General features: G+C 33.6%; 52 protein-coding genes and 5 tRNA genes. 20 read left to right on the forward strand and 37 right to left on the reverse strand.

Going from position 1 to position 56,530, the window contains the following annotated elements:
• From IJI93_RS08655 to IJI93_RS08705, 11 genes are all read right to left on the reverse strand, one after another.
• Positions 1–141, reverse strand: a 141-nt coding sequence (locus tag IJI93_RS08655; RefSeq protein WP_292822251.1) for a ribosomal L7Ae/L30e/S12e/Gadd45 family protein, incomplete at its 3' end; no start/stop codon positions are given.
• A gap of 8 nt (positions 142–149) precedes the next feature.
• Positions 150–1,340: a DNA-directed RNA polymerase subunit A'' gene (rpoA2, locus tag IJI93_RS08660; protein WP_292822155.1), complete on the reverse strand. Its 1,191-nt coding sequence runs from the start codon at positions 1,338–1,340 to the stop codon at positions 150–152.
• Positions 1,341–1,348: 8 nt separating this feature from the next.
• A complete protein-coding gene (locus IJI93_RS08665) occupies positions 1,349–4,642 on the reverse strand; it encodes a DNA-directed RNA polymerase subunit A' (RefSeq protein WP_292822157.1) in 3,294 nt (1,097 codons plus the stop codon).
• Between the two features lie 25 nt (positions 4,643–4,667).
• Positions 4,668–6,482 carry a DNA-directed RNA polymerase subunit B gene (gene rpoB, locus IJI93_RS08670; protein ID WP_292822159.1) on the reverse strand — a complete coding sequence of 605 codons (1,815 nt, stop codon included), beginning with the start codon at positions 6,480–6,482 and terminating at the stop codon, positions 4,668–4,670.
• Positions 6,483–6,495: 13 nt separating this feature from the next.
• On the reverse strand, positions 6,496–8,040 hold the full coding sequence (locus IJI93_RS08675; protein WP_292822161.1) for a DNA-directed RNA polymerase subunit B'': 1,545 nt from the start codon (positions 8,038–8,040) through the stop codon (positions 6,496–6,498).
• Between the two features lie 240 nt (positions 8,041–8,280).
• Positions 8,281–8,514 (reverse strand): DNA-directed RNA polymerase subunit H, encoded by a 234-nt coding sequence (locus IJI93_RS08680; RefSeq protein WP_292822163.1) that lies wholly within the window; start codon positions 8,512–8,514, stop codon positions 8,281–8,283.
• Between the two features lie 43 nt (positions 8,515–8,557).
• A tRNA-Lys gene (locus IJI93_RS08685) sits at positions 8,558–8,631 on the reverse strand.
• 35 nt (positions 8,632–8,666) lie between these two features.
• Positions 8,667–8,738: transfer RNA gene (locus IJI93_RS08690), tRNA-Asp, on the reverse strand.
• A 128-nt stretch (positions 8,739–8,866) separates the two neighbouring features.
• A tRNA-Tyr gene (locus IJI93_RS08695) sits at positions 8,867–8,940 on the reverse strand.
• Positions 8,941–8,944: 4 nt separating this feature from the next.
• Positions 8,945–9,019, reverse strand: a tRNA-Pro gene (locus tag IJI93_RS08700).
• Positions 9,020–9,135: 116 nt separating this feature from the next.
• Positions 9,136–9,209 (reverse strand) — tRNA-Thr (locus tag IJI93_RS08705).
• 116 nt (positions 9,210–9,325) lie between these two features.
• Here IJI93_RS08705 and thiM point away from each other — a divergent pair.
• Positions 9,326–10,192 (forward strand): hydroxyethylthiazole kinase, encoded by an 867-nt coding sequence (thiM, locus tag IJI93_RS08710; protein ID WP_292822165.1) that lies wholly within the window; start codon positions 9,326–9,328, stop codon positions 10,190–10,192.
• Positions 10,189–10,809, forward strand: coding sequence for a thiamine phosphate synthase (gene thiE / locus IJI93_RS08715; RefSeq protein ID WP_292822167.1), 621 nt, complete (start codon positions 10,189–10,191; stop codon positions 10,807–10,809). Before thiM ends, thiE begins: the two co-directional genes overlap by 4 nt.
• A 247-nt stretch (positions 10,810–11,056) precedes the next feature.
• Here the strand turns inward: thiE and IJI93_RS08720 are convergent, their stop codons facing one another.
• The 3 genes from IJI93_RS08720 to tpiA form a co-directional block, all read right to left on the reverse strand.
• Positions 11,057–12,382 (reverse strand): DUF6270 domain-containing protein, encoded by a 1,326-nt coding sequence (locus IJI93_RS08720; RefSeq protein WP_292822169.1) that lies wholly within the window; start codon positions 12,380–12,382, stop codon positions 11,057–11,059.
• 229 nt (positions 12,383–12,611) lie between these two features.
• Positions 12,612–13,832, reverse strand: a complete 1,221-nt coding sequence (locus IJI93_RS08725; RefSeq protein ID WP_292822253.1) for a phosphoglycerate kinase — start codon at positions 13,830–13,832, stop codon at positions 12,612–12,614.
• A gap of 14 nt (positions 13,833–13,846) precedes the next feature.
• The gene (tpiA, locus tag IJI93_RS08730) at positions 13,847–14,515 is read right to left on the reverse strand and encodes a triose-phosphate isomerase (protein WP_292822171.1); all 669 of its coding nucleotides are present in this window, start codon (positions 14,513–14,515) and stop codon (positions 13,847–13,849) included.
• Positions 14,516–14,656: 141 nt separating this feature from the next.
• Between tpiA and twy1 the strand changes: the two genes are divergently transcribed.
• On the forward strand, positions 14,657–15,574 hold the full coding sequence (gene twy1 / locus IJI93_RS08735; protein WP_292822173.1) for a 4-demethylwyosine synthase TYW1: 918 nt from the start codon (positions 14,657–14,659) through the stop codon (positions 15,572–15,574).
• Here twy1 and IJI93_RS08740 read toward each other — a convergent pair.
• The 7 genes from IJI93_RS08740 to IJI93_RS08770 form a co-directional block, all read right to left on the reverse strand.
• Positions 15,549–16,211 (reverse strand): flavodoxin family protein, encoded by a 663-nt coding sequence (locus IJI93_RS08740; RefSeq protein ID WP_292822175.1) that lies wholly within the window; start codon positions 16,209–16,211, stop codon positions 15,549–15,551. The two genes, twy1 and IJI93_RS08740, sit on opposite strands and share 26 nt — an antisense overlap.
• On the reverse strand, positions 16,212–17,330 hold the full coding sequence (gene sucC / locus IJI93_RS08745) for an ADP-forming succinate--CoA ligase subunit beta (protein ID WP_292822177.1): 1,119 nt from the start codon (positions 17,328–17,330) through the stop codon (positions 16,212–16,214).
• Between the two features lie 8 nt (positions 17,331–17,338).
• Positions 17,339–17,887: a 2-oxoacid:ferredoxin oxidoreductase subunit gamma gene (locus tag IJI93_RS08750; protein ID WP_292822179.1), complete on the reverse strand. Its 549-nt coding sequence runs from the start codon at positions 17,885–17,887 to the stop codon at positions 17,339–17,341.
• Between the two features lie 9 nt (positions 17,888–17,896).
• Positions 17,897–18,760: a 2-oxoacid:ferredoxin oxidoreductase subunit beta gene (locus IJI93_RS08755; protein WP_292822181.1), complete on the reverse strand. Its 864-nt coding sequence runs from the start codon at positions 18,758–18,760 to the stop codon at positions 17,897–17,899.
• A gap of 1 nt (position 18,761) precedes the next feature.
• Positions 18,762–19,880: a 2-oxoacid:acceptor oxidoreductase subunit alpha gene (locus IJI93_RS08760; RefSeq protein WP_292822183.1), complete on the reverse strand. Its 1,119-nt coding sequence runs from the start codon at positions 19,878–19,880 to the stop codon at positions 18,762–18,764.
• 2 nt (positions 19,881–19,882) lie between these two features.
• Positions 19,883–20,146, reverse strand: a complete 264-nt coding sequence (locus tag IJI93_RS08765) for a ferredoxin family protein (RefSeq protein WP_292822185.1) — start codon at positions 20,144–20,146, stop codon at positions 19,883–19,885.
• Between the two features lie 159 nt (positions 20,147–20,305).
• A complete protein-coding gene (locus tag IJI93_RS08770; RefSeq protein ID WP_292822186.1) occupies positions 20,306–22,057 on the reverse strand; it encodes an MATE family efflux transporter in 1,752 nt (583 codons plus the stop codon).
• Positions 22,058–22,241: 184 nt separating this feature from the next.
• Here IJI93_RS08770 and IJI93_RS08775 point away from each other — a divergent pair, with 184 nt between their 5' ends.
• Positions 22,242–22,733 carry a fumarate hydratase C-terminal domain-containing protein gene (locus IJI93_RS08775; protein WP_292822188.1) on the forward strand — a complete coding sequence of 164 codons (492 nt, stop codon included), beginning with the start codon at positions 22,242–22,244 and terminating at the stop codon, positions 22,731–22,733.
• Positions 22,734–22,792: 59 nt separating this feature from the next.
• On the opposite strand, the gene IJI93_RS08780 is transcribed toward IJI93_RS08775, so the two are convergent.
• On the reverse strand, positions 22,793–23,527 hold the full coding sequence (locus tag IJI93_RS08780) for a peptidylprolyl isomerase (protein WP_292822190.1): 735 nt from the start codon (positions 23,525–23,527) through the stop codon (positions 22,793–22,795).
• 157 nt (positions 23,528–23,684) lie between these two features.
• Here IJI93_RS08780 and IJI93_RS08785 point away from each other — a divergent pair, with 157 nt between their 5' ends.
• The gene (locus IJI93_RS08785) at positions 23,685–24,779 is read left to right on the forward strand and encodes a DUF763 domain-containing protein (protein WP_292822192.1); all 1,095 of its coding nucleotides are present in this window, start codon (positions 23,685–23,687) and stop codon (positions 24,777–24,779) included.
• Here the strand turns inward: IJI93_RS08785 and IJI93_RS08790 are convergent.
• Both IJI93_RS08790 and cobS read right to left on the reverse strand, forming a co-directional pair.
• Positions 24,776–25,318, reverse strand: coding sequence for a tRNA (cytidine(56)-2'-O)-methyltransferase (locus IJI93_RS08790; RefSeq protein ID WP_292822255.1), 543 nt, complete (start codon positions 25,316–25,318; stop codon positions 24,776–24,778). The genes IJI93_RS08785 and IJI93_RS08790 overlap by 4 nt on opposite strands.
• A gap of 261 nt (positions 25,319–25,579) precedes the next feature.
• Positions 25,580–26,362, reverse strand: a complete 783-nt coding sequence (gene cobS / locus IJI93_RS08795) for an adenosylcobinamide-GDP ribazoletransferase (RefSeq protein WP_292822194.1) — start codon at positions 26,360–26,362, stop codon at positions 25,580–25,582.
• Between the two features lie 308 nt (positions 26,363–26,670).
• On the opposite strand from cobS, the gene IJI93_RS08800 reads away from it, so the two are divergent.
• Positions 26,671–27,312 carry a site-2 protease family protein gene (locus IJI93_RS08800; protein ID WP_292822196.1) on the forward strand — a complete coding sequence of 214 codons (642 nt, stop codon included), beginning with the start codon at positions 26,671–26,673 and terminating at the stop codon, positions 27,310–27,312.
• 144 nt (positions 27,313–27,456) lie between these two features.
• Here IJI93_RS08800 and IJI93_RS08805 read toward each other — a convergent pair whose 3' ends face one another.
• Positions 27,457–28,233: a DUF389 domain-containing protein gene (locus IJI93_RS08805; protein WP_292822198.1), complete on the reverse strand. Its 777-nt coding sequence runs from the start codon at positions 28,231–28,233 to the stop codon at positions 27,457–27,459.
• A gap of 161 nt (positions 28,234–28,394) precedes the next feature.
• A complete protein-coding gene (locus IJI93_RS08810; RefSeq protein WP_292822200.1) occupies positions 28,395–29,456 on the reverse strand; it encodes a phosphatidylglycerophosphatase A in 1,062 nt (353 codons plus the stop codon).
• A 90-nt stretch (positions 29,457–29,546) separates the two neighbouring features.
• Between IJI93_RS08810 and larC the strand changes: the two genes are divergently transcribed.
• On the forward strand, positions 29,547–30,716 hold the full coding sequence (gene larC / locus IJI93_RS08815) for a nickel pincer cofactor biosynthesis protein LarC (RefSeq protein WP_292822203.1): 1,170 nt from the start codon (positions 29,547–29,549) through the stop codon (positions 30,714–30,716).
• Complete coding sequence (gene queC, locus IJI93_RS08820; protein WP_292822205.1) at positions 30,713–31,390, forward strand: 7-cyano-7-deazaguanine synthase QueC; 678 nt, start codon at positions 30,713–30,715, stop codon at positions 31,388–31,390. The genes larC and queC overlap by 4 nt, the downstream gene beginning before the upstream one ends.
• On the opposite strand, the gene IJI93_RS08825 is transcribed toward queC, so the two are convergent.
• The 3 genes from IJI93_RS08825 to IJI93_RS08835 form a co-directional block, all read right to left on the reverse strand.
• Positions 31,391–32,002, reverse strand: a complete 612-nt coding sequence (locus tag IJI93_RS08825; protein WP_292822207.1) for a vWA domain-containing protein — start codon at positions 32,000–32,002, stop codon at positions 31,391–31,393.
• Between the two features lie 136 nt (positions 32,003–32,138).
• The gene (locus tag IJI93_RS08830) at positions 32,139–32,387 is read right to left on the reverse strand and encodes a transcriptional regulator (RefSeq protein ID WP_292822209.1); all 249 of its coding nucleotides are present in this window, start codon (positions 32,385–32,387) and stop codon (positions 32,139–32,141) included.
• 12 nt (positions 32,388–32,399) lie between these two features.
• Entirely contained in the window at positions 32,400–33,416 is a 1,017-nt protein-coding gene (locus IJI93_RS08835; RefSeq protein ID WP_292822211.1) for a M48 family metallopeptidase, read from the reverse strand.
• Between the two features lie 442 nt (positions 33,417–33,858).
• Between IJI93_RS08835 and IJI93_RS08840 the strand changes: the two genes are divergently transcribed.
• Entirely contained in the window at positions 33,859–34,122 is a 264-nt protein-coding gene (locus IJI93_RS08840) for a hypothetical protein (protein ID WP_292822213.1), read from the forward strand.
• On the forward strand, positions 34,123–34,500 hold the full coding sequence (locus IJI93_RS08845; RefSeq protein WP_292822215.1) for a GtrA family protein: 378 nt from the start codon (positions 34,123–34,125) through the stop codon (positions 34,498–34,500).
• Between the two features lie 65 nt (positions 34,501–34,565).
• Here IJI93_RS08845 and IJI93_RS08850 read toward each other — a convergent pair whose 3' ends face one another.
• The 3 genes from IJI93_RS08850 to IJI93_RS08860 form a co-directional block, all read right to left on the reverse strand.
• On the reverse strand, positions 34,566–35,564 hold the full coding sequence (locus IJI93_RS08850; RefSeq protein WP_292822217.1) for an NADH-dependent flavin oxidoreductase: 999 nt from the start codon (positions 35,562–35,564) through the stop codon (positions 34,566–34,568).
• 57 nt (positions 35,565–35,621) lie between these two features.
• Positions 35,622–37,334 (reverse strand): sodium-extruding oxaloacetate decarboxylase subunit alpha, encoded by a 1,713-nt coding sequence (gene oadA / locus IJI93_RS08855; RefSeq protein WP_292822219.1) that lies wholly within the window; start codon positions 37,332–37,334, stop codon positions 35,622–35,624.
• A 213-nt stretch (positions 37,335–37,547) separates the two neighbouring features.
• Positions 37,548–38,642 carry an inositol-3-phosphate synthase gene (locus tag IJI93_RS08860; protein WP_292822221.1) on the reverse strand — a complete coding sequence of 365 codons (1,095 nt, stop codon included), beginning with the start codon at positions 38,640–38,642 and terminating at the stop codon, positions 37,548–37,550.
• A 99-nt stretch (positions 38,643–38,741) separates the two neighbouring features.
• Here IJI93_RS08860 and IJI93_RS08865 point away from each other — a divergent pair, with 99 nt between their 5' ends.
• Both IJI93_RS08865 and IJI93_RS08870 read left to right on the forward strand, forming a co-directional pair.
• Complete coding sequence (locus IJI93_RS08865; protein ID WP_292822223.1) at positions 38,742–39,998, forward strand: glycosyltransferase; 1,257 nt, start codon at positions 38,742–38,744, stop codon at positions 39,996–39,998.
• A complete protein-coding gene (locus IJI93_RS08870) occupies positions 39,995–40,837 on the forward strand; it encodes a UbiA family prenyltransferase (RefSeq protein WP_292822225.1) in 843 nt (280 codons plus the stop codon). The genes IJI93_RS08865 and IJI93_RS08870 overlap by 4 nt, the downstream gene beginning before the upstream one ends.
• Here IJI93_RS08870 and IJI93_RS08875 read toward each other — a convergent pair.
• Entirely contained in the window at positions 40,834–42,534 is a 1,701-nt protein-coding gene (locus tag IJI93_RS08875) for a glycosyltransferase family 39 protein (protein ID WP_292822227.1), read from the reverse strand. The two genes, IJI93_RS08870 and IJI93_RS08875, sit on opposite strands and share 4 nt — an antisense overlap.
• A 93-nt stretch (positions 42,535–42,627) precedes the next feature.
• Here IJI93_RS08875 and IJI93_RS08880 point away from each other — a divergent pair, with 93 nt between their 5' ends.
• From IJI93_RS08880 to IJI93_RS08900, 5 genes are all read left to right on the forward strand, one after another.
• Positions 42,628–44,205: a glycosyltransferase family 39 protein gene (locus IJI93_RS08880; RefSeq protein ID WP_292822229.1), complete on the forward strand. Its 1,578-nt coding sequence runs from the start codon at positions 42,628–42,630 to the stop codon at positions 44,203–44,205.
• 1 nt (position 44,206) lies between these two features.
• A complete protein-coding gene (locus tag IJI93_RS08885) occupies positions 44,207–45,373 on the forward strand; it encodes a glycosyltransferase (RefSeq protein ID WP_292822231.1) in 1,167 nt (388 codons plus the stop codon).
• Positions 45,374–45,444: 71 nt separating this feature from the next.
• A complete protein-coding gene (locus tag IJI93_RS08890; RefSeq protein WP_292822233.1) occupies positions 45,445–46,971 on the forward strand; it encodes an NERD domain-containing protein in 1,527 nt (508 codons plus the stop codon).
• Positions 46,972–46,996: 25 nt separating this feature from the next.
• Complete coding sequence (locus tag IJI93_RS08895) at positions 46,997–47,494, forward strand: DapH/DapD/GlmU-related protein (protein ID WP_292822235.1); 498 nt, start codon at positions 46,997–46,999, stop codon at positions 47,492–47,494.
• A 54-nt stretch (positions 47,495–47,548) separates the two neighbouring features.
• Positions 47,549–47,728, forward strand: a complete 180-nt coding sequence (locus IJI93_RS08900; protein ID WP_292822237.1) for a 4Fe-4S binding protein — start codon at positions 47,549–47,551, stop codon at positions 47,726–47,728.
• A 3-nt stretch (positions 47,729–47,731) separates the two neighbouring features.
• On the opposite strand, the gene IJI93_RS08905 is transcribed toward IJI93_RS08900, so the two are convergent.
• The 4 genes from IJI93_RS08905 to IJI93_RS08920 are packed head-to-tail and all read right to left on the reverse strand — an operon-like array spanning position 47,732 to position 53,327.
• On the reverse strand, positions 47,732–49,168 hold the full coding sequence (locus tag IJI93_RS08905) for a polysaccharide biosynthesis C-terminal domain-containing protein (protein ID WP_292822240.1): 1,437 nt from the start codon (positions 49,166–49,168) through the stop codon (positions 47,732–47,734).
• On the reverse strand, positions 49,161–50,582 hold the full coding sequence (locus IJI93_RS08910; RefSeq protein ID WP_292822242.1) for a sialyltransferase: 1,422 nt from the start codon (positions 50,580–50,582) through the stop codon (positions 49,161–49,163). Before IJI93_RS08910 ends, IJI93_RS08905 begins: the two co-directional genes overlap by 8 nt.
• Positions 50,583–50,593: 11 nt before the next feature.
• Positions 50,594–51,646, reverse strand: a complete 1,053-nt coding sequence (locus IJI93_RS08915; RefSeq protein WP_292822243.1) for an N-acetylneuraminate synthase family protein — start codon at positions 51,644–51,646, stop codon at positions 50,594–50,596.
• 10 nt (positions 51,647–51,656) lie between these two features.
• The gene (locus IJI93_RS08920; protein WP_292822244.1) at positions 51,657–53,327 is read right to left on the reverse strand and encodes a cytidylyltransferase domain-containing protein; all 1,671 of its coding nucleotides are present in this window, start codon (positions 53,325–53,327) and stop codon (positions 51,657–51,659) included.
• A gap of 84 nt (positions 53,328–53,411) precedes the next feature.
• Here IJI93_RS08920 and hypD point away from each other — a divergent pair, with 84 nt between their 5' ends.
• Genes hypD through IJI93_RS08935 form a run of 3 tightly spaced genes read left to right on the forward strand, consistent with a single transcriptional unit; the run spans position 53,412 to position 56,488 of the window.
• Positions 53,412–54,461: a hydrogenase formation protein HypD gene (hypD, locus tag IJI93_RS08925; RefSeq protein ID WP_292822245.1), complete on the forward strand. Its 1,050-nt coding sequence runs from the start codon at positions 53,412–53,414 to the stop codon at positions 54,459–54,461.
• 4 nt (positions 54,462–54,465) lie between these two features.
• A complete protein-coding gene (locus IJI93_RS08930; protein ID WP_292822247.1) occupies positions 54,466–55,170 on the forward strand; it encodes a phosphoglycolate phosphatase in 705 nt (234 codons plus the stop codon).
• Between the two features lie 7 nt (positions 55,171–55,177).
• Positions 55,178–56,488 (forward strand): TldD/PmbA family protein, encoded by a 1,311-nt coding sequence (locus tag IJI93_RS08935; RefSeq protein ID WP_292822249.1) that lies wholly within the window; start codon positions 55,178–55,180, stop codon positions 56,486–56,488.
• Positions 56,489–56,530 lie beyond the last annotated feature (42 nt).

The following is a 56,530-nucleotide window of genomic DNA, read 5'->3' on the forward strand; positions in this document are numbered from 1 at the left end:
AAGAATTTCTTTAGGAGCGTTAGCAGCAACAACTACAAGTTGGCCTTTTCCTAATTTTAAAGATTGAATTGATTTTTCAGAGCCTAAAGTCACATCACCAGTGTCAACAGCTACCCTGATTCCTCTATCTACGTCCATCATCTAGCCTCCTATTCATTTTTATAATCCATTTTGACACCGACAGAACCGGTACCAAGAGGTATTGGTTGTCCAATAATAATATTTTCGATGATACCTGTTAAATCATCCACTTCTCCGCGAATACTTGCGCGAAGCAAATGTTTACCAGTTTCTTCAAAAGCTGCACGAGCTAAAACACTTGATTTTTCACCACTAATACCATGTCTTCCAATGGATTTTACAACACCTTCTGAAGTCATGATATCCGCAACTAACATAATATGTCTTACGTCTACACTAAGACCCTGTTCTGAGAGAGTATTTTGAGCTTCGTTAATAATAGATTGACGAGCTGCTTCGATTCCCAAAACTTCGCCGATTTCGTGAATATTGTTGGTAGTGGTTCTCACATGGTCAATACCTTCCATGTCAAGGATTTCCTTAAGGTTTGATCCTTCGGTATGGATAATCCATTCATCATCACGACGAATAATTACTTTTCCAATACCTTTAATACCACTAATCTGCAAATCACGAACTTTATCTGCTAAAAGACGAAGTTCCCTAATTTCAAATTTAGGTTCAGATTTGGAATCGGTTTTTCCTGATGGAATAATAATTTCATCATTATTAATAACAGCTTTCTTGAAAGCCTTTTCAACAATAGCATTAATTTCTTCACGATTAAGTCTTTTTTCCTCAATCTTTTTGCTGTCTAAAGTTGCTTCAACTTCCATAGTACCATAATTTAAATTGAAATCGGAAAGAATGTCGTTGATTGTACTTTTACCAATTTTATTGGCTAAAGTTCTAACAAACTCTTCATCATCACGTCTTTCTTCATCAAAATAAATGTCCATTGTTGGAGTAGCAATCTCTTTTCTTGCATCAACAATCTCAATAAGTCTTGGAAGACCTAATGTTACGTTTAACTCAGTTACCCCTGCATAGTGAAAAGTACGCATAGTCATCTGAGTACCCGGTTCACCTACAGATTGAGCAGCTACTGTTCCAACAGCCTCTCCAGCTTCAACGTGAGCTCGGTCATAGGCATGTTTAAGCTTGATGATAAGTTGTCTTAATTCATCATCAGTCAAATCATTTTTGATGCAAGCTTTGGCTAAATCTTCGATATAACTATCTGGAAACTCAATGTTAAGGTCTTCAGTTTCGTTAATTTCTGCAATCATATCATTTATTTTAATTATAATATCATCCATAGTTACACCTACTTACCTTCTACTCCACTTCCCATTCTGATTTCGTCAATAAGTTTATTTAAATCAGCTGGTTTACCAAAGTCAGATTTTGCTGGGTCTACACCATCTTCACCAAACATGGTTTGGATGACATTGCCCTGATTGTCTGTAACAAGTCCAGATGGTTTAACTTGTAAATCTTGAAGCGCATTTACGAGTCTTCTTTGCATGTAACCGGATTGTGCTGTACGAATCGCGGTATCTACAAGACCTTCTCTTCCTCCCATTGCGTGGAAGAAGAATTCGATTGGGTCAAGACCGGATTTATAACTTGAGTGTACAAATCCTTTAGCTTTAGCCCCTAACTCACCTTTTTTGAAGTGAGGTAAGGTTCTGTTCAAGTATCCTCTTTCGATACGTCCACCCCTAACCGCTTGTTGTCCTACACAAGCAGTAATCTGAGTAAGGTTCAACATGGATGCCCTTGCACCGGTACGTGCCATTACTACAGAGTGGTTTTCAACAGCCATCACATGCTCATATGGGTCATCATCAGATTGCTTACCCATGGTAAGGTAGTTTTCTGCAATTTGACCGGACATGTCCCTAGCTTCCCCGAGAACTTGCATGATTTTCATCTCTAAAGTCTCTTCTAGACTCCTACCAGGCAAAGCTTGGAGATATCCTTCTTCATATGATTCTACAAGTTTATCTACTTCAGCCATCTTGTTATCTAAGTGCTCATTAATACGGTCTTGTGCTTCTGAAGGAATTTCTTCATCATTTAATGAAGTTGTAATTCCAGTTTTCATGATTCCACAAATCGCAAGGTCAGTGGATCTGTCTAAGAATTCTTTAGCTCTTCCAGGGCCATATTCTTTAACGATTTTATCTAAGATTTTACCTGAGAATGAACCATAAGCTGATTCATCAATTACCCCTTGAGTCAATATACCGTTTTTGATTACAACAGTAGCGTCCTCAATTGGGAAAACTGCAGGACATTTTGAAATCTCAGCACTATAAGATAAGTTTAAGTCATTAGGTAACAATAATGAGAACAATTCTTTACCAGTCCATTTTTCTCCTTTATCCTTATAGATAAATGATTCTTCACTATAATCAGGATCATATTTTAAAATCCATTGACCTGATTTGAATTCAGGTATTTTCAAGTGGGATTTACGGATGATTTGGAGAGCGTCTTCCTCTGAAAATTCCACACCATCCCTGGTTAAAAGGTATGCTCCTGAAATGTGGTCGTGAATAGCACCGATAATCGGTCCACCGAACCTTGGAGACAAGATGTGCTCTTGCACACGCATTAATGATTTAGCTTCTGCACGGGATTCGTCAGTTTGGAAAACGTGCATGTTCATTTCGTCTCCATCAAAGTCTGCATTGTATGGCGGACATACACAGAGGTTAAGTCTGAATGTTTTGTAAGGAAGTACCCTTACTTCGTGTGCCATCATACTCATTCTGTGCAAGGATGGTTGACGATTGAATAAAACCATATCTCCATCTTTCAAGTGTCTTTCAATAATGAAACCTGGTTCTAATTGTTCAAGAATTAATTCTTTGGTTTCTTCTGTACGTACTCTGATTTTTCTGCCGTCGTTTCTGATTACATAGTTTGCACCAGGGTGTATGTCAGGACCGTTTTGGATGTATTTTTTCATCTCTTCAATGTTCCATTCATTTACATAAACTGGTACGGTTACTTCTTTTGCAATCATTTCAGGTACACCGACCTCATTAATACTTATGTTAGGGTCCGGTGAGATTACCGTACGTGCAGAGAAGTTTACACGTTTACCGGAAAGGTTGGATCTGAATCTTCCTTCTTTTCCTTTTAACCTTTGAGTTAAGGTTTTGAGTGGTCTTCCTGACCTGTGTCTTGCAGGAGGTACACCACTGGCTTCATTGTCAAAGTATGTGGTAACGTGGTATTGTAATAATTCCCATAAGTCTTCAACGATTAATTGTGGAGCTCCCGCTTCCATATTTTCAAGTAAACGTTGGTTAATACGTAAAATATCTACAAGTTTGTGAGTTAAGTCATCCTCAGACCTTTCACCAGTATCCAAGGTGATTGAAGGCCTTACAGTTACAGGAGGAACAGGAAGTACGGTTAATACCAACCATTCAGGTCTTGCAACTTCAGGGTTAACTCCTAAAATGAATGAATCTTCATCACTGATATTTTCAAGTCTTTCCCTTACTTCGGAAGGAGTTAATTTGTAGTCTCCTTGGCGAATGGTAACAGGTTTATCTAAAAGAATAGGTTCCTGTACTAATTCCTGCAAGTATTGTTTGATATAGTCTTCAATGCGTTTTTTGAATTCTCTTTGAATTTTTTCTTCGGATTTTTCTTCAAACTCTTCAACAAGACTTGCTTTTTCCTCATTCAATTTTTTAATTTCTTCATCTAAAGCAGAAATTTCTTCACTTGAGTCAACTTCACCTTCTTCGCCGTCTTCTGATTCTTCAGGATTTTCAAGTGAATTGATTTTGTCCAAAGCCTTATCAATCTTATTGTCAATTTTTTGAATCTTTTTCTCTTGCTCGTCTTCAATGTCAGAAACTACCCTTTCATGAATCTTTTGGATATCATCTGAATTTTTAGTTTCGATAAGGTCATAGCTTGCTTCAATGTCAGCTAATGATTTGTTTTTCTTACAGTGAGGACAAAGCAATTTAGGATCGATATATTTGAATTGAGGTTTTTCTTCAGTTTCATCCCTTTCCCAGTATGCTTCAGTATATAACTGGTCTAGAATTTGTAATAGTATATCTTCCCTATCAGCATCATCTAAATCATCTTCTTCAGGATAGATTTCCTTCATGATTTTATCAACGATTTCATTCTGTTTGGCTTCAGGCATTTCAACTTTTTTAGTATCCGCTTGTAATTTTTTCAAGAGATCCGCAATGCTTTCCTTGTTTTCCATTGCTTCTGTAATTTTTTCAGTGTATTCTTCCAATTCATCTTCAGATAAAAGAACACGACCGCAGTTATTACAAGTTGAACGTAAAATTTTATGAATCACATCACCAAAACCAATGTGAATAACAGGTCTTGCAAGTTCAATACTTCCGAAATGTCCTTGACAGTCCCCACCTCTGAAACCGCAAGTTCTACAAACTAAACTTGGGTCAATAACACCTAAACGAGGATCCATTAAACCTTTTTCAATAGGAAAACCGTCATCCTCATAGGTATCAGGAGTTTCAACAGTTACAACAGACATTTCACGAATGTCCTCAGGAGACATTAGCCCAAAATTTATTTGCTCAATTTTTTTAATAAAACCTTTCATGTGTTGGCTCCTTATATCAATTTAATTATGCTTTGTCTCCTAAAACTAATTTAGGGAAAATACATAAACTCTTAAGTTCGTCTAATAATAATTTAAATGCGTATGAAATTTCAACAGGATATGTTTCTACATCTCCACAGATTGGACAGTATTTTTTATTTTTATTTTTATCGAATACTGCTAACATACCACAGTTTTCACAGACAATTGCTTCATATTTGTCTGATTCATCAAGCAATCTTTCTTTTAAAGTTAATGCTGCACCGTGTGCAATAAGACAGTCTCTTTCCATTTCTCCAAATCTTAAACCACCTTCACGTGCCCTACCTTCAGTAGGTTGACGTGTAAGCACTTGTACTGGACCTCTGGAACGAGCATAAACTTTATCAGTAGTCATGTGGTGTAATTTTTGGTAATATGCCACTCCGACAAATATTTCAGCATCCAATCTTTCACCGGTTACTCCGCTGTATAGGGATTCGCATCCTGCAGATTCAAATCCATTATCGAGAAGTTGCTGTTTGATTTCAGTTTCCAAATCTTTGTTGAATGGAGTCGCATCTACTCTTTCACCTTCAAGACAGCCTGCTTTACCTGCAACCATCTCAAGTACCTGTCCAATGGACATCCTGGATGGAATCGCGTGAGGGTTAACTATCAAATCAGGAACAACACCGAATTCTGTAAATGGAATATCTTCAGGGGACAATATCAAACCGACAACCCCTTTCTGACCGTGCCTTGATGCAAATTTATCACCAAATTCAGGTTGTCTGGTGTCTCTTACTCTGATTTTTGCTAATCTTGAACCTTCAACAGTTTCTGATAAGAGAACTGCATCGACAATACCTTTTTCTCCGTGTCTTACAGTTACGGAAGTTTCTCTTCTTCTATCAGCAACAGTACCGAAATCTTCTTCTAAGAATCTTGGAGGTGAAGTTTTACCTATCAATACATCACCTGATTTGACTTCGGATTCCGGATTGACAACACCGTCATCGTCAAGGTTTCTGTAAGCCTCTTCTGATCTGTATCCTTTAATATTTTTGTCAGGCACTTCAAATTTGTCTACCTGTCCACCAGCATATCTTTTTTCTGAAGTGTCATAAGCCCTGAAGAAAGAAGACCTGGCTAAACCTCTTTCAAGAGCTCCTTTGTTGATAACCATTGCGTCTTCCATGTTGTATCCTTCATAAGACATTAATGCTACAACAAAGTTTTGACCGGATGGTCTTAAGTCATAATTAGTTGAATCGATAATACGTGTTTTAACAATAGGAGTTTGCGGATGGTGTAGCAAGTGTGCTCTGGTATCGGTACGCAATGCATAGTTTGAAACGTATAAACCTAAAGCCTGTTTTGTCATTCCCGCTTCCATAGTATTCCTTGGAGAGGAATTATGATCAGAGAATGGAATAATTCCTGCACAGATACCTAACATGGTAGCAGGGTCAATTTCTAAGTGAGTGTGCTCATCATCTTCGCCATCCAAGTCAGCCAAAGACATTGCAATGTAGGAATTTTCCTCTTCTTCAGCATCCAAATATTCGATTAGACCGCCTTCGATTAAATCATCCCATTTTAATTTGCCTTTTGCAACTTTATCCAAATGTTCCTCTCTAAGAAGAGGAACGCCTTCTTTAACTATAATCAATGGCCTTCTTGCTCTACCTGGATCATTAAATATATAAATTTCATTATTGTCTTCGTAATAAGTAATATTCATTTCATGGGAGATTTCGCCATTTCTTCTTTTTTCTCTCATTTCTTGTGTAAACTCAACTGGATTTTCACAAGCTCCGAGAAGTTCACCATTTATATAAATTTTACACTTTTGCAAAAAATTTACCCCCTTATTCAATCAATACACCCATGCTTTCAATGATATCTTTAATTTCTTGTTCATCAGAACCTTCAGAAATATTACACATTAAAGCTAAATTCTTTACCAAACCACAGTTAGGTCCCTCAGGAGTTTCGTTCGGACATATTTTACCAAACTGAGTTGGATGCAAATCTCTTGCTTCAAAGTGAGGTTGGCTTCTAGTCAATGGAGATACAACACGTCTCAAGTGAGAAAGTGTACCCATGTAACTTGTTCTATCTAATAACTGGCTAACACCAGCTCTTCCACCTACCCAGTTACCTGTTGCAATAGCATGCTTAATGTTTTCAGTTAAAACATCACTACGTACAGCCTGCTTAATAGAAAGTTCTTTTCCACGAGAAAGACTTCTTTCAAGTTGGTAACTCATATCTCTAGTTAAATTAGTGAAAGCCACTCTGAATAAATCTTCCATCAAATCTCCAGATACTCTGAGTCTTTTGTTAGTGTAATGGTCCTTATCATGAGGTTCTCTTTTTTGTTCGATAACTTCCAATAACATCTCTGTCATTTCAGCTAAGTAGATAGCTTTATCATAACATCTTTCTGGTTCAACACCCATATGAGGTAATAAGTAACGGTTAATTACATCGGTAGCACGTTTTGTACGGTAATCGGTAGGCATGTTTTTAGCTACTCTGTTACCAATGTATTTAATGGCTGCATTTTGCATATATTCCCTTCTTTCTTCAATACTCATGCCATCCATTTCATTTTGGTCTAATTTTAGGGAATCGAGTGAAACCTGAATATCGTCTGCAACCATCATCTGGAAGTTGTTGTCATCAGAAATCGCTTCGATAATTTCTTGGTCTGTAGCCAATCCAAGAGCTCTTAACAATATTACTAATGGAATTTCACCCGGAAGGTATGGGAATGAAATTCTCAAGAAAACACCATTTTTACGTGGTTTTTTATATTCCAAAGTAATTCTAGCCCTGAAACCACTTTTGATTGAAGTAACGACAGCTTTTGCATGTCTGTCTTCAACTTCATCCAAACGTTCAAGGATGATTTTGTTTGGAGCAATTTCTTCCATTGTAACAACAGCCCTTTCGGAACCGTTTACAATGAAGTAACCTCCTAAATCTTGAGGGTCTTCATGTTTTTCAATTAATTCTTCAGCAGTAAGACCGTTAAGATGGCAAATATCTGATTTGAGCATTACCGGCAATTCGCCAATGTATACTTCTTCTAAAGGATTGTCTTCCCCTTCTTCATTTAATGCCATTTCAAGATACATATCTGCGGAATAATTTAAATTTCTAAGTCTTGCTTCAGTTGGGTCGATAATGCTACTTGACCCATCTGCCTCTTTATTAGATGGTTTTTCAATACGAACTTTACCAGTTTTTAAAGTGTATTTTCCGTCATCCAATGTAATAGGGTCAGTAATATCAATAATATTCTGAATCCTATTATTCACAAAGTCATTATATGATTTAATGTGGTGATCCACTAAATCATACTTATCGAAAAATGCATCAACTAATTTCCAATTATTCTCTGTCATGGACTTCCTCCAGCATTTACGTAAACGCAATAAAAATAATTAACTAAATAAAAATAAACATAAGATAGGCGAAAACCTAACAATTAATTCATTTAATCATTATTCTTAATTTACTCATAACTATCTCCTATAAGATAATTCCTCTCAAACTAAGTTAAATTTATTATAATGAATTTCTAAAAAACAAAAAACACAGAAATTATATAATTAAATTTCACTACTCTAAAATTATATTAAATATTAATCTTCCACTATCCTATATGTAACAAACACACCAGCAGTCTGACTTTCACGAGTAATTCTTAAAACATCTCCAGGTTTAGCGCCAATAGCTTTTACTACCGGGTCTTCTGATCTAATTCTTGGAAGGTCTTTAAAATCATACTCAACATCACTAAATTCATCAGCAATTTCATCTTCGGTCATGATTTCATGTGTTGGTACAAGCATATGTTCTTGGATATCAATTCTCAAATTTTTTCCTCCAGATAGAAAAGTTAAAATATAAAATTAGAAACAGGCCTGACGGGAATTGAACCCGCGGCCGCTTGGTTAAAAGCCAAGCGCTCTGCCAGACTGAGCTACAGGCCTATATGACATATACACATACTATTTAGCATTTGAAGCGCCCTGGCCGGGATTTGAACCCGAGTCGCGGGCTCGACAGGCCCACATGATAGCCCCTACACCACCAGGGCAGAAATACTTAAACAGTATCATGTAACGTACTAACAATACTCTGAAATTTATCATATATAAATGTTTTGGAAAAATCCAATATTTTCTAAAAAATGACATATTATGATAAATAAATAAAGTAATGAAATCCCGCCTGCCGGACTTGAACCAGCAACATTTGGATCTACAGTCCAACGCTCTGCCAAATTGAGCTAAGGCGGGAAAATGGGTCCGCCCGGATTTGAACCGGAGTCTCAGGCTCCCAAAGCCCAAAGGATCGACCAAGCTACCCTACGGACCCATATACCACACTGTATGTAAATAACATACTAATAATAATCTATGTATTCTTATATATAAATTTTACTATGATATATAAAATACTATCAAAAAATGAATATAGAAACATAAATTAAAAGCCCCGGACGGGAATTGAACCCGCGACCACGAGATTACAAGTCTCGCGCTCTACCAGACTGAGCCACCGAGGCTTAGCTCTATATTATAGAACAATATAAAATATGTTAAAGGTACTTTAAATACTTTACTATAAAACACTAAAATCAACTAAAATGTTTAAATAGTACATCATTTATAATTAATAATCATGATAAATAGTGAAAAAGAATTATTGGAAAAAATTGATGACACATTAACTCAAATCAAAACAAAAAATCCATTAACACACTGCATAACCAATTCAGTGACAATAAACGACTGTGCAAATGCAGTACTTGCAATTGGCGGGTCACCATTCATGGCAGAAGATGCAGAAGAACTTGAAGAAGTGGTGACAATAGCAGACGTGCTAGTGATAAATATTGGTAAATTAAGCAAAGAGCAGATTAATTCCATGAATATAAGCGCCAAAGTTGCAAACGATACAAACACTCCAATTGTACTTGACCCCGTTGGAGTAGGAGTAACCCAACTTAGAAACAAAACAACACTTGATTTAATAAACAATTACAAAATAACAGCAATCCGCGGAAACATCAGTGAAATAAAAGCAATAGCCAAATTGATTGGAGTAATTGATGAAAATAATGCTGCAAAAGGTGTTGACGTAAATATTGATGATATAATTACTGAAGAAAACCTGCATGCAAACGGCGAAATAATAAAAGAGGTTGCACTCAAGCTAGATACAACTATCCTTGCAAGCGGACCAATCGACATATTAAGTGACGGTGAAACCACAATTGCTATTGACAATGGCGATGACATGATGCCTCTAATTACAGGAAGCGGATGCATGTTATCTTCAATTGTTGGAAGCTGTGTTGGAGGATCCAGCCCATTGGAAGGAAGTCTGGTGGCAATTCTTGCAATGAATCTTGCGGGTGAAAAAGCAAGAGCAAAAGTAGATGAAAAAGATGAAGGAACAGGTTCATTTAGAGCATATTTAATCGATTACCTTTACAAAACTAATGCGGATAGCTTAGTTAATGAATCAAACATTAAGATATTATGAATAAAATAGATTTATCCCTTTATTTGGTAACTGACAACAGCGACGATGAGGAAAAATTCCTCAACACCATTGAAGAAGCAATCAAAGGTGGAGTTAGCGTAGTTCAAATCAGAGAAAAAACTGCAGACACTTTGGACTTTTATAATTTAGCCCTAAAGGTTAAGGAAATTACAACAAAATACAATATCCCCTTAATAATTAATGATAGGGTGGATGTTGCACTTGCCATCGATGCTGACGGGGTTCATGTCGGCCAATCCGACATGCCATGTGACGTTACAAGAAAATTGATTGGACCCGATAAGATATTGGGCGTTTCGGCAGCTACAATTGATGAAGCAAAAAAAGCTGAAAGTGATGGTGCGGATTATATTGGAACCGGAGCCGTTTTTCCAACATCAACTAAAGATGATGCTCCTTCCGTTACAAAACAAGAGCTAAAAGAAATTGTTGAATCAATAAATATACCAGTCGTTGCAATTGGAGGAATCAATCTGGAAAATGCTTGTGAACTGATAGACACTGGAATTGCAGGACTATCTGTTGTAAGTGCGATAATGAGCTCTGATAATCCTAAAAAATCATCCGAAGAGCTATTGAAAATATTTAATAATTAATTTTTTATTTTTAAATATTATTATTTGATAAAGCTTCAACAATCTTTAGAATTAAATCATCAGACTTATTTACTTCATTAGAAGTATAAAAATGAAACAAAATAATAAAATCACATTAAATTACAAAATTAATCATCATTCCACAATACTATGAAATATAATTGTTAATCCTAATCTTACTTTAACAAGGAACTAATAGAATTTCCCTGCAAAGATTTAAAGTGAAATTTATCCATTGGAGCAAATCCTAAAAAGGCAACCATTCAATGTATAATGATAATTTTTGACCATCAAAAACATTCATATTATACACATATGGACGCTCATAATATACAACCTCATTATCCTTCAAAATCACATCCCCATTTATTAAAAACTTAGTATACTTAATATAAATAGGGACTCTCTTTTCATTCAATTTAACACTCTCACCACGAAGTTTAATTTTAAGTTGACCATCCCCAATACACTCGATATCCAATTTAAGGAAGTTATCTTGACTTCTAATAAAAGTTCCCTGGCCTTGAGAATCTTTAAACCAATCAGGAGAACTATACTCTAAATTTTCATCGGAAGAGTAATTTATTTTAATATGATTTTCGACGTCAGAATTTTCACCATAATTTTTAATATCAATTCTAGCAGTGTTATATTTGATTAAACTATCCTCAACCAAATTTTTTACTAAATTTTTTTTATCAACCAACGTTATGTTATTTACATTAATCAAATGAGGTAAATTGAAAGAATTGATTACATCCATACTTTTATTTTTACGGATTTTTCTATTCATTTCATTATCAAAACTATTATTACGCTGAATAATTTCTAATAACTGTTCAGTTTTCTTACTAAAATATTCTGGTACAAAATGAGTAGGTGCTAATCCGTCTATATGATTTTCGTTAGCTAATGTTTTGCAATCAAATGGTAAAACATCAACATCGAAATTTTCTAAGATATATCTATCAAATAAATCTCTAAAGGGATTGAGTTTATGAGCTAATAGTTTATAGTCTTTTTTAACAGAAATATTATATTGCGAATCCAAATATTTATAGACAGACCTAGTACAGTTCAATATTACTCTAGTACGATTACAATTTTGGTCAATTAACTTAAAAAAATCATTACATGCATTAGTCCATAATCCATAATATTCATCAAAATCGTTGAAAACATCAATTGAACGTTTATTTTTTAAAAGATTATAAAAACCTGTCCTTTTTATTCTGGTTGTTCCTGTTACATATTGATTCTTATCGTATTGAATAACACCAGATTTAACATCAAATAATGTATCTAATATAATATAATCAATGGAATCTTCTTTAATAAAATCCACAAAACTTTTTGAAAGATCTTCAGTGACACAAAGATTATCATAGCGCCTATTTGAATTAATTAAACTTTTATCATAATCAATAGGCTTGGACATTATGCTTATTAATGAACTGCCCTCAACTGAATGATTAATTTTAAAATATTTCTTATAATTTTCATTATTTAGGCTATTGAAAATACCTCTTGAAGAGCATGACCCGAAAACTGAAAATTCTGTGATTTTTCCCATTGAATCCCCAAATTTATTTATAAATATGTCATAGTTTTTAATACAATAGTTATTATGAAATTAATAATACATTTTTCTATAAACGTTATATTCTAACTTAAAAAAAAAGAATCAATAATACTAGAAAATTATTTAAAAAAAAGGAGTCTTAAGATATTTTTTTCTCTTAATCCTTCTTTCTGAAATGATTTTTTCCTAAGAAAAATCAAAAAGATAAAAAAAATAAAAATTATTTTTTACTGTTTTTTAAAGCTTCTACAGCAGCTAGTTTTTTACCGGCAAGCATACTGATGCAAGCTCCACCGCCACTACTTAAATGGCTCATTTGGTCTTCCAAACCAAGACCTGCAGTAGCAGCTGCAATATGTCCTCCACCAATTAATGAAAACCCTTCAGAACTGGCCATTGCATTAATTAAATCTTCTGTGCCCATTGCAAATTTAGGGTCTTCAAACACACCTGCAGGACCATTTGCAAAGATATACTTGGCGTCCCTAATCTCTTTTGCATAAAAAGCAATAGTTTTAACGCCAATGTCAAAAATGGCTTCATTTGGAATTTCACCATTGTCAATATCCACTCGCTCACCATCAATTTCACAAGCCACATCAATAGGATATTTTACCTTATCGCCAAATCTTTCGATTAGTTCTTTTGATTTTTCAACCATATCTTCATATCCTCTGCTGGCTATGAAATCTTTATTGACTTGACCAATATCAACTCCGGCAGCCCATAAAACAATATTTCCAACGATACCTGTTGTTAAAATGGAATCTGCAGTACCATTGCTCAATACATTTTCCATAACATCAATTGAATCATCAGGTTTCATTCCACCAAGCAAAAATACGCAAGGATGCTCCACATTATCCAGAGCGTCTTGAATTACAGTTAATTCCTTTTCCATTACACGGCCTGCGGCTGAAGGTGTGTTAACTGTAAAACCAACTAATGATGCTTGAGACCTGTGAGCCGCTGCAAATGCATCATTGACAAAATAATCAATTAATGGAGATAAATTTCGTACAAGTAAAGTCTTTGATTGCTCTTCAGGAGTTCTTGAAAGAGTTTCCTCAGAAAAGAAACGTGCATTTTCAAGCAATAAAATTTCATGAGGTTTAAGAGCCTTAATAGCTTCTTTAGCAGCATTAGAAAATAATGCATCCACATATTTTACTCTTAAATTTAAGATATCTGATAGAGCATCAGCATGTTGAGATAAAGTTGTGAAATCTTTTTTTCCCGGACGGCTTTGATGTGCAAGCAACACTACTTTAGCTCCTTTATTAGACAACTCCTTGACAGTTTGTGCATGCAGTTTTAACCTTGTATCATCCAATATTATCCCGGAACTTGGATCTACTGGAGCATTAATATCAATTCTAACAAGCACTGTTTTATTTTCAATGTCAAAATCATCAATTGTGTTAAATTTGCCAGACATAATCTCACTTTGAACCTTTATAACTTACTTACCAAATCAAGTAAAGCATCTTTTGGACTTTCAGCTTTAATAATTCCAGATGCAAGCAATACTCCATCTGCGCCTAAATCCATAGCTGCCTTCATATCATCACCAGTTGTAATACCTGCCCCACATAAAACTTTAATGTCTTTATTAATGGCTTTGACCTCTTTTACAGTATCTTCAACCACTTCAGGTTGAGCTTGAGATACAGGAATTCCAGTACCAATCAATTCAGGAGGTTCGACAGCAACAGCATCGGGTGCTAAAGTGGCTACAGCTTTTGAAGTTTCAATATTATTGGTACATACACAGGATTCTATTTCATTAGCCCTGCACATTTTTACAACCTCATCAATGTCAGCCAGTTTCATTCTATTTTCAGAATGGTTAATTAAAGACCCACTAATTCCAGCATCAATCAATGTATTGATTAAATTGGAGCCTGTGTGACCTCCTGGAGAAATCGGATCGATGTGTTGGGCAAAAATTGGAAGAGATGTCTCTTCACGAATCATGTAAATATCAGCTGCTTGAGGTGCTGCAACCATAGTGATTCCAGATTCATTAGCAGCGCTTTCCAAGTCATGTGCTAGTTCCAAAGCCTTTATACCACTTGATTCCAAATAAGTTTTATAGTTTAATATCACAATTGGTGTGTCCATATAAATCCCACAAAAAACTTTTTTTATAATTAAATATTTGATTTACATTATTAATAAATTTATGATAATTTTTTATAACCCTCCAATATACAGATTAAAAAAAATGTATATACTAGCTCAGCTAAAAATAAAACTGATTTTATGTCATTTAATAAAAGCCAAATAGAAAAATTAGAAAAAAGCGGATATAGATTCTTAGGCAAACATGGTCATGCTGCTGTTAAAACCTGCCACTGGACACGTCAAAGTATTGTGGATAAGGGAGTTTGCTATAAAGAAAAATTCTACGGAATCCAATCCCATAGATGTTTGCAAATGTCTCCCGCAGTTCCCAATTGCCAGCAGGAATGTGAATTCTGTTGGAGAGATTTGACTTACACCCAAACCAATTGGGAAGATGAGGAGTATGATGACCCTAAAACCATAATCGATGATGCCATTAAAGCTCAAAATAATTTACTATGCGGATTTTATGGAAATGGCAAAGCAAACAAGAAAAAACTGGAAGAAATAAAAAATCCGACTAATGCCGCAATTTCTCTTGCAGGAGAACCAACTCTTTATCCGAAAATTGATGAGCTGATTGGAGAGTTTAACAGCCGCGGGTTTACGACATTCGTAGTGAGCAACGGCCAATGTGCTGACAGGTTAAGAAATCTGGAAAACGATCCCTACCAACTATACCTTTCCTTAGATGCACCTAACGAGAAAATATTTAATGAAGTATGCAGACCTCGAATTAACGATGCTTGGAGCAATTTAAACGAATCTCTTGAAACATTGTCCAGTTTTAATTCACGTACATGTATACGAAATACATGTGTTCGTGGAAGAAATATGGAAAACCCTGAAGAGTATGCAAAATTAATCCAAAAAGCAGACCCTGATTTTGTAGAAGTAAAAGCATACATGTGTGTCGGGTCATCACGTGAAAGGCTAACCCTTGATAATATGCCTTTATTCAATGAAGTTAAGGAATTTGCTCAAAAAATAGGTGATGAATGCGGTAAAGAAATAGTAAATGAATCTGAAATCAGCCGTGTTGTTTTGCTTGAATAGCTATTTTACGGCCAAGTTCAAATGCATTATCCAAATCTTTTGGAAAACGTGTTTTTCTGATATTTTTTCTTTCTTTTTCATCAAAAGCATCTGAAACATATTTCGAATAGTCCTTAAACTGATATGTTTCATATACATAGAGATTTTCTGGTTTGGTAAACACCATGCTCAATCCCATTTCAAAATGGTCATGAAGATTATGGTAGCCGATTTGGTGTGAAAGCTCTTCTGAAGCATTCATTGTGTAAATATAAGCTAAAGGCATTTTCTTGTGTTCTACACTTTCAGTTTTGCTATAGGCCACGAATGGAAACATGAACCTTTCTAAAAAGCACCTCATATTTCCACTAACATCACTAAAGTAGATAGGCGAACCCAAAATGATACCATCAGCTTCAACAATTTTTTCAAGAATAGGCTTCAAATCGTCTTTTTGAACGCATCTGCCATAATGTTTTCCATTTTTCCTTTTACATGCAAAGCAACTCCTGCATCCATGAAATGGAAAATCATATAAATCTATCCTCTCGGCTGAAGCATCCGGGAAAACAGACTTAATGCCTTCCAAAGATTTATCCAACAATTGAGCAGTGTTGCAATTCTTTCTTGGAGAACCATTAATGGCAAAAAATTCCATTTATTTACCTTCCGCCTTCAGTTCTTCACAAATTTCAACAGCTTTTTTAGCTGCCTTTTCCATTGAAGTTTCATATGGAATTCCAGCTTCCTCTAAAATCCTCTGACCTTCTTTTTCATTGGTACCTGTTAATCTGATTACAATGTGAACTTTACGGTCAGCTTGTTCTAAAGCTTTAATTACACCACGAGCAACATCATCCGCTTTAGTAATTCCACCTAAAACATTTAAAAATACAACTTTAACAGGATCATAGTTTAAAACAATGCTTAAAGCTTGATTAATAATCTGTTCTGAAGCTCCACCACCAATATCCAAGAATGTTGCCGGTTCTCCTCCATTGAGCTTAATCATGTCCATAGCAGTTAAAGTCAAACCTGCACCATTACCGATTACAGCAATATCTCCATCCAATTGGACAAAGTCAACAGCCTTTTTCTTATAGTTCATTCTTTCAACTAGATCTTCATGTCTGAACAATGAATCGTTTTCAACAACCAGTTTAGCGTCCGCAGCTATCAGGCCATTTGGTGTTAAAACCAACGGGTTTATCTCAGCGGTGTCTGCATCATATTTGGTAAATACATTGTACAATTTCCAGATTATATCTCCCATAGAAGAGATTAACTCGGATGGAACTCCCATTTTACGTGCAACTTCACGTGCTTCGTAGGGTAAAAATTCGAGCAAAGGATTTGGATAATATTTAATAATTTTTTCAGGGTTTGTTTTTGCTAAGTTTTCAATTTCAACCCCACCTTCCTTACTCGCTAAAATTACAGGCCTTCTTGCACCCCTATCAACTGAAACGGTTACAAAAAATTCATTTAGAATATCAGCTTTTTCTTCAATTAATAAGTGGTTTACCTTTTCTCCTTTAATTTCCATTCCCAAGATTTCATCCGCAACTTTTAAAGCTTCACCGGGATTGTTTGCAAATTTAACACCACCTGCTTTACCTCTACCACCTGTTAAAACCTGCGCTTTAACAACTACAGGCACGTTCATCTCTGAAGAAATGGCCATTGCCTCTTCAGGGTAATTTGCAACGTGACCTTCTAAAATTGGGATACCTTCCTTGTGAAAAATTTGTTTTGCTACACTTTCAAAAAATCTCATTATAACACCTATTCCGCTAAAGCATATCCTGCTTCAAAAGCCTTAATGTTTTTCTCTTCAGTTCCCTTAGGAACGCTTGCTTCAATAGCTTTGATAGCTGCTTCCTTAGATATGACTTTAGTAATTTTTGTAATAGCTCCGACCATAACAATATTGGCTACGATTTTTAAGCCTATTTCATCTGTAGCTGTTTTGGTTGCAGGAGCTTCATAAACTTTAATATTATGCTCATCTATAAATTCCCTAACATCTTCAACATCGGTTGTTCCAGGATCAACAATCAATATTCCCTCATCCTTTAAATCCACAATATATTTCATTAATGCTTCATTAGACATGGCTACTAAAATATCAGGACTTTGAACTTTTGGATAATCGACTTCAGTATCACTAATAACAACTTCACATTTAGAAGCTCCACCACGAGCTTCCGGACCGTAAGATTGGGTTTGAACAGCTTCTTTTCCGTCAAAAAGACTTGCAGATTTACCTAAAATGATACCTGCAAGAATAATTCCTTGACCTCCAAATCCACAAATTCTAATTTCAGTTCTCATTTTATCCACCTATAACTCCACTTCATATGCAGAATTTACAACAGTTTTGCTACCTGACTTTTCTACACTAATCTTGTCTATGTTTTGGGTAAATTCATCTCTTTGAGTATTTGCAAATTCACCAACGACAATTTTTCCTTCCAATTCTTTTGGCTTCATCCTATCTGCAGCAGATTTAAATACAGTATTGGCTTTCATTACTGCCGCCATTGCAGTAGGAGTTTTCAGTTTATTTTTACGGCCAAAGTAAGTTGGGCATTGAGTTGCAACTTCAATAAATGAAAATCCAGGATTTTTCAATCCATCTTTAATGGATAAAACAAGGTTTTCAATTTGAACAGTGGTCCATCTTGCAGAATAAGTTGCACCTGCCGCCGCGACAAGTTCAGCTAATTTAAATGGAGCATCTTGATTACCATATGGTGCAGTTGTTCCGAAACTACCTTTAGGAGATGTAGGGCTGATTTGACCCCCAGTCATTCCGTAAATATTATTATTGATACAGATTACTGTTAAATTAATGTTTCTTCTAGCCGCATGAATCAAATGATTACCACCAATGGATGCTGCATCACCATCACCAGTAAATACAACAACATCCAAATCTTTGTTAGCTGTTTTTAAACCTGTCGCAAAACTTAATGCTCTTCCATGAGTTGTGTGAAGAGAATCACACTTTAAATATCCTGGAATTCTTGAAGAACATCCAATTCCTGAAACCATTGCAATATTATCAAAATCCATTTCCGCTTTTTCCATTCCCGCTAAAAATGCGTTGATAATGGCACCGTTTCCACATCCTGGACAGAAAATGTGAGGCAATCTGTCTTCTCTTAAGTAAGGGAGAAATCTATTTTGTTTATTATCAGACATTTTAGTTTCCTCCTATTTCATCAATTTTATCCAATATTTCATCAGGGGTTGGCAACAAGCCGCCAATTACTCCCAACAAATGAACATTTTTATCTTTAATGACACGGTCAACTTCATAATACATTTGGCCCAAGTTCATTTCTACAACAAGCACATCCTTTGCATTTGCTGTTAATTCCTGTATCTGTTCAACAGGGAAAGGCCATGGAGTATCGATTTTTATATAACCCACTTTTTTATCAGTCCTGTTTACAGCTTCAACAACGGACCTGACAGGAGCCCCATAAGAAACAATGACAATATCTGCATTATCACAGTTTTCGCTTCTTACAGAACAGATTTTATCCCTATTGTTTAAAACCTTATCACATATTCTCTGAATGAGCTTATCGTGGGTTTCAGGATTATTTGTGTCCGGATAACCTCTTTCATCATGAGTAAGTCCAGTCACATGTATATTGAATCCATCTCCGAAAGCAGGCATTGGAGTTGTTCCATTTTCAATATTTTCAAATGGCAAGTAATCATCTGTTTTTTCAGGCCTTTTTCTTGCAACAATTTCAATATCATCTTCCACAACAATCTTTTCTCTCATATGCCCAATTACTTCATCAGCCATTACAAATACAGGGACCCTATATTCTTCGGCTAGATTAAATGCTTTAATTGTAAAATCAAAGAATTCCTGAACGCTTGATGGAGATAATGCAATTGGTTCATAATCCCCATGAGAACCCCAACGTGCTTGCATCATGTCCCCTTGTGCAGCCATAGTCGGCTGAGCGGTTGAAGGAGAACCTCTCTGAACATCCACAATGACAATTGGAGTTTCACTCATGAATGCATATCCAATATTTTCCTGCATTAAGGATATGCCCGGTCCGGAGGTTGCAGTCATTGATTTGGCTCCTCCCCAAGAACCACCAATAATAGCTCCCGCTGATGCGATTTCATCTTCCATCTGGACAAATGAACCTCCAACTTTTGGCAATTCACGAGCTAATGTTTCTGCAACTTCAGTGGACGGAGTAATCGGATAACCTGCAAAAAATCTGCATCCAGCAGCTATTGCACCTTTAGCACATGCCTCATTTCCTTGAATAAAAAATTCTTCAGCCATTTTTATTTCTCCTTTGTAAAGTTAGGATTGAAGTTAATATCATTGCCTTCTTTCATCCACCAATTCTCAATCAAATCAACTGTAATAGCTTGATCAGGACATGCAACTTCACATGTGCCACATTTAGTACACCTCTCTTCAAACTTAACAAAAGGCAATTGAACACCTTTCTTATTAGTTTCCGGAGATATTGCGTATACATTTTGATAGCACATGAATAAGCAAAGATGACATCCTTTACACAAATTCTCATCAATAATAATCAATTTTAAATCTCCTAATATATTTATCATAAATAAATATAGAATATGTATATATCTGTTATTAAACATTTAAATATCTTTAACTTTTTGTCAATACACTGCTTTCAAGATATTTTTTTGGTTGAATGGAAATTTGCCAGACACCATTAATAGAAAAAAAAATTAATTTTTTAATAGGATATATTCTTTATTAAACCCTAATATTACTTCATAATTAAATTCATATCCTAATTTAGATAAATTTACAATATTATCTGTTTTCATTAGAGTTTCATTTGAAAATGGATTATATGTTTTTCCATCATCAGTAAATGTGATATAAATTTCATCATCAATTGCTCTTATTGTAATGTCTATGCTTTGGAGATTTTCATTATTCCTAAAGATATCCTCACATACATCATTTATCGAATTTGAAAGAATGGCCGCACTATCTTTGTGAACGTTTTCAATGTGAAGCAACACTTCCTTAGATTGACCATCCAAATATTTATCAACTTTTCCGATATCCTTTCTGTGATATGTCCAAGTAACTAATTTTGAATTTTGAAGCATTAACACTTTATTTATATAACTTTTATGAGTTTTTTGAAGTTTTGCTGTGTAAAGGATATAAATCAGTACTGGAATACATTCAGCCACTATTATTGAAACCCAGATGCCCACTCCACCTATTACATTTGTTAATATCAATGCACCCACAACAGCAAACAAAAATTCCTCTAAAAATGAAATAATAGAAGCAATTCTATTTTGTTCAATAGCCTGTGCATAATTTGTTAATAGATAAGATAAGCAACGGCCCACCAATGAAAAAGAAGTGATGCGAATAGCCACAGTAACTACTTCGGCATGATGAGGATTGACAACATTGAATATGGATAACAATATTTGAGGATAAACAAAAAACAGCACACTTATCGGGAATGAAATCAGAAGCAGTTGTTTAAGTGAACGTACAATTATATAATGTACCGCTTCAAAATCCATCTCTTTATATAGCACTGTTACAATTGGAGACATTGTTTTCATAATCCCTGATAAAAATATGTAAACAAAAGATTCACTGTTATCATATACTAAAAACGCCAAAAGTCCTGCCACACCATAATGACTTGAACATAAATAGGTTAAAACAGTAATTTTTAAGGAAAAAAATATTTTTCCAATTACTTCCGGAGTATTAAGTACAAATTCCTTTAAAGAGAGAATAATCTCTTTAATCTTAAATTTCGCTAATGAAATTAAGTTATAAGAACTGTTTTTATCAAATAAATAAGTGGAAATATATATTGCTCCTACAAGATATCCTAAAACAGACGCTAAAGCAGTGGAAGTAATTCCCATATTAAATACTTTTAAAAATAGGATGTCAAAGATTATATTTAAAATATTGGCCATAAGAACTGCATAAAAAGGCATTTTTGGTCGTCCATCAGAACGAACAAAAAATGAAACAACCAACAGATAACAATTTAATGGATAATAAAACATGAATATAAAGAGATATTCCTTACTGACATTAAAAATCTCTGCTGGGGCTTTGAAAAACATCAGTATATTATCAGTGAAAAAGAATATAAACAAAAGAAATAGTATGGACAATACACATATTCCCAAAATTGAAATCGTAAAATAATAATTCTTTTTTTCATGATTTAACTGTGATTGAGCTCTTAATGCTAATAAATTACCTCCCTGGCCAAATAAAATATAAAATATGCCAGTAAAGTAAGTTAAAGGAGATGCTAAATTAAGTACGGCCAATTGTGAAGAGCCTAAAAAAAAGCCTATAATGATTACATCAACTACAGCGCACATCTTTTCAGACATTACCATGAAAAATGTCGGCAATAGCAATTCATTATATTTTTTTCTTAAAAAGGAATATTCTCTTTCTAATTTAACATCCATATACTCCACCATATCTAATTTCAAAATTCTTCATCATAAAACATTATTATTTGTATTGAGTTCCTCACATTCTAAAATATAATAATACAATGATTATTTATTTAACTTTAAATATTAAAAATATTTGTTATAATAATCACCATACCGACAAAATTTATTAAAAAAATAAAATAAAATTAATATTATGAAACACTTAACAACCCCAATCACCAATGAAGATTTGAATAATCTCAATGTTGGAGACAAGATTGTCATTTCCGGGACAATTTATACCGGCCGTGATGCAGCGCTTCCTCAACTTGTCGAGTTAATTAAAGAAGATAAAGTTCCTTTTGATTTGAACGGAAGCGTCATTATGCATACTGCCTTTAGCGAAGCAGGGATCGCTCCAACAACAAGCAATAAAGAAGAGATCGAATCAACAATACCAATTTTAAGTGAAAATGGTGTGAAAATCCATATTGGAAAGGGAATGTTAAGCGATGAAACAGCAACATCATTAAAAGAAAACAATTCACTTTTTGTAATAACACCACCAGTTGCAGCACTTCTTACAAGTAAAGTATTGGAAAAGAAATGCGTTTTATTTGAATGGGAAGGTATGGAAGCCATGTTCGAGTTAAAAGTAGACAGTATCCCTGGAATAGTGGCCATCCACAAGGGTGAAAAAATATAATTAAAATTTATAAAAAAAATAGAAAAGAGTTATTGGAAATAACTCATAAATGATGAAAACTATTCTTCATCTTCTTCTTCGCTGGATTCTTCTCTTTTTTCAAATTCATCTACAAAGTTAACTTTGGTGATTTCTTCAATGTTGTCCCAAATATCTTTTGCAATTCTGAATCTAGCAAAGGTAATGTCCATGTAGGATTGTTGGTCGAATTTGGCCATTTCATCTAATTTGATGTTTGCAACACCATCAACGATGTCGATTTCGGTTTTCTCAATATCCACATTAGGGTTGGAGTAATGTAACTCAATCATACTTTTGATTTTTTCTGCTTCATCTTCGATGATTTCAGTTACTTCAACATCATAAATTAAATCTTTACCTGCTAATTCATGGTTGAAATCAACTTTTACTCTTCCACCGTTTACGGTTAAGATTTTACCTGTGGTTCCTTCGGATGTGATTCTCATACCTGGAACAGGGGTCATGCCTTGTTTTCTGAACTCTTTCATTGGTACTAATTGGATTAATTTAGGGTTACGAGGACCGAAAGCATCATCAGAATCGACTTCAATGTGTTTAGTTTCACCTGCTTCTAATCCTTTAATAGCTTCTTCAATAGCAGGCAATAAATGATTTCCACCTACAACAATAGGGATTGGTTTATAAGTTTTGTTTTCTTCGAAAATACCTGCTTCTTGTGCAATTTCATCATAAGTAGTATCAAATACTTCATCATTTTCTTTAACTTTACCAGTAAAATTTACTCTAACAAAATCTCCGTTATCTATAGCCATAAAAATTACGCTCCTTAATAATTTTGATTAAATAATTTGTTAATGAATATAACATTTTATAGTTTTAGTAACCATCACTTATTAAAGTTTTGCCAAATATACTTTTCAAATGCTCTTTCTAAAATATTAATATTAAATAAAAATAAATTTATATTCCATGCAAAGACGAGGGGCAGTAAATTTACCACTTCACGGAGGTCATCCTCCAAAATGGTTATTTCAAAGGATGGTTGACCTATCCGGTGCATTGGCTTCAGTCATCATTGAAGAGTATAGCTTAAACGAATTTTTAAACAGGATATCAAATCCCTATTGGTTTCAAGCATTCTCATGCGTTTTAGGTTTTGATTGGCACTCATCAGGTACAACCACCACAACATTAGGTGCCCTAAAAGCATCATTAAGTCCAGAAGAACACGGAATTTATTTGACTGGAGGTAAAGGTGCAAAATCCAGAAGAACCCCTCAAGGAATCGAACATGCTGGAGAGGTATTCAACCTGAAAACAAAAACTACCGAAAAATTAATCGAAACAAGTAAATTATCTGCTAAAATCGATAACTCATGTATCCAGGACGGATACACACTATATCAACATAATTTCTTCATTACAGAAAGAGGAAATTGGGCTGTTGTCCAACAGGGCCTTAACACGGAAAATAAATATGCCAGAAGATACCATTGGTTAGGTGAAGAGGTGGATAAACTCCTGAATGATCCCCATAGCGGAATTTCATGTGATAAAATAACTCCAGATACATTGAATATGTCTTCAAAGGATAGTGAGGAAGCACAAAAAATAAGCGTTGATTTGATTAACGATAATCCCAATCATTTAAGACAGTACTTCAAAAGAAAAGACAATCAAATGCTTTTGGAGGATTTCACAATGCCAGAACACCACCCTGTTTTGGATATGGATATTTCCGATAAGGAATTTGAAGTGCTCACAAGAGCTTGGGAAATACAGCCTGAAAACTATGAAGAACTAATTTTGCTTCAGGGAATCGGACCTAAAAAAATAAGGGCCCTTGCACTAATCTCCGATTTGGTTTATGGCGAGCCTGCAAGCTGGAAAGATCCCGTAAAATATAGTTTTACCCATGGAGGAAAAGACGGTTTTCCATATCCCGTTGACAGAGAAGTCTATGACAACTCCATAGAAACAATACGGGATGCCCTTGACCAAGCCAGAATTAAAAAAGATGAAAAATTAAAAGCCATCAAGCGATTGGACGATTTCATATCCTAACGGTTTTCATTGTGAATATTGACATTTTTTCCGTGTGCAGTTGGAATGACCTCAAGTACAGGATTTTCAAACTCCAATTCGAACTCCTTGCCATCCATCAACAAGTGTTGGAATACTGCAAGAGAGGATACTTCAGAATGAGGTTGAGTTGTTACTGAAACATTCCAATCAGCAGCCTTATAAACTTTTCCTGGAACTTTAGAGCCTCCAACAACAATTAGAATATCTGCTCCAGACTCTCGAACTTCAGGAGCTGTTTCATGAGCTTGAGAACCATACATTGTTAAATGAACCACTTTTCCACCGTCAGCTTTCCATTTATTGATAACGCCCATGTAACTTTCAGTGTATTCTATTTCAAAAGAACCTCCAAACCTTGAAGAGGTATCTCTTACATTTTCCATGAGCTTATTGTCCCTCTCACCCGCAAGATAGATTTTGCTAGCTCCAAAAGCACGGGCGGTTAAACATACATGAGTTGTAATACGAGTATCTCTTTTTAGTCTATGGTCCAATCTTAAAACATTAACATTCATAATATCCTTAGAAAATAATCAATTGATAAAAATAATTAATCTAATATTTTGAATTTGGAATATATAATGATTTGCTTGATTAAAAGATGGGTTCCACTCACTGCACTATGGAGAGGGTGAATTTTGAAAAGAATCTGATGGAGTAATTATTTAGTGAGTGGTTAACCACATCAAAACTAGCTATACATTACCCGATTAATAAATGAATGCTTTTTTTCGAATCAATAGTGATTCAAATACATTAAATTTATTTAAAATGAAAAATCAGAAGAAAAATAAAGCTGATGCCATGAACAACAATGCCATTAAACGACCTACTTCATTACTCATTCCCAAAACATCCCCATTTGCAATTCCAAAATTGCGCCTTGCAATAATTGAGATGATTATTCCCGAAAACATCGCCCCTAAAACGCCGCAAACACCAACGACTTCACCTAATAAAAATGCTATGATGCAAACGAGGACTGTGGAAATCAGATATTTGGAAGGAGTGGTCTCAAAAATGAAATGACAACCTATTCCGGGAGTTAAAGGTATTGATAACAATGCAGTTGTCAAAAGAGATGTCTTTGCAGCCATTTCGCATATAATTATCCCAATTATAAAATTATAATCCAAAATGTTGTAAATGCCCGCAACGGTCAAACTGGCCACTAAAAACAAAGTTGCAACTCCCCCTGCACCTACAGAAGAATCTTTCATCACTTTAATTTTACGTTCAGGTTCTCCATGAACCATAACCCCATCAGCCATGTCCATAACACCATCCAAATGATTGTAGCCTGTGATAATCATTAAGAATGCATAAACTATAGCTGCTGTGAAAAATGAATTTAAATGAAGGAAATTCAAAGAAACATAACCGCAAATTGCTGCCAAAATACCTATAAATACATGTAACAAAGGCCAGCACCAAGTTAACTTGGTCATGTATTCAAGAGATGTGTAAACACGAAGCGGCAATATTGTTGAAAATGTTAAAAGCCCTAAAAGTGATTTAATAGGTGAAAATTCTTCATCTTCAAAGTAGTTATCATCTTCCATAAGCATTCCCCAACGATTTTATATATCCATCCGAAAGTTAATTCTATTTCTTAGTTATAGTATATTCTCCATAATATATTATTCTTATCAATCAGAAGCTAATCAGTCTAAACCCAATATGATACAAACAATGTAATTTTTTGAAACTAATGAAGATGTTCAAATGAGCATCAATCTTCAATTTCCTTCTTAATAATAAATTATAATTAACAAATAAGTGGATAATTTTCATTTAATCAAAAAATGATTGCATATATAGACCTTAATTTAGAAAAAATTTTATACATAAAAAATAGATATTTTAAATTATGTTTACATTTACACGTAAAGAAATACTAAATTTAATCATTGCATTTATCGTGCTTGCAGTTGCTTTTGCAATATCCACTGTCAAACTTGATGTTCACAGATTCATTTCAGTTTTACCTATCGTTATGGTTGGTGTGGCTATAGGATCCTTATCACATGAGCTCGGACATAAATACGTGGCAATGAAATATGGTTACCAAGCCGAATTTAAAGCCTGGCCCATAGGATTATTAATTGCACTCGCTTCATCATTCATTGGTATCGTATTTGCATTTCCCGGTGAAATTCGCACTAATGCAGACAATATAACTGATGAAATGAATGGTAAAATTTCAATTGCCGGACCAATGGCCAACATGGTACTTGCATTAATATTTATTGCAATTGCAATACTGGCATATCCTTTAATGTCCTATTCATTAATCTTTACATTAATATATTTAATCGGTACTGTAGGTTTCTCCGTTAATGCCTTTTTAGCTACATTTAACCTATTTCCAATTTATAGCTTAGATGGGACTAAAGTCTTAAAGTGGAACATTGTATATTGGATTATTGCTTTTGCCATCGCCGGAAGTATGCTCTTAATATCCATTGGAATAGGTGCTGAAAATATGGTTAAATTAATCATTGAGATGTAAATGGCATAATATTAAGCTGAAGATGTGATGTAGACAACTAATTATCAAATCTGGATGCAATGAATATTTTTTCTAAAAATTAATGGGCAAGTTATAGGGATTATTGACAACCCCCACATCTTTTTTTCTCCCACACTCACTTTTTTAAAGCATCATATAATATACTGCTGCTATACTTGGCAATGCAAGGATAATTGTGTTTCTAATCATCTTATAACGACGGATTTTCCATTCTTTTGGTGTCAATTCCCTCACTTTTGGGATTTTCAAAACACTTAAAATAATGCTCGCTGACAGGAAAATGAAATATGCATTGAGGATAAACAGATATCCTGCACCAAGGAGCATGTCCCACCTGCCGTTTGCAATAGAATATCCGCAGGTACATAGCGGAGGCATCAGAGCAGTTGCAATTGCAACACCCGGAATAACAGTATTTGTCTTGTCTATTCTGGTTTGCCCAATGATTCCTGCAAGCCCACCAAAGAACGCTATAAGCACATCAAAAAAAGTCGGAGATGTTCTTGCAAGCAACTCTACTGTTGGTTCTTTAACTGGGGAGAAGAGAAAATAAAGCATTGCTGCAGTAACACTGATTACAATCTGAACTCCAAACCCAAGGGATTGCTTGCGAAGCAAAGAATAATCTGCAGACACACTTGCATATGCTGAAGCAAGGATACTTCCCATTATCGGTGAAATCAACATTGCACCAATAATCACTGCTGTTGAACTCATATTGAGACCGACAGAAGCAATTACCATCGCACATACCATCACACACATATTAGTTCCAGTGACTTTTCCCCCATCAAGGAGACGTGACCTAATCTCATCATTTGATGCGGAATCTTCTGATAATGAAAACATTCTTTTTATTTTTTCTTTTATTGTTTCTTCTTGATTACTCTCTCCACTCATATTGCCATTTCCTTTATCCTTTATGATACGTCAAAAGACGGCTAACTTTGAAAATATTCAGTAAAATAATTTCAATTATTATTCCCTATTAAATAATTGATGTTAATATTAATTAAATTGATTGTTATCTCATTGTTTTAATTCTGTTAGGAATATCGCAACTATTCCTCAAATATCTTTGAAACGCATCCGGCAATCAAACCTGCAAAAATATCATCCAACATAGGAGGTAACCCATAAATAATTCCAGGTTTTGCTTCATCATACCTTTTAAAATTAAACGCAGCTTTTGTTCCTGCAATCTGATTTGAAATAGCCAAACCTAAAACATCCCCAGTATACAAATAAGCCGGATCACCAATTGCATCAAATTCACGTATGCGATTTCCGGTTAAATCCTGTTCTGTTCTCATTGCCGCAACAAGAAGAGTTGCAACATTAATATCCGCCAAAGACTTGAGAATTTGTGATTTCATTTTTTCTTTAAGCTCATCAGTTACCTCAATGCCTGAAACAAGCTCCATTCCAGCATCGACCAAGTCTCCAATTTGAATTCCTTCAGCAACAAGGTAATCTAAAATACCGAATGATAACTCAAGTTGTTTGAATGCATCTTCAATGCTTATTTCAACGGCATCATCGATTCGAATTTTCAATTCATCAAAATCAACTTCATCATATTCCGCATTATTAATGTCTAAATCATTTCCATCAGTTTCGGGAATATTTGAAAGCACTGCAAGAAAATCATTGATGTTTAGGATATTCTGAATATGCAAAGGCAAAGACATATTGGCAAGTACCTTAGCCTTAATATTTGTTACAATCTTAAAGACTTTTAACAAATCTTTTGGAGCCAAAACCCTGTTAATGTATAGAATATGGCTTAAATTGATTCTCGCATCGCTAAATCCTTTAGGAGAGTTAGCAACCTGAAGATGTTGTGTAAAATCCTGAAGTACAACATCATTCGCCATGAATGTAAAAAGAGTCAAATCATCATAAGTGTTTTTAAAATATTGCAGGGATTCTGTGGCTTGTGCAATATATGAACCATGAAAATGGTTGAAAACTTCTGCTTTTTTAGCGGTAGCTTCAAAATCATCCTTAGCCTTGACAACATTGACATTTTCCACAATGTCAATTCCGTCACCAACAGTGAAATCGCTGAATGCCAAAAAAATGATTTGGATTGTTAATGCAAATCCCATAATCCTTTTCAATGATATTAATTTTCATGATATGCCCCAACAAATATGTATATTAATTATTTAATTTAAATTTTATATTATCAACTGAAAGGACATTATATTATGACAATCATTATTGACCCTCAATCTAGCGGAATAGCTGGAAATATGATTATTGGAGCACTTGTCGATTTGGGTGCGAATAAGGATGAATTAAAGGAAATTATGGAAAAATCAGCTGAACCGTTTGGTAAAATTGAAGTGAGCTTCGATAAAGTTACAAAACATGGAATTGCATCTACATATTGCCATGTGGAAATGCTTGAATGCGAAAATTCCATTAATTATACTGATTTTATTGAAAAAATCAAAAGATTAAACCTGGAAGAAAATGTTAAAAAAACTTCTATAAAAGTATTTGAAAGAATAGCTAAAGCCGAAAGTGAAGTTCATGGAAAAAGTCTGGAAGAAATCCATTTTCATGAAGTCGGATTGAGTGATGCGGTGGCAGATGTGATTGGGTCAATTTATGCTTATTATTCACTTAATTTTAATGAACAAAAGGTCATTGGCCTTCCTATAGCAGTTGGCGGAGGAAGAATAGAAACTTCACACGGCATACTGCCCGTTCCGGCCCCTGCAGTTGTGGAGATACTGAAAGATACGAAAATTGTTGGAGGCCCTGTGGAAAGTGAACTTGCAACACCGACCGGAAGTGCAATTTATGCAGAAATCTGTGATGAAACAAAAGAATTCATACCGCCTCTTAAACCTAAAAAGACAGGATATGGTGCAGGAAAAAAAGATTTTGACCATCCAAATGTTTTAAGAATTATTGAAACCGCAGACATTCAGGAAAGTGATGAAATCGATGTTATTGAAACAAACCTCGACCATTTAACAGGAGAAGAGATTGGATACTTATTTGATAAACTTCAAGATGCTGGAGCTAGCGATGTCTCCATCACCCCAATTATAATGAAGAAAAACCGTCAAGGAAGTCTTTTAAAGGTAATTTCACCAAGAAACAATAGGGAAAAATTAGTAGACACCATATTTGCTGAAACTGGAAGCTTGGGAATTAGGATCGCTCCAAACTTACATAGAGGAATCGCTGAAAGAAAATTCATTAAAAAAGAGTTTGAAATTAAAGGCGAAAAATTTGAAGTAACCTTTAAAATAGGATATGTAAATGGAGAAATTATATCTTCAAGACCAGAATACGAAGATTTAAAGCAGATTGCTGAAAAGACTGGCCTTCCATTGATAAAAGTTAAGGAGATTGTAAAATGAAAAAAGCCATTTCAGTATTATCTGGAGGCCTTGACTGTACTGTTGCAACAAGCGTTTATGCAAAGGAATATGACATTCATGCAATAACATTTAATTACGGGCAGAAGAGTTTTGAAAGGGAATTGGAAGCCTCAAAAAAAATCTGCGAGAAGATGGGATTTAAACATAGCATAATTGACCTTCCGTGGCTGGCCCAAATTAGTGGTTCAACCTTAAATACTGATAAGGATATTCCTGAAGTAAGCGAAGAAGACCTGGATGACATGAAAAAAAGTAGTGAAACCGCAAGCAGCGTTTGGGTTCCCGCAAGAAATATGGTATTTACTTCAATTGCAACATCATTTGCCGAAAGTGTTGGAGCTGAAATAATAATAGTTGGATGGGATGCTGAAGAAGCCGCAACATTTCCAGACAACTCAAAAGAATTTTTAAATGCATTTAATGATTTGATAGAAATTGGTTCACCTGAAAATATTAAAATTGAAGCACCAGCCATTGATTTAAATAAAGAAGAAATTGCTAAGTTAGGTCTTGAAGTTGGTGCTCCAATGGAAATAAGTTATTCATGTTATGTTGGCAGAGAAAAACACTGCGGCGTTTGTGAAAGTTGCATGAGACGCAAACGTGCATTTAAAAAATTAAAGATAAAAGACTTAACCGAATATGAAAGGTAACTAGTCATATTTCTCCAAATCTTTTTTCCAGTTTGCATCATCAAGAGAAACATCATTTCTCAAACAGTATGATGCATTTTCAACAGAAGTGTATAAATCTTCTATACCTTGTTTTGATTTTTCATAATATGCAGTCCTTGATTTTCTAATGCCTAAAGCGCCTGCCTCAGAGTATGAATCAATATCCGCACCAATGAAAATAAATTCCCAACTGTGATTGGAAATCATATTTTTGATTTGTGATTTTGAATATTCAACAGAAGAATTTTCCATCCCATCAGTCATGATGACAAACAAGACTTTATTGTCGATTTTATGGTTAAGGGTAGTGATTGTCTTTCCAATCGCATCCAAAAGGGCAGTACAACCTCTTACATAATACTCTTTTTCAGTTAATTCACACACATCATTAATTAATCTTCTTTCATAAAGCACTTCATATTCATCATCAAAGAGAATTGTTGTTACATTTGTATTTAATTCCTTTTTCCTTTCCCGTTCAATGAATGAATTGAATCCACCGATTGTATCCTTTTCAGACCCATGCATTGATCCGCTTCTATCAATTAAAAATATCAAATCCAAGTCTTGCTTTTGAGGTACTTTTTCCATAATTTCACTTCCTTGAAATTTTTTGGTGTTTAATGAAACCTTGTTAATAAGTTGTTAATAACTTACACACAATATATTAACAAAAACTAGTATATAAACATTTCGCTAAAATATGAAAAAAAATAAAAAACAGTGGTTAGTCTAATTCATTTAAGACTTTTAAGCCAGTCTCAGATAATCTATAAAGACGACCTTTTCTGACTTCAGGATTTAAACATTCGACAATGTCTTTTTCTTTTAATTGCCTCAATACATTAGAAATATGGTTTGGCAATATGCCACTATCCTCTGCAATCTCTTTTGGCATCTTAACATCATCATTAATGGACTTTAAAACTTTGATCCTATAAGATGATTTATTCACAAATCTCACTTTATCTTCCATATTACATCCTCCTTAGTTAATTTTATTTCCACAGTTCATGCAAAAAGAATCATCGGCACTGATTGGAGCACCACAGTTACTGCATTTTAATTCGACTTCAAAATGAGCTCCGCAATTTGTGCAGAACTTATCGTTAACATCTGCAACAGCACCGCAATTTTGACAATATTTCTTATCATCACTGACCAAATGAGAAGATTTAAATTCCTCTTTTGGAGTTGGAACATCACTTAAAACAGGTGCAGAGTAAAAATCTTTTTGATTTTCAATTTCAACAATCAATTCGTTCATTACAGCTATCCTTTTACTGTCTGATGGGTGTGTTGAGAAAAAATCATGACTATTAGGATTTCCTCCAGCCATACTCTGCCAAAACTGAGGAATTCCTGAAATGTCATAACCTGCCCAATGAATTATCATCATACCTAACTTATCGGCTTCCAGTTCCTGGTCCCTTCCCCATGGATTTATTAGGAAAAATTGAGAACCAACACTTGCAACATTTGTAGCAGCTCTTGTGAGACTTCCAATCTCGCCCAAACCAATCAAATCAAGTGCAAAGCTACCAACCCAAGCTGCAGAAGTAATGGCATTTTGGGCATTTTGAGCACTGGCACGAGTTCTTGAATGATCCAGAAGAGCATGCGCCATTTCATGACCCAAAATAAAAGCTACCTTTTCTTCAGTGTTTGCAACTGAAAGAATACCTGAAAACATTACAATCTTGCCCCCAGGCATGCAATATGCATTTACAGTATCATCAGCCACCAAATGGAAATCCCAATCATAATAATCTTGGGTATAATCGCTTCTTCCAATTTGAGCAAGGTAATTTTCAACTGCCTGAATCAATCTAATAGCAACATTTCTAACTAACTGACCTTGAGGAGTGTTATCCAGAAGCTGAGCACGGTTAATCACAGAATAGTATTCATTATAAGATTCCTGCAAAAACTTATCATCATTTACAATATCAAAATGTGATTTCCCAGTAAATGGATTAATTTTACTACGATCATCTTTTGCCATAATTCATCACATCTACATAATTATATTATTAATTTGTGTATAAAAAGTTTTTTGATAAACTAATCAAGAGTCTATTTTAAATAATTTGTTTATAAGATCCATCATTTACAAAATATCAAATAATAAATATTGATGAACATTGGGCATATTCTTTAGTAAATCTCCAATTAAAGATGACAAGATTGTTGCAATTCATGATATCCATTCCACTCTTTACTATTTTATTTTATACCTATTTACCCAATTCATGTTAGAAAACCTCTTAAAACTTCAAAATCATCTATTCAAAAGTCTTATGAATGAAATTTACCAATTAAAATAATGCAAATTATTTATAGTATTTCCAATATATACCTTATCATGGATTTTTTGAGTATTGTTGTCCGTGTTTTAATGATGAAGAGTCAGTTTTTGGATTTTTTTTAAAGAAAATGAAAAATCATTGGCTGACTATGACCATGGAATCATATACCTTAATGATGGATTCAATGATAATACTCTAAAAAATATTAAAGAAATAGCCAATGAAAATTCAAATGTTAAAGGTTTTGCTACAATGATGTGTGCCATTTTACTTTTAGGAGGCATACAATTACTATCAATTGGAATTTTGGGTAAATATTTGGAAAAAACATGCATTGAAACTATAGACCAATTTTCATTGTCAAAGAATCAAATATTGACGATTTATAATTATGTGATTTAAATGAGATTAGATAGGGAACTGATTTTATATGTTTTTTTCGGGACTTTGACATTTTTTGTTAATGTTATTGTTTATTTCCTTTTTGAAAACATATTTGGTGTCAATTATATCATTTCAAATATTATAGCATGGTTTTTTTCAGTCCTGTTTGCATATATCACCAATAGAATTTGGGTATTCGAAAGTAAAAGCTCCAACATTATAAAAGAAATGTCCCTATTCTTTGGAGGGAGAATATTTTCAGGCGTAGTGGATACTGGGTTGATGTACCTTTTTATTGATATTTTAACAATAGGAGATTTAATCTCAAAAATTGTTGTTCAAGTCATTGTAGTGATTTTGAATTATGTCTTTTCAAAATTGATTGTTTTTAAATGAAAAAATAGAATGATTAGAGAAATAATCTCTAAATTAAATTTATATATTGTTTGAATGAAAACTTCTTAATACTTGAAACAAGTACTTTTCTTTTTACTGTAGCAGTTATTGCAACTTTGACAAATTGCAACGCCTTCACCGTCACGTTTCCAATCGGCTAGGAAATCAGCTTGAGCAACAAACGGTTTGGACATTGAAACAAATTCCACTTTTGAATTATTTAATACATCGTTGATTTTAGCCATTTCCCTTAAAGATCCACCTAAAATAACTGGAATGTCAACTGCATCTATCAAATCATCAACATAAACCAAGAACGGATGTTTTTCACCCTTATCATAAATCTGTGAAATGGTACGTGCGGTCAGCTGAATGCTGTCTGTACCTGCCTTTTCAAGCTCACGTGCAATAGCAATGCTTTCATCAGCAGTGATTCCTCCTTTTCTAACATCCCATGGATTAATTCGGCAACTTACATGTATATCCATTGTCTTTTTAATGACTTTTATGATTTCAGAGGAAATTCTAACACGATTTTCAGTGTTTCCACCATATTGGTCTTCTCTCTGATTGAAATAAGGATTCATGAACCTTGCCAAATAAAAATTATTACCCATATTGATTTGAATACCATCAAATCCTGCAAATGAAAATTTTTTAGCAGCCATTATGACTTCTGCCTGTAACTTTCTTATGCCCTCCGGAGTAATATCATTGGCTTCAACTTTTTGATTCTCGCCATCATCATAATAGAAAAATGCCAATTGCCCCAAAATAGGAACATCGAATTCATGAGCAATATCTGTAACCATTTTATATTCTTTAATAAAACCAGGATAGTTTAAACTAGTGGAATAAGGGAAAAATCTGTCTTTATAATCAAGCGCAAATATTTCAGAAACGATAGCTCCAACACCACTAGATGCAATTTTTTCATATCTATCATAAACAGCAGGTGTTAAAAAGCCCCCTTCTTCAGTTTCGGTTTCCCATGTGCCTGTTCTGACAATCCTGCTTTTAAGCTTTAAATCACCTAAACTACATTCATCAAAAATATCCTTCATAAAAACCACTCCCAAAAAATAAAAATAAAATTATAAAAAAAGTAAAAAAAAGGTAATCTATTTGATTACCATTAAAGTGTCACCAGCGCTTACTGCATCACCAGGTTCTACAAAGATTTCCTCTACAACACCATCCACTTCAGATTGAATGTCGTTTTCCATCTTCATAGCTTCAATAACACAGATTGTTGAGCCGGCAGTAACTTTGTCTCCAACATTGACATTGAGTTTGATTACCATACCCTGCATGGAAGAAGTGACTCCTCCTTCAACCGGTTTGAAAGTTCCATTTGCAGTTTCCTCGATTTCCATAAATCCGGTAGGCATGATTTTAACTTCAAATACGTCTCCATCAACTTCGACATTGTATTGAGTTGGAATTCCAATACCCTCATCCTCACCAAATGCACGGGCCGGTTTAAGCTCTTCTTCTTCAGCTTCACCTTTGAGGAATTTTGGTGCTATAGGAGGGTACATTGCGTAAGTCAAAGCATCTTCATCGGATTTTACAAATCCTTTTTCTTCGCCTTCAGCTTTGAATTTATCAAATTCAGGTTCTAATAAATCTGCAGGCCTGCAGGTAATGACTTCTTCATCACCTATGATTTTACCTGCAATTTTTTCATCTACAGGCGCTGGAGGTTTACCGTACATTCCTTTCATGTATTCTTTTACTTCGTTGGAAACAGTTTTGTATCTTTCCCCACCTAAAACATTCATTACAGATTGAATACCTACAATTTGACTGGTTGGAGTTACAAGAGGTGGGTAACCCATATCTTTTCTAACACGAGGCATTTCATCAAGCACATCATTGTATCTGTCTAGTGCATTTTGTTCTTTGAGTTGAGAAATTAAGTTTGAAAGCATACCACCAGGAATTTGGTATAATAAAACATCAGCATCAATACTTTCAGAAATTGGGTCTAAAATTCCAGAATATTTCTCCTTAATATCTTCAAAGTACTTTTTAATATGAGCCAATAACTTCAAGTCAAGGCCAGTGTCGAATTCAGTGCCCTGCAATGCTGCAACCATACTTTCTGTTGGTGGCTGGGAAGTTCCCCAAGCAAGTGGTGAAATTGCAGTATCCAAAATATCCACACCTGCCTGACATGCAGCATAATAACTAATAGGAGTCATACCGCTAGTACAATGACAATGTAAATCCACAAGCAAGTCAGTTTCTTCTTTTAATGCAGAAACCAAGTCATAAGCAGCAGTAGGAGTAATTAAACCCGCCATATCCTTAATAGCTACTGAATCACAATCAAGAGCTTCCAAATTCTTTGCCAAATCTACGAAATCTTCTAATGTGTGAACAGGACTAATGGTGTAACTTATAGTTCCCTGAACATGGGCTCCTTGATCTTTAGCAACCTTAATTGCTTTTTCCATGTTCCTAATATCATTCAATGCATCGAAAACTCTAAAAATGTCCACACCGTTTTCATATGATTTTTCAACGAATTTTTCAACAATGTCATCAGGATAATGTTTATAACCCACTAAGTTTTGCCCTCTTAAAAGCATTTGAATTGGAGTTTTGTTAAATTCAGATTTTAACTGTCTTAATCTTTCCCATGGGTCTTCATTTAAATATCTGATACAAGTATCAAAAGTAGCTCCACCCCATGCTTCTACTGAAAAATAGCCAACTTTATCCATTTCTTCTGCAATAGGAATCATGTCTCTTGTTCTCATCCTAGTTGCAAGCAAAGATTGGTGAGCATCCCTAAGTGCTGTTTCAGTAAATCTCACTTTAGCCATTATTTTGCACCTCTTTTAAAATTATTTATTAAAATTCCTAAAATATCCAACTATAATATATGTCTTTATTATTATATAAAGTATACTAAAAAATGAATACTATCTATTTTTCAGATACGAATAAAATAAAAAAAACAGAATTTAGAACGAATATAATGGATATTCATTCAATATTAACTTAAAAAAATAAAATAAAAAAAGAAAATAGAAAAATTATCTTTCCAATTCACCGGAAATGAATTTTTCAACATTTTCATATGCTTCATCATCATCGAATTGGATTGGAGGATGTTTCATAGTATATGAAGAAATAGATGTCAATTGTCCTCCAACACCTCTTTCCAAACCGATTTTGCAACATCTAACAGCATCAATTACACATCCTGCTGAGTTTGGAGAGTCTTCTACACTCAATCTAAGTTCAATATTCATTGGAACATCACCGAATGTACGGCCTTCCATTCTGAGGAAACATAATTTATTATCATTTTGCCATGGGACATAATCACTAGGTCCAATGTGAATGTCACGATCATCCATTCTTTCATCTAAAACTGATTGGACAGCTTCAGTTTTGGATTCCTTTTTGGAGTCTAGTCTTTCCCTATTGAGCATATTTAAAAAGTCAGTATTACCACCTGTATTGATTTGATAGGTCCTATCTAATTTTACACCCCTATCCATAAATAAACTAGCTAATGTTCTGTGAGTAATTGTGGCTCCAATTTGGGCTTTAATATCATCTCCCACAATAGGAATTCCTTTTTCTCTAAATTTAGCATCCCATTCATCATCACTGACAATAAATACCGGCATACAGTTTACATAAGCAATTTCAGCATCAAGTGCACATTTCGCATAGTATCTTGCAGCCTCTTCAGAACCTACCGGCAAGTAGTTGACTAAAATTTCAGCACCACTTTCCTTTAAAACACTTACGACATCAACAGGTTCTTCATCACTTACAACAAATGTGTATTCATCATCATAATTGGACATGTGTTCAGCAACACCATCCAAAACATGACCCATACTTACTTTAACATCATATTTCGGAATATCTTTCTGAAATATGGTTGTACAGTTGGGTTTTGCGAAAATTGCTTCATCAATAGTTTTTCCAACTTTTCTTGCATCTACATCAAAAGCCGCTACAACTTCAATGTCACTTGGTTCATATCCCCCAATATCCCAGTGCATAAGTCCAATTGCATCTTCCGGCTTTTTACCATCATAATAGTGAATTCCTTGAATGAGGGAACTGGCACAATTACCAATTCCAACAATTGCTATTTTAATTTTGTTCATTTATAACACCAGCTAATTTAAAGTAATACTTTAAATAAATATAATACTAATATATCTTTAAAATATAGTTAATAAAATTATTGTTTCATAGGAGAAAAAATGGATAAAGTTATCTTCATTTCATTTTATTATAATCATGAAAATGAAATCGCATCAAAAAGATTGCAGGGAATAGCAAAATATTTGCCGAAAAACGGCTGGCAACCTGTTGTTATCGTTCCAAAAACCCAAAATGAAACTGTTAATTTTAAAGGCGTGAGAGTAATTGAAACTGAATATGAAGATATGCTTTCCAAATTTCTACCAAAATCTAAAGTAAATAAAACAAGCCTCAAGATTACCTCACAAAGCCAACCCAATAAACTTGTATCCAAAGCCATTTCCATTGCAGGAGAAATATTTGCGTATCCCGACGGTATGAAATACTGGGCCAAGCCAGCGTTTAAGACATGCAGTGAAATCATTGAAAGTGAAGACATAAAAGGTATAATCTCATCATCATTCCCAATTACTGCACACACAATTGCCCATGATTTAAAAGAAAAATATGATATCCCCTGGATTGCTGATTTAAGAGATTTATGGAACTTAAATCCATATGTTAACCATACATTTATCAGAAATTATTTTGAAAAAAGATTGGAATTGAAAACATTTGAAAACGTTGATATTTTAACTACAACCACCCCTCTTGCAAAAAAAACCTTACAGAGTTTGCATCCAACAAAAAAAATAGTTTCGATTGTTTCAGGTTATGACCCTCAAGATTTTAAAGACTTAAAGCAAACCAAAAAAAGTGACAAATTGACATTGATGTATGCAGGTTCCCTTTACAATGGAAAAAGAAACCCTTCCATACTGTTTGAAGCAGTTTCCCAGCTAATTGAAGAAAATAAAATTGATTCAGATAAAATAACTATCGATTTTTATGGAGACGCCGCGAATCTGGAGGAATTATCCAAAAAATACAATATTGAATCAATTGTAAGTATCCATGGGAAAGTAAGCCATGACGAAGTGCTTCAAAACCAAATGAACAGTGACGTTTTATTATTGATCTCATGGATGAACGAAAAGGAGAAAATGTTCATGCCTGGAAAGGTTTATGAATACATGGGGTCTAAAAAACCAATCCTATCAATCGGTTATAAAGAAGGATCCCTTAAAGAGTTAATCGAAAAAACTAATATCGGTTATCACATATCTTCACTTGAAGATAATAAAAAAGCTATTTATGATTATTATCTAAAATATATTAATAACGAATTAAAATATACTGGAAATGAATTTGCAGATGAATATTCTATGGAAAATACTGCAAAGAACTTTTCAAAACTACTTGAGGAATTGCAATGAATCCATATATCGAAATATTAAGGCCAGGTAATGCCGTAATGGGCGCAATAGCAATTATTTTAATTGCAATTATTGATAAAACAATTAGCATACCAATTATCCTTGCCATGCTTGCAGTATTTTTTGAAACTGCTGCTGGAAATGTAATCAACGATTACTTCGATTACAAAATCGATTTGATTAACAAACCCGAAAGACCACTGCCATCCGGAAGAATATCTCTTAAAGCTGGGCGAAACTATGGTTACTTGCAATTTTTACTAGGAACAATATGCGGGTTTTTAATTAGCTATCTAACTAATAACTGGATTCCTTTTGTTATTGTATTGATTTCAGATGTAATTCTTTACTTGTACGCATATAAATTAAAGTCAACACCTCTGATTGGAAATTTGATTGTTGGCTTTATGACAGGTTTTGGATTCGTGTTCGGTGGTTTTACAATCAATACTCCCGAAATCATTTCAATTTCAATATTTTTAGGATTTTTTGCATTTGTAATGACAACAGCCCGTGAAATAATTAAAGACATTGAAGATGTTGAAGGGGATAAAGCAGAGGGTGCAAAAACCCTACCAATCCTAATTGGAACAAAAACACCTGCAATACTCGCAGTAGCTTTAATCGTTATCGACAGCGCATTATGCCCTATTCTTTACTTCAATCATATTTTTGGAATTTATTATCTTGTTGTAATAGCCATTGCAGTAATATTATTCTTATACTCAGCAGTTTTAATTTTAAAATCACAAGATAGGGAAACTGCCCATAAAGCATCCAAATATTTAAAAATAGGAATGCTCATAGCATTCGTTGCATTTATATTTGGATCATTTTAATTTTTCTGATAGATAACTACATCTCCGAACTCTTTAACTGTAGAGTAATCAGTGAAATTATATTTATATGTCATGGCAACATAATAAGTTACATTATTGTCCACTAATTCCTGATTCGTGGTGTTTCCATCCGTAGCATGTTTAACATAACCCACTTCTTTTTGCAAATACCAAGTGTAAATTGGAGCCCTATCAGAAAATATGATCCCTTCCTTATCATTTAGCCAATCGGCAGCCTGTCTTTCTGAAATAACCAATCCGTCATCATAATAATCAGATAAATAATCGGCAGCACTGAACAGCATTAAACACATTATGAAAATCGGGACCAAATATGTTAAGTTAAAATTTTTAACCTTAAGAAAACTCATTTTATTTGTTAACATCTCAAAAGAGAATGTAACTAAGAATACGAATCCCGGAGCCATTGAAGTGAAGTACCTGAATGTTTTTGTCAAATGAGCTGTGAAAAAGATTAAAAAGGACAAAAACAAACCTGCCATTGCAATATTAATCGCCAAGTAAGGATAGCTGCTTAACCAAATATTGTCAACATGTTCATAGCCAATAATGATTTTTGTAAAAGAATATGCAAGCAAATACAATCCTGAGAACAGCAATAACTCCGAATACACAAATGAAAACATACTAGCTGTAAAAAATGATGTGGCAATCATAATAACTGATAAAATCAATAAGACATAAAATAACTTTATCGAAACGCTCCATTTATAAATACAAGAATCAGAGTCCTTGATTTTCAAAAAAGAATCAACTAAAGCATATATTAACATGAGAACTACTAAAACCAACCCTATAACTAAAATGGCCAATATCAATCGTGCTGCAATAATATTATTAATAGAGGAGATATTGCGAATCAGTCCATCAAAATAGTAAAATAAATTATTATCAATTAGTTTTCCTCCGTGAGATGCAGTTAAAGAAGTAGTGGAAGAAATATCTTCAGCCTGATTTAAAAACCCCAAGGGAATATTATTTAAAAAGAAATAAGCAAAAAATGGAATTGAAGTGATTATTCCGGCAATTATCCCCCCGACAATATTTTTAAAATATTTTTGAATGTTTTTTGAAATGTTGGTTCTGCTCATAAAATATAAAAGCATGACCCCAACAATAATCGCCCCAACATATTTTGTAAAGAAACATAAAACAGCGAATGGGAATGCAAGATAAAAATATTTCTGATTTTTTTCCATGCCCTGAATAAAGAAATACAATGCCCAAATCATTAATGCAACAAAAGGAATGTCCAATGTTCCATTTCCAACCCACAAAAGGTTAATCCATAATGTTCCATAAAGAAAAGCTCCGAAAAATGCAAAGAAATTATTGAATCTTAACCGTAGAATACGAAACATGCCCACAATTGCTATAAAAAAGAAAATACCTGAAGTGATGAAAATACTGGATTCAGATACAAAACCTAATTTAAATAGAATTGATGTTAAAAAGGGCAAAAATGGGGGGAAATAATTAATAAAGAAATATCCATCAAAATTTACTCCGGACATGCGTAAAGCTTCCAATAAATAAAAATATACATCACGATAAGAATGGCCTAAAATCGCATGTGTTGAATTTAAATAAATAATGGAAGCAGTAATGACAAAAGCAAATATGATAACCAGTGCCAAAGTAAATTTATTCTCAGTTTTCTTATCAAAATTTAACAATCTAATCCCCTTTACACATATTTTGGAATATAGTATAATTTAAAATTTTTGAAAAAGGATTATCTATCATAAAAAATAAAACAATAAACAATTATGTTTTTAGAAGAATTTGCATTTGAAAAAAAAGATAAATACATTCTACTACTGATAACACTATTTAGTTTGGTATTGACAAGTTATTACATTAGCTTTAATCAAAATTTGGGGATTTACTGCAGTGATGTTTATGTTTATCTTTTAAATGCCCTTTATTTTACCGGCCACAACAATCATTCAATTCTAACGATTTATTTATCCCCTACAATATGTTTTTTAACATCACTACTTATGGACATTGGAATTAGAAGTTCTATTTCTATTTGTATCGTGACTGGATTATTTGCAGTTATTGGAAATATAGGCCTTTATTTTCTTTTAAGAATGAAATTTGATAGTCTATTAAGTTTAACTGGAGTTATATTATATGCAACATTTGCACTTAACTTAACTTGGTTGGCCAACGGCAGTATTGACATTCCCGGCGTGAGCATTACTATTTGGACAGTTGTTTTTACAATTCTTGCAATTGATAAAAATCCAAAATATTATCATTATGCATTTCCAGTATTCGTTATTGCATTTTTTACAAGATATCAAATAATTTTCATTATGCCCGTCCTGATTTTATATTACCTATACAAAAATGGATTTAAAATTGAAAAAAATGATATAAAATTTATTAAAAAGGGCGTTTTAATAGCAGCGATACTTGCAATCATTATCTTAATACCTGTCCTGATTATGGGTCATGGACATTTCGAACCAGTTTCCCAAATGATGGGAGGAGTTTCCGGAAGCCAAGGCCGTTCTTATGATCCTGCCTACAGTACTGATGCCGGATATTATTTATCAAATTTCTTAAATTTCATCTCTTCTTCAAAAGTTACTTATGAACGAAGCACCCCAACTTTGCAAAATCCAACAATATTGTCATTCCTGATTATTGGAATTTTGGCAATAGGAAGCATATTATTCATTGTAAAGAGAGATTATGAATTGGATAAAAGAAAGTTGATTCCAATAGCATTATTCTTGATTGCAATTTTAACATTTAAAAGGACCAGTTCAGTAATAACCATTTCAATTGCATTTCTTGGATTGTTATTGATTGGACAAAACAGCAAAAATCAAAAAGGGCTTTTGATGTTAAGTTGGATTTTAGTCAATCTGATTTTCTATAGCTATTATAACCTTAAAGTCAATAGATATATTATTCCTGCAATTCCGCCTTTAATCTATTTGATTTTGGCAAGCATTGAACTGATTAATGAAAAAATCACAATTAACAAAAATATAATACCTGTTGTTTTGATTGTTCTATTTGCAATACAGGGATTTACATTTTGCTTTGCATTTGAACAGACAAATGACTTTACGGCCCCTCAAGAAATAAGCGAGTATATAATTCAGGAAGTTCCAGACTATGAAAATTGCAATATCGGAGTTTACAATATTAGGCCATATCGATGGTATTTGGGCGATAATATAATTGGGATACCAAATTCCGAAATTACAAAAGCCGATACGAGCAATATCAGTTATTATATTTCAAATGTGAAAATAGATGATTTTAATAATTTTACAGAAATAAAGAATATCGGTAAATTATATCTATACGAAAAGAGTGTTTGATATGAAAATTTTACATGTAGTGCCTTCTTTTACTCCTTGTTTTTCAGCTGGAGGAGTCGTTAATGCTTCTTACCAAATGGCTAAACAACAAGTAAAAAACGGACATGATGTATGCGTATACACCACAGACAGCTGTCAAGAACGTTTGAAACTCAAAAAAAATTACAATGTCGATGTTGAAGGAATAAAAGTTTTCTACTTTAAAAATATTTCAAATACCGTTAAAAACAAGATTACAATTGATACTCCAGTAGGTTCAATAAATTATTTGAAAAAGACAATCCCTGATTTTGACATCATCCATATTCATGAACATAGGCATTCCCTAGCCATCGCAACGCACAGATATGCTAAAAAAAATAAAATTCCCTATGTTCTTCAAGCCCACGGATCCGTTTTGCCATTTTTTCAAAAAGAAAAAATGAAAGAGCTTTTCGATAAACTTTGGGGATTTGATATATTATACGATGCATGTAAAGTTTTTGCCCTAACAGAAGTTGAAAAACAGCAATACCTAAAAATGGGCATTCAAGAATCGAAAATTGAAATTGTACCTCTTGGAATCAATTTAGATGAATATAAAACATTGCCTTCAAATGGACATTTTAAATCCAAGTATGGAATCAATGAGAACGAAAAGTTAATATTATTTTTAGGAAGAATTCATGAAATTAAAGGTTTAGATTTATTGATTAAAGCATTTAATAAAATTTCAGAAGATAACGTGAAATTGGCAATTGTTGGTGGAAACTATGGCTTTTTAGATGAAGTCAAATCCTTGATAAAAGAATTGAATATTGAAGACAAGGTAATAATTCCGGGAGTTTTAACAGGTGAAAATAAAAAAGAGGCATTGGTTGACTGCGACATATTCGTTATGCCCTCAAGATATGAATCATTTACAACCAGCGGCCTTGAGGCAATGGCCTGTTTTAAGCCACTGATACTAACCAAAAATAATCATATCCATGACTGGGTAAAGGATAATGTGGGACTTATATGTGAATTTGATGAGGAAGAATTGTCCAACTGCTTTGAAAAATTATTAAATGATGAAAAATTATGTGAACAATTCGGAAAAATGGGCAGAGACTTAATTGAAACAAAATATGATTGGGATAAAATTGAAAAGCAGATTTTCGATATATACCTAACATGTTTAGACTAATTTTTAGAAAGATATATAATAAAAAAAATAAAAAAAATATATAACATAAAAATGCATTTAAAGAGGATAATATGAAAGTTGTATGCTGTAAGAACTGTGGTGCAAAATACCAACTCGATGATGATGACGACATTACTACATTCGAGTGTTCTTCATGTGCAGGAGAGTTAGAATATTTAGAAGAATATTCTGATGGCGAAAAAAAATCTCGTTCTTCTTTCATGGATTCATTCAAGTATGACAATTCTTATATTGTTCAATGTGAAGACTGTGGATTGAAATATAAGATTAAAAGTAGTGATAGCATACTTGATTATGAGTGCGATAGTTGTGGAGGTTCTTTAAGATATCTTGATGATGAAATGAACAAAGAACTTGATAATTATCTCAAAGAAAGAAAAGCAGAGGCTGAAAAATTTAGAGCCCAATCACAATCTAATGAACCGACACCTGAAGAACCTAAAACAGAAGATAACATATCCTTAAAGTCAATTACCGATAGACTCGAAAACTTTTTCTCTGAAGAACGCATGTTAGAAATTGCAGATGATGAGAAAAACCAACATGAACTAGAAGAAGAACTTTATGTAAAAACTGCAAGAACCACCATTCCAGATGATATCCAATCTAAATTTGGTAAAGAATTTGCCCTTCCTAAAACCGATGATTACAACATCTTGAAAAATTTCTTAAAAGATGAATTCATGAAAGGAATGCGCGAATATTATCCAAACACACCTATAAACAAAAGTTCTAGTGGAAGTTTCCTTGATAGAATTAGTTTGAAGGAACCAACAATGGGCGCCACTGGAGTGGAAGAAGTTAGTGAAAGTGATTTTAATTTTAATATTAAAAACTTGGACTCCAACAATACATTGATTGCCGTTGGAGCAGTAATTTGTATTTTAAGCATAATTGAAGTATTCTTCATAAATTCCGGTATTGGTCTTGTGGCTTTAGTTATAGGCATAGTTATCTTGTTTTATGGATTATATAAAACTCGAGATGTAAAAGAACATGAAGAAAGAACCAGAATTATTAGAGAACATTTATTAACTCTTTCTGATGAATACTATGTCTTTTACAATGTGAAAACCCCAACTTCACCGGACAGCATCAACCATTTAGTTGTAGGTCCAACCGGAATCTATGCGCTTCTCTCACAGAAATACAATCCAAAGCTTAGATTAGAATCTGAAAATGAAAATTTAAACCTAATCGGATCTAGCGAATTAGACGAAGATAAAATTGAGGAAGTTGCACTTTCCAATAATACAAGAAGATTCAGATACACAACTAAACAAGCAAAATTCTCACAAGACAATAAAGTCAAACAAAAAGCATTGACTTTAGGTGAAGATTTAATTAATTTCCTTAATGACAACAACATTAGAAACTGTTTTGTCGAACCTTTAGTTGGTTTTATAAACAACGAAGTTGTTGTAATAAACATGCCTTTAACTGATGAAGACTTATTTATTGAGGAATTATTAAACAAAATCGAAACAAGTACAATTAAATTAGATTCTGAAACAATAGACAAATGCGCTGTTTTAATTAACAAGTATTCTGCCGATTGTTCTTTTGAAATAATTTAATTTCTTTTTTTATTTTTTAGATACCATGATTAATGTTATCAACAAACTTAAGAAAAAAATATATCTGCATAAGGTTCGAAGAGTGGCAAAAAGCTATGGAAATAACCTCAAAGTAAATGGTGACAGTTACGTTACACCAAACACCACTTTGGGAGATAATGTTAATTTTAATGGAATGAAAATTCAAGGATCAGGCAAGATAATTATTGGGGATAATTTCCATTCAGGTATTGAATGCATGATAATTACAAGCATACACAATTATGATAAAGGAAATGCAATCCCCTATGATGACACCATTATCTCAAAAGATGTTGTTATCGAAGATAATGTTTGGCTTGGAAATAGAGTAACTATTCTGCCGGGAGTAAAAATTGGAGAAGGTGCAATCATCCAAGCCGGAAGCGTTGTTGTAAGAGATATTCCAAAATATGCAATAGCTGGGGGCCATCCTGCAGAAGTGTTTAAAACAAGAGATATTGAACACTATGAAAAATTAAAAAAAGAAGGAAAATTCCATTAAATTAAAATATCAAAAAATTGATAAAAGAGTATATAAAAATTTGGAGATTGAAAAATGGCTGACATTACAATAAATTTTGAAAAATGCGATGACTGCGGGGACTGTACTGATGTTTGTCCAATGGAAGTATTGATTCTTGAAGACGGCAAACTAACCATTACTGATCCGGAAGAATGCAGTTATTGCGAAACATGTGTGGACATCTGTCCAAACGAATGCATTAAAATTGATTAAGGGCTAAATCATGCCTTTAATTAAATTTATTTCTTTTTTATCTATTCCCTTAAGAAGGAACAACACCACAAAGTAAATTACTGCGGCAATCACAATTACAACTAAAATATTAAATATGCCTGTTGGATTAGCCATTTTTACGAAAATTCCCATTATAACCGTTGCAACCACTATTTTAATGATTGCTTTATAGTCAAAAGGCAAATTAGCATATTTTTTTGAATAAATAAGAGTTACTGCAAAAGCGAAGAAATAACAGACCAATGTTACAAGGCCCGCACCATAAATTCCAAGATAAGGCACAGCCACAATATTGAATATTATATTCAAAACAGCTACAGATATCCAAATATAGCCCAAAATAGTTGTTTTTTTCTCTAAAATAATTATATTATTCACAATTCCATAAATTCCCATAAATATTGCTCCAAGTGCCACCAACGGAGTAATCATATATCCCTGATTTGCAATGATTTCAGTTGTTAACACATATAACAGAGGTTTTGAAAGTAAACTCATTCCAACCGCTGCAGGAATTGTCAAAAGCAAATAATATTTCATAGAATAAGTTAAAAATGTATTAACTTTATCCATATCTCCTTTTTCAAAATACTCAGGCAATACTGCTGGAAGCAAAACCGCAAATGGTGTCAAAAACATTAAAAGAATACTTCCTAAAGCATATCCCGGAGAGTAACAGCCAACTGCAGCAGAGCCAAGAAAAATACCAATGACAAATTTATCGCTTGAATCAACCACCCATGAAGATACATTGTTCGGAACTGTAGGAAGGGCAAATTTTAATTCTTCCTTTAAAGTTTTAAGCTTAGTTGCAAACCCTAATTCCCTTATTATTAAAATCGCCATGACTATAAAAACAAATAAATATCCGGTTAAAAGACCCAAAACAACAACCTCGATTGGATATTTCATCAAGGTAAGTACAATGCTTGCACCCACACCAATATAGGTTTGCAATACTAGAAATGTAGAATAAAAAGCAATCTTTTGAAAAGTCCTGAAATAGCTGAGCAACATTAAATTCAAACATGCCAAAAATGAAATTACAGTTACAATCAACATTATTTGCATGCTTCCATCAAACAGGGCATTTGCTATCTGTTGTGAAAATATCAAAAATACAAGAATCATGACAACTGTTGAAGCAAAAACCAACAGCATCATTGAATAAAAAGACTGTTTGATTATTTGTTTATCTTTTTCAGCTGCTAAAAATCTGACCATAGTATATGGAAGGCCTAAGTTAACAACATTCGGAACTAATGCGACAAGAGTATTGACTTGTGCCCAAACGCCATAATCTGCAGTTGAAAAATTCTTAGTAATGATTGGAATGAATATTAAACCACTAAGAGATATTAATATATTGGCAATGCCCACTATACCTATCCTTTTTACAAATTGGACATATTCATTCATTATCAATCACCTTTTTCAATAATCCCTTATCAAAATTTTTAAAGAAAAAGTCTTTATCATACTCGTTAGGATCAAAAATCTCTAGATTATCTACTAATTCTTTTGAATCTTTAACTTTACAGACATAATTCCTTTCAATCAAATCATTCAAATATTCTACACCAGGCACATCTACGATAAAAGTTTTGCAATTAAACATCAATCCTTCATATATTGCAGTTGAAAAAGCACCAATTTGATAGCTTGATTCTGCAAAAAATTGGTATAATGGTGTTTTACCATTATCAACAACAGTGAAATTATCCGATTTATCCGCTTTAACAAGTTCAGGATAATTACTTCTCCAGGTTTCATATTCGCCGGGATGCAACTTATAAATTATATTAAAATCTTTTAAATTTGTTGAGACATCATAGGCTATTTTTGATAAATATTTGCCTATTACCCCCTGAGATATGAATAAAATTTGCTTATCTTTTTTAGCGATATTTAAAAAATCTTTTGATTGAGCTTCAAAATATGGAAAACCAATTGGAATGATATTTTTTGAATCAATAGGGCAGGTTTCATCATTAATCCAATAGTTTCCAAAAGTGAGAAGTTTATCCGGAAAATAAGCAATTTCCCCATTTAATCTTGACTTTGTAGGATAAGAATAACCTAAATGATAATCAGTGATAGTTCCGTGTTGAAGTTCAATCACTTCAATACCCAAATCTTTTGCAGCCTTAACAATAGCTTGATTTTCATAAGCCACAACGACAAAAATCATTTTAGGTTTTCTTTTTTCAAACAACACTGTGTATTTTTTATAATCGTATTTAAAATTTAATATGTGAGTTTCTAAAATCCATTCCAAATTAATTTCTAAATTAAAAATTTTTTCAATGTCCTTTTTGACATTGGAAATTAAATCTTTTTCAGACTCAGTGAAATCAATTTTATGGAATTTTTTAAAGATATATGAACCTAACTGAATCCTATCAGTATATTTAATATAATCTTTATGATTTGTAAAATGTTTATTGAAATATGGAGCTTCCATAACTTCAAAAGAATAATCATCTTTAAGTAAATCTACCAGAAAATAGCTGTAAATATCAACATACTCATTATTAAGCATGGTTTTTCTAGGATGGTCAAAAATTAATATGTCCCTATTATAATCACCTTGAAAAGGATTGTATAATAAGCTATTTTTAAAAAAAGGAATAAATGATTTTACCTTATCAAAAATAGATAATGATTGTTGTTGAGCTGAACCAAAAGTGTTTAAACGCCTAGCAACATCATAATAAAGATACATCCTTATTAATTGCCAAGGAAAACAGCCTTGAACTTCCCAATAATTCAAATTATATTTTTCTTCAAGACTAAAAAAAACTTCACAAATCTCCCCAACACTATGCGACATTAAAACACCAATTATTGTAACATTTCAAAATCAATTAATGTATCCTCACAAATATCAGTCTTTGCAGTTTTTCCTATGACACTATCAATCTCAGATGGAGAAATACCAGTACCCGGTCTTTTGAATGTGACATCCTCTAATGAAATACTTTCTCCTTTTTTAATGTCTTTTTTGGCAACAATAGACCTTCTTGCTTCTCTTCTTGCAGAAGATTCGCAGATTAAGGGTTGTTTATTTGAACTTCCATTGATTTTTGATAAAAATTCAACATTTTTTCGGAATTTAGAAACATCACTAGGATCCATTGCGTGATAATGGTCATTTCCCGCCAATGTTTTATCTAATGTGAAATGTTTTTCTAAAATTACGGCGCCGTAATTATAGGCAGTTGTTAAAATCATCATATTTTCATCAGGCTTTGTGTGGTCCGAATATCCAATTTCATAATCGGGAAACTGTTTAACCAAGTCTTTAATCATTAACAGATTTGCATCTTCATATGAGGTAGGATACGATAAAACACAATGCATTACTGCAATATCGACAGTTGATACATCTTCAATTGCCCTAACAGCATCTTTAATTTCTTTGATAGTGGATGCGCCAGTTGAAAGTAAGATTGGCTTATTTTTACTTGCAATATATTTAATAAATGGAATATTGGTTAAATCAGAAGAAGAAATTTTGTAAATATCCATAAATTCATCCAAATAATCTACAGAATCAAAATCAAATGGAGTGGATAAAAACACTATCCCCACTTCCCTACAATAATCCGCTAACTCCCTATACTCTTCAGCGCCAAATTTATCAAATTTTTTAAATAACTCGAATTGGGATGTTGTGGGCTCTTCTGATAAATCCCAGTAAGCAGGAGAATTGCGGGAAGCAATTGTTTCTGCTTTATATGATTGAAACTTAACTGCATCAACACCACATGCCTTAGCTTCATCAATCATCAGCTTTGCAGCATCCATATCAGACATTCCATCTTTTTCGGCAATATCATAAAAGTTAACGCCGATTTCCGCAATTAAAAATGGCTTCTTATTAAAAATATTCAAAATAAACACCTTACGATTTATTATTCAATTCAAATTTTCTATATTCCTCTTTAATAATGACCCAAATATTTTCAAATCCATTTTTCAAATCGATGGACAGCATCTTTTCGTTCATGTCAATTCTTTTATCATAATCATTAACCAATTCAATAAACTGATTCATAATTTCCGAATCATCAACATTTATGCCCAAACCCATATTAATAAATCCATTAGCATTAGTGCCAAATACATGAGTTAATTCCCTTTCATTTTGACATAAACATATTGTAGGGACACCTAATGAACATATTTCATACATTGTTCTGCCAGCAGATGTGAAAATAATGTCTGCTTTAAACATGAACTCGCTAATATTTGACACATTAGTATAAACCTGAATGGATGGATTTGATTCAATTCTGGAAATCAAACCTTCTTTATCCGAATAACCTAATCCTAAAATTACATTAATACGTCCCTCATAACTTGTTTTTGTAATTGCATTAATGACCCTTTCCGTAAAATTATTAGGATCGGTTCCACCAAACGTGATTAAAATATTTTCCACATTCTGAGTAATGATTTTTTTAGGCTGGAAATAGAATTCATCTTTTAAAACATAATATTTATGACCTGTGAAAATGTGATTTTCAGATAAATCGTGCTCATACAATGCATCAAATACCACATCTGCAAATTCAGTGCCGGTTCCTAAATCTTCAAAGTTAACAACAAAATATCCTTTAGTTTTTAATTTAAGAACATAATCTGTTGAAGTATCTAAAATATCATTAATAACAATTTGAGGATTATACTGCTCTAATTTATCAAATAACTCATTTTCACCATTATAAATTTCATAAGGGTAATTGTAACTATCTACAATATTAATTCCCAATTGATGTGATCCATCTAGCAAAAACAATACTTCATGGAAAACCAGTTTTGAAGCAATTGATAAACATCTGTAAATATGGCCGGTTCCGATTTCGTTGTATGCATTGACCACAACAGCTATTCTTTTCCTATTAAGATAATTTTCAGCTAACCACCAATCTTCATAAGTATCAATGTCAATGCTTTCTTCCCTTGAAACTTCAATTATGGAAATATTTTCTCCAAGACGGGAAGTTTCATTAACAAAAGCTCTTCTTGTAGCCAGAATAGCTCCAGTTTCTCTAAATGATTTTGGCAAATATTGTCTGTTAACCCGCTGCATGTAAAGTGGGAAATATCTCTGGTTATCATCATCATAGCCCCACTTCAAGTGTCTATCATCCACTACAGAAATTACGCTATCCACTGAAAAATCTTCGAATTTTTCAATAGCTTTATCTAAGGTTTGTGTTTTAAGTAATGGTGAAGTAGGTTGGAGAGTAATTACAATGTCATATTCATCAAATGCCAACTTTTCTTTTTGAATCATTGCATTATAAACAACTGGATCAAGGGGAATTTCATCACTGGCCAATTCTGAAGAGCGTCTAACAACACTAGCTCCGAATTTTTCGGCTATCAATGTAATTTCGGAATCATCAGTAGTTACTACAACATCATCCACATATTGGGATGACCTGGCAACACCAATTGCATAAGAAATTAAAGGTCGATTATTCAGCAGCCGGATATTCTTGCGAGGAATCCCTTTAGAACCGCCTCTTGCAGGAATAACTACTAAAATTTTATTATTATTAAACATAACCATCCCTAAAAAATTACAATAAATTTAATTAATGCAATAGTAAATATATCTATAATATAATATTAAATCTTCGGTGTTAATATGAAAAATATGTCAAAAGAATTAATAGATAGGATAAACAACTTAGCCACACCCGTCAAAATAATGCACGTTTGTGGGTCTCATGAGCATACAATAATGGAAAATGGAATTAGAAGTTTGCTTCCAGAAGAAGTGGAGATTGTTGCAGGCCCGGGATGTCCAGTTTGTGTGGTGCCTTCACGTGAAATTGATGAAGCATTGGAGCTTATTGACAAAGGAGTGACAATCACCACATTTGGGGATATGTTAAGAGTTCCTGGTTCACATTCATCCCTTGCAGATGCAAAAGCAGAGGGTGGAGATGTTAGAGTAGTTTATGGAATCAACAGAGCTATCGAGATTGCGGAAAAAGAAGACAATGACGTAGTATTTATAGCTGCAGGATTTGAAACTACAGCACCTACAACAGCCGCTGAATTATTAGCTACACCTCCTGAAAACTTCTCAGTACTTTCATGCCACAGATTGATTCCACCAGCAATTGATTTTTTAATTAATTCCGGGCAAACTAATTTGAATGCATTAATCCAGCCAGGACATGTATGTACAATTATCGGGACAAAACCGTTCGAATACTTCTCAACTGACTTCGGAATACCACAAGCAGTAGCAGGATTTAACCCATTAGACATATTAATGTCTGTTTACATGATTTTAAGACAAATTCATAACGAAACACCGAAAATAGATAATGAATACAACCGAGCAGTGCGTGAAGAAGGAAATGTTATTGCACAGGACATGATTGACCAAGTATTTGACATTACCTCTAGAGAATGGAGGGGATTTCCCAAAATACCAAATTCCATATTAGAAATTAAAGATGAATTTAGCGAATTCAATGCCCGTGAAAAATATGACATTGAAGTTAAAGAGGTTAATGAAGCACCTAAAGGATGTATTTGCGGACCAATCTTAAGGGGACTTGCCCGTCCTGAAGATTGCAAGTTATTTAGAAATGAATGTAATCCGCTCCATCCAATCGGAGCCTGTATGGTAAGTAAAGAAGGAACATGCAATATAGCACACAGATATTCCAAAAGACAGTGATAAAATGACCATAGAAGCAATTGCTGTAGATATTGACGGGACAATAACTGATGAAAAAAGACAGATATGCATATCAGCTATCGAAGCTTTAAGAAAAGCGGAAAATGCAGGAATTCCAACAATAATCGTTACCGGAAATGTTGTTAATTACGCATATGCAACAGAAGTACTTATTGGATGCAGTGGTGGACTTGTAGCCGAAAATGGAGGAGTTGTTTTCAAAGAAGGAGAAAATGACAATGCTGTTGAAACATTAGTTGAAAGAGATTTTGTCACATCTGCTGAAAAGCACTTGAAAGAAAAATTAGGTGAAAAATTTAACCAGCATGCTTCTCATGACAATATGTATAGATTAACTGAAACAGTTTTCTATAAAACAATAGCCCGCGAAGAATTAGAAGAAGCTTTAAAAGATTTCAAATACTTGAATGAACTTGAAATTTATGACAGCGGCTTTGCACTTCACATAACCGATAAACGAGTGAATAAAGGGACTTCCCTTAAGTATTTATGTGAAAGAAATGGGATAAATATGGAAAATGTAATGGCCATTGGAGATAGCCAAAACGATGAAGATTTCTTAAAACAGGTCGGTTATAGAATAGCAGTTGGAAACGCTGAAGATAAATTAAAAGAAATCAGCACTTACACCTGTGAAAAATTCTTTGGCGATGGAGTGGCCGAAGCTATTGAAAAATTTGCACTATAGTGATAATATGTTATACGAAATAGCAGAAACTGCAAAAAAAGAAGTTGAAAATATTTGTGATGAATACGAAATTTATGTTGATGAAGCAAAATCAATAGAACTCGATTCCAGAAAAGAAGAATTGAACTTCGCAAAAGAAGAAATCGAAAAGGGAATCGGAATTCGCGTAATCAAAGACAATAAAATTGGTTTTGCATTTACTTCAAACTTGGATAAAATAGCTCAAACTGCAAAACAAGCTGTTGAAAACACTAAATTAAATAAGATTGATGAAAATTATGCCTTTTCTGAAGTAGAAAGTGTAAATGATGTCAAACAGGTTTATGACAAAAAATTCAATGATTTAAGCATTGATGAAACTGTTGAATTATTGAAAAATGTCATTTCCCTAGCAAGCGACAGCGGATGTGAAGTAACCGGGTCAGGATTTTCTGCAAGTGCGGGCAAATCACTAATCATGAATTCAAACGGAGTTTCCATAGAAAATGTTGGAACCGGATTTGGCATTGGTTTATCTGTAACAATCCAAAAAGAAGGTCAAATCGCAACTGCCTATAACTCCATGTCTTCAAGATTTTATGATTTGGATGGAGATAAACTAGCTAATGAAGTATGCAATTTAGCTAAAAGCTCTCTTGATACAAAACCTATTGAAACTAATGACTATGATGTAGTTTTAGATTATTATGCTGCTACAGGACTGCTTCAAACATTTTTAAATGCATTTGATGGAGAAAATGTGAGAAGAGGCAGATCCATTCTAAAAGACAAAATCGGCAGCGAAATCGCCAATCCGACACTTTCAATTATCGATAACCCGTTACTTGAAAAAGGAATGTATTCAACAAAATGTGACGGGGAAGGAAGTGTCTCCAAATCTACTGATTTAATCAAAAACGGAGTTTTGAATTCATTTATTTATGACATTTATACCGCAAACAAGGAAGGTGTTAAAACAACTTCAAACGGTTATAGAGGCAGTTTTTTAACAACACCGATGATTTCACCTTCAAATCTTGAGTTTAAATTTAGTGAAATGAAAGATTTAACCGAAATTGAAAAAGGTGTCCTGACCACCAGCGTTTTGGGAGCCCATACTGCAAACCCGATTTCAGGCGATTTTTCAGTGGAAGCCAGCAATGCATTTAAAATAGAAAACGGAGAACTTACAGACCCAATTAATAAAGCCATGATTTCCGGAAATATCTTTGAAATCATGAAAAAAGTAGAAGGTTTAAATTCAGAAATAAAACAATATGGGTCATTCATCATTCCTAAACTATTAGTGCATGATTTAAGAGTAGTTGGTCAAAATTAAAAAAAGGAAATATTAAATTCTCTTTAATTTTTCCCTATATCT

Source organism: Methanobrevibacter sp. (assembly GCF_017431965.1).
GTDB lineage: Archaea > Methanobacteriota > Methanobacteria > Methanobacteriales > Methanobacteriaceae > Methanocatella.

Coding starts and splice junctions, on each gene's coding strand:
- rpoA2 (WP_292822155.1), bottom strand. CDS start 1,340: ATGGATGATATTATAATTAAAATAAATGATATGATTGCAGAAATTAAC.
- IJI93_RS08665 (WP_292822157.1), bottom strand. CDS start 4,642: ATGAAAGGTTTTATTAAAAAAATTGAGCAAATAAATTTTGGGCTAATG.
- IJI93_RS08675 (WP_292822161.1), bottom strand. CDS start 8,040: ATGACAGAGAATAATTGGAAATTAGTTGATGCATTTTTCGATAAGTAT.
- thiM (WP_292822165.1), top strand. CDS start 9,326: ATGATAAATAGTGAAAAAGAATTATTGGAAAAAATTGATGACACATTA.
- thiE (WP_292822167.1), top strand. CDS start 10,189: ATGAATAAAATAGATTTATCCCTTTATTTGGTAACTGACAACAGCGAC.
- IJI93_RS08720 (WP_292822169.1), bottom strand. CDS start 12,382: ATGGGAAAAATCACAGAATTTTCAGTTTTCGGGTCATGCTCTTCAAGA.
- tpiA (WP_292822171.1), bottom strand. CDS start 14,515: ATGGACACACCAATTGTGATATTAAACTATAAAACTTATTTGGAATCA.
- twy1 (WP_292822173.1), top strand. CDS start 14,657: ATGTCATTTAATAAAAGCCAAATAGAAAAATTAGAAAAAAGCGGATAT.
- IJI93_RS08740 (WP_292822175.1), bottom strand. CDS start 16,211: ATGGAATTTTTTGCCATTAATGGTTCTCCAAGAAAGAATTGCAACACT.
- sucC (WP_292822177.1), bottom strand. CDS start 17,330: ATGAGATTTTTTGAAAGTGTAGCAAAACAAATTTTTCACAAGGAAGGT.
- IJI93_RS08750 (WP_292822179.1), bottom strand. CDS start 17,887: ATGAGAACTGAAATTAGAATTTGTGGATTTGGAGGTCAAGGAATTATT.
- IJI93_RS08755 (WP_292822181.1), bottom strand. CDS start 18,760: ATGTCTGATAATAAACAAAATAGATTTCTCCCTTACTTAAGAGAAGAC.
- IJI93_RS08760 (WP_292822183.1), bottom strand. CDS start 19,880: ATGGCTGAAGAATTTTTTATTCAAGGAAATGAGGCATGTGCTAAAGGT.
- IJI93_RS08770 (WP_292822186.1), bottom strand. CDS start 22,057: ATGGATGTTAAATTAGAAAGAGAATATTCCTTTTTAAGAAAAAAATAT.
- IJI93_RS08775 (WP_292822188.1), top strand. CDS start 22,242: ATGAAACACTTAACAACCCCAATCACCAATGAAGATTTGAATAATCTC.
- IJI93_RS08780 (WP_292822190.1), bottom strand. CDS start 23,527: ATGGCTATAGATAACGGAGATTTTGTTAGAGTAAATTTTACTGGTAAA.
- IJI93_RS08785 (WP_292822192.1), top strand. CDS start 23,685: ATGCAAAGACGAGGGGCAGTAAATTTACCACTTCACGGAGGTCATCCT.
- cobS (WP_292822194.1), bottom strand. CDS start 26,362: ATGGAAGATGATAACTACTTTGAAGATGAAGAATTTTCACCTATTAAA.
- IJI93_RS08800 (WP_292822196.1), top strand. CDS start 26,671: ATGTTTACATTTACACGTAAAGAAATACTAAATTTAATCATTGCATTT.
- IJI93_RS08805 (WP_292822198.1), bottom strand. CDS start 28,233: ATGAGTGGAGAGAGTAATCAAGAAGAAACAATAAAAGAAAAAATAAAA.
- larC (WP_292822203.1), top strand. CDS start 29,547: ATGACAATCATTATTGACCCTCAATCTAGCGGAATAGCTGGAAATATG.
- queC (WP_292822205.1), top strand. CDS start 30,713: ATGAAAAAAGCCATTTCAGTATTATCTGGAGGCCTTGACTGTACTGTT.
- IJI93_RS08825 (WP_292822207.1), bottom strand. CDS start 32,002: ATGGAAAAAGTACCTCAAAAGCAAGACTTGGATTTGATATTTTTAATT.
- IJI93_RS08830 (WP_292822209.1), bottom strand. CDS start 32,387: ATGGAAGATAAAGTGAGATTTGTGAATAAATCATCTTATAGGATCAAA.
- IJI93_RS08835 (WP_292822211.1), bottom strand. CDS start 33,416: ATGGCAAAAGATGATCGTAGTAAAATTAATCCATTTACTGGGAAATCA.
- IJI93_RS08845 (WP_292822215.1), top strand. CDS start 34,123: ATGAGATTAGATAGGGAACTGATTTTATATGTTTTTTTCGGGACTTTG.
- IJI93_RS08850 (WP_292822217.1), bottom strand. CDS start 35,564: ATGAAGGATATTTTTGATGAATGTAGTTTAGGTGATTTAAAGCTTAAA.
- oadA (WP_292822219.1), bottom strand. CDS start 37,334: ATGGCTAAAGTGAGATTTACTGAAACAGCACTTAGGGATGCTCACCAA.
- IJI93_RS08860 (WP_292822221.1), bottom strand. CDS start 38,642: ATGAACAAAATTAAAATAGCAATTGTTGGAATTGGTAATTGTGCCAGT.
- IJI93_RS08865 (WP_292822223.1), top strand. CDS start 38,742: ATGGATAAAGTTATCTTCATTTCATTTTATTATAATCATGAAAATGAA.
- IJI93_RS08870 (WP_292822225.1), top strand. CDS start 39,995: ATGAATCCATATATCGAAATATTAAGGCCAGGTAATGCCGTAATGGGC.
- IJI93_RS08880 (WP_292822229.1), top strand. CDS start 42,628: ATGTTTTTAGAAGAATTTGCATTTGAAAAAAAAGATAAATACATTCTA.
- IJI93_RS08885 (WP_292822231.1), top strand. CDS start 44,207: ATGAAAATTTTACATGTAGTGCCTTCTTTTACTCCTTGTTTTTCAGCT.
- IJI93_RS08890 (WP_292822233.1), top strand. CDS start 45,445: ATGAAAGTTGTATGCTGTAAGAACTGTGGTGCAAAATACCAACTCGAT.
- IJI93_RS08895 (WP_292822235.1), top strand. CDS start 46,997: ATGATTAATGTTATCAACAAACTTAAGAAAAAAATATATCTGCATAAG.
- IJI93_RS08900 (WP_292822237.1), top strand. CDS start 47,549: ATGGCTGACATTACAATAAATTTTGAAAAATGCGATGACTGCGGGGAC.
- IJI93_RS08905 (WP_292822240.1), bottom strand. CDS start 49,168: ATGAATGAATATGTCCAATTTGTAAAAAGGATAGGTATAGTGGGCATT.
- IJI93_RS08910 (WP_292822242.1), bottom strand. CDS start 50,582: ATGTCGCATAGTGTTGGGGAGATTTGTGAAGTTTTTTTTAGTCTTGAA.
- IJI93_RS08920 (WP_292822244.1), bottom strand. CDS start 53,327: ATGTTTAATAATAATAAAATTTTAGTAGTTATTCCTGCAAGAGGCGGT.
- hypD (WP_292822245.1), top strand. CDS start 53,412: ATGAAAAATATGTCAAAAGAATTAATAGATAGGATAAACAACTTAGCC.
- IJI93_RS08930 (WP_292822247.1), top strand. CDS start 54,466: ATGACCATAGAAGCAATTGCTGTAGATATTGACGGGACAATAACTGAT.
- IJI93_RS08935 (WP_292822249.1), top strand. CDS start 55,178: ATGTTATACGAAATAGCAGAAACTGCAAAAAAAGAAGTTGAAAATATT.